Source organism: Deinococcus aerius, from assembly GCF_002897375.1.
GTDB lineage: Bacteria > Deinococcota > Deinococci > Deinococcales > Deinococcaceae > Deinococcus > Deinococcus aerius.
Window position 1 is genome coordinate 1 of the sequence record NZ_BFAG01000019.1, and the last position, 55,368, is coordinate 55,368.

54 protein-coding genes and 1 tRNA gene are annotated in these 55,368 nt (G+C 69.8%); 37 read left to right on the top strand and 18 right to left on the bottom strand.

What is annotated here, in order from left to right; genetic code table 11:
• The 4 genes from DAERI_RS19730 to DAERI_RS19745 all read left to right on the top strand — a co-directional run.
• Positions 1-742 (top strand): dihydrolipoyl dehydrogenase family protein (locus DAERI_RS19730; protein ID WP_165794301.1); only part of this gene is annotated, 742 nt, incomplete at its 5' end.
• A gap of 110 nt (positions 743-852) precedes the next feature.
• The gene (locus DAERI_RS19735; protein ID WP_103131160.1) at positions 853-1,563 is read left to right on the top strand and encodes a hypothetical protein; all 711 of its coding nucleotides are present in this window, start codon (positions 853-855) and stop codon (positions 1,561-1,563) included.
• A complete protein-coding gene (locus DAERI_RS19740; RefSeq protein WP_103131161.1) occupies positions 1,560-2,177 on the top strand; it encodes a hypothetical protein in 618 nt (205 codons plus the stop codon). The genes DAERI_RS19735 and DAERI_RS19740 overlap by 4 nt, the downstream gene beginning before the upstream one ends.
• 141 nt (positions 2,178-2,318) lie before the next feature.
• Positions 2,319-2,395, top strand: a tRNA-Arg gene (locus tag DAERI_RS19745).
• Positions 2,396-2,499: 104 nt separating this feature from the next.
• Here the strand turns inward: DAERI_RS19745 and DAERI_RS19750 are convergent.
• Complete coding sequence (locus tag DAERI_RS19750; protein WP_103131162.1) at positions 2,500-3,873, bottom strand: sensor histidine kinase; 1,374 nt, start codon at positions 3,871-3,873, stop codon at positions 2,500-2,502.
• Positions 3,874-4,071: 198 nt separating this feature from the next.
• On the opposite strand from DAERI_RS19750, the gene DAERI_RS19755 reads away from it, so the two are divergent.
• Entirely contained in the window at positions 4,072-7,080 is a 3,009-nt protein-coding gene (locus DAERI_RS19755) for a CheR family methyltransferase (protein WP_103131163.1), read from the top strand.
• A gap of 30 nt (positions 7,081-7,110) precedes the next feature.
• On the opposite strand, the gene DAERI_RS19760 is transcribed toward DAERI_RS19755, so the two are convergent.
• Together DAERI_RS19760 and DAERI_RS19765 are read right to left on the bottom strand one after the other, a co-directional pair.
• Complete coding sequence (locus DAERI_RS19760; protein WP_103131164.1) at positions 7,111-8,145, bottom strand: chemotaxis protein CheB; 1,035 nt, start codon at positions 8,143-8,145, stop codon at positions 7,111-7,113.
• Between the two features lie 31 nt (positions 8,146-8,176).
• The gene (locus DAERI_RS19765) at positions 8,177-9,241 is read right to left on the bottom strand and encodes a chemotaxis protein CheB (RefSeq protein WP_103131165.1); all 1,065 of its coding nucleotides are present in this window, start codon (positions 9,239-9,241) and stop codon (positions 8,177-8,179) included.
• 129 nt (positions 9,242-9,370) lie between these two features.
• On the opposite strand from DAERI_RS19765, the gene DAERI_RS19770 reads away from it, so the two are divergent.
• Positions 9,371-9,580, top strand: a complete 210-nt coding sequence (locus DAERI_RS19770) for a hypothetical protein (RefSeq protein ID WP_103131166.1) — start codon at positions 9,371-9,373, stop codon at positions 9,578-9,580.
• A 655-nt stretch (positions 9,581-10,235) separates the two neighbouring features.
• On the opposite strand, the gene DAERI_RS19775 is transcribed toward DAERI_RS19770, so the two are convergent.
• Positions 10,236-11,081, bottom strand: coding sequence for a peptidoglycan-binding domain-containing protein (locus DAERI_RS19775; RefSeq protein ID WP_103131167.1), 846 nt, complete (start codon positions 11,079-11,081; stop codon positions 10,236-10,238).
• A gap of 107 nt (positions 11,082-11,188) precedes the next feature.
• Between DAERI_RS19775 and trmH the strand changes: the two genes are divergently transcribed.
• The 4 genes from trmH to DAERI_RS19795 all read left to right on the top strand — a co-directional run bounded on the left by trmH (position 11,189) and on the right by DAERI_RS19795 (position 15,059).
• On the top strand, positions 11,189-11,839 hold the full coding sequence (gene trmH, locus DAERI_RS19780; protein WP_103131168.1) for a tRNA (guanosine(18)-2'-O)-methyltransferase TrmH: 651 nt from the start codon (positions 11,189-11,191) through the stop codon (positions 11,837-11,839).
• Positions 11,840-11,985: 146 nt separating this feature from the next.
• Positions 11,986-12,777: a TerC family protein gene (locus DAERI_RS19785; RefSeq protein WP_103131169.1), complete on the top strand. Its 792-nt coding sequence runs from the start codon at positions 11,986-11,988 to the stop codon at positions 12,775-12,777.
• Between the two features lie 122 nt (positions 12,778-12,899).
• A complete protein-coding gene (locus DAERI_RS19790) occupies positions 12,900-13,718 on the top strand; it encodes a TerC family protein (RefSeq protein ID WP_103131170.1) in 819 nt (272 codons plus the stop codon).
• A gap of 96 nt (positions 13,719-13,814) precedes the next feature.
• Complete coding sequence (locus DAERI_RS19795; protein ID WP_103131171.1) at positions 13,815-15,059, top strand: 2,3-bisphosphoglycerate-independent phosphoglycerate mutase; 1,245 nt, start codon at positions 13,815-13,817, stop codon at positions 15,057-15,059.
• A 41-nt stretch (positions 15,060-15,100) separates the two neighbouring features.
• Here DAERI_RS19795 and DAERI_RS19800 read toward each other — a convergent pair whose 3' ends face one another.
• Positions 15,101-15,628 (bottom strand): P-loop nucleotide/nucleoside kinase family protein, encoded by a 528-nt coding sequence (locus DAERI_RS19800; RefSeq protein ID WP_103131172.1) that lies wholly within the window; start codon positions 15,626-15,628, stop codon positions 15,101-15,103.
• Positions 15,629-15,711: 83 nt separating this feature from the next.
• On the opposite strand from DAERI_RS19800, the gene DAERI_RS19805 reads away from it, so the two are divergent.
• Both DAERI_RS19805 and DAERI_RS19810 read left to right on the top strand, forming a co-directional pair.
• Positions 15,712-16,440, top strand: a complete 729-nt coding sequence (locus DAERI_RS19805) for a helix-turn-helix transcriptional regulator (RefSeq protein ID WP_201262792.1) — start codon at positions 15,712-15,714, stop codon at positions 16,438-16,440.
• Between the two features lie 107 nt (positions 16,441-16,547).
• On the top strand, positions 16,548-17,102 hold the full coding sequence (locus DAERI_RS19810; RefSeq protein ID WP_103131174.1) for a dihydrofolate reductase family protein: 555 nt from the start codon (positions 16,548-16,550) through the stop codon (positions 17,100-17,102).
• On the opposite strand, the gene DAERI_RS19815 is transcribed toward DAERI_RS19810, so the two are convergent.
• Complete coding sequence (locus DAERI_RS19815) at positions 17,093-17,626, bottom strand: P-loop nucleotide/nucleoside kinase family protein (protein WP_103131175.1); 534 nt, start codon at positions 17,624-17,626, stop codon at positions 17,093-17,095. The genes DAERI_RS19810 and DAERI_RS19815 overlap by 10 nt on opposite strands.
• 101 nt (positions 17,627-17,727) lie before the next feature.
• Here DAERI_RS19815 and DAERI_RS19820 point away from each other — a divergent pair, with 101 nt between their 5' ends.
• Both DAERI_RS19820 and DAERI_RS19825 read left to right on the top strand, forming a co-directional pair.
• Positions 17,728-18,096, top strand: a complete 369-nt coding sequence (locus DAERI_RS19820; protein ID WP_268806608.1) for a helix-turn-helix domain-containing protein — start codon at positions 17,728-17,730, stop codon at positions 18,094-18,096.
• Positions 18,093-18,518 carry a PIN domain-containing protein gene (locus tag DAERI_RS19825; protein WP_103131177.1) on the top strand — a complete coding sequence of 142 codons (426 nt, stop codon included), beginning with the start codon at positions 18,093-18,095 and terminating at the stop codon, positions 18,516-18,518. The genes DAERI_RS19820 and DAERI_RS19825 overlap by 4 nt, the downstream gene beginning before the upstream one ends.
• A gap of 435 nt (positions 18,519-18,953) precedes the next feature.
• On the opposite strand, the gene groL is transcribed toward DAERI_RS19825, so the two are convergent.
• Together groL and groES are read right to left on the bottom strand one after the other, a co-directional pair.
• Complete coding sequence (groL, locus tag DAERI_RS19835; RefSeq protein ID WP_103131179.1) at positions 18,954-20,594, bottom strand: chaperonin GroEL; 1,641 nt, start codon at positions 20,592-20,594, stop codon at positions 18,954-18,956.
• A gap of 33 nt (positions 20,595-20,627) precedes the next feature.
• Positions 20,628-20,915, bottom strand: coding sequence for a co-chaperone GroES (groES, locus tag DAERI_RS19840; RefSeq protein ID WP_103131180.1), 288 nt, complete (start codon positions 20,913-20,915; stop codon positions 20,628-20,630).
• Positions 20,916-21,187: 272 nt separating this feature from the next.
• On the opposite strand from groES, the gene DAERI_RS19845 reads away from it, so the two are divergent.
• The 3 genes from DAERI_RS19845 to DAERI_RS19855 all read left to right on the top strand — a co-directional run bounded on the left by DAERI_RS19845 (position 21,188) and on the right by DAERI_RS19855 (position 23,289).
• Positions 21,188-21,793: a GGDEF domain-containing protein gene (locus DAERI_RS19845; RefSeq protein WP_103131181.1), complete on the top strand. Its 606-nt coding sequence runs from the start codon at positions 21,188-21,190 to the stop codon at positions 21,791-21,793.
• A gap of 8 nt (positions 21,794-21,801) precedes the next feature.
• Positions 21,802-22,473, top strand: coding sequence for a nucleoside deaminase (locus tag DAERI_RS19850; RefSeq protein WP_235610484.1), 672 nt, complete (start codon positions 21,802-21,804; stop codon positions 22,471-22,473).
• A 123-nt stretch (positions 22,474-22,596) separates the two neighbouring features.
• Positions 22,597-23,289, top strand: coding sequence for a class I SAM-dependent methyltransferase (locus tag DAERI_RS19855; protein WP_103131183.1), 693 nt, complete (start codon positions 22,597-22,599; stop codon positions 23,287-23,289).
• A 149-nt stretch (positions 23,290-23,438) separates the two neighbouring features.
• On the opposite strand, the gene DAERI_RS19860 is transcribed toward DAERI_RS19855, so the two are convergent.
• A complete protein-coding gene (locus DAERI_RS19860) occupies positions 23,439-24,005 on the bottom strand; it encodes a M23 family metallopeptidase (RefSeq protein WP_235610480.1) in 567 nt (188 codons plus the stop codon).
• Between the two features lie 79 nt (positions 24,006-24,084).
• Between DAERI_RS19860 and DAERI_RS19865 the strand changes: the two genes are divergently transcribed.
• The 8 genes from DAERI_RS19865 to DAERI_RS19900 all read left to right on the top strand — a co-directional run bounded on the left by DAERI_RS19865 (position 24,085) and on the right by DAERI_RS19900 (position 36,463).
• A complete protein-coding gene (locus DAERI_RS19865; RefSeq protein ID WP_103131184.1) occupies positions 24,085-24,519 on the top strand; it encodes an arsenate reductase ArsC in 435 nt (144 codons plus the stop codon).
• 9 nt (positions 24,520-24,528) lie between these two features.
• A complete protein-coding gene (locus tag DAERI_RS19870) occupies positions 24,529-25,440 on the top strand; it encodes an RluA family pseudouridine synthase (RefSeq protein WP_103131185.1) in 912 nt (303 codons plus the stop codon).
• Between the two features lie 43 nt (positions 25,441-25,483).
• Positions 25,484-26,743, top strand: coding sequence for a M16 family metallopeptidase (locus DAERI_RS19875; protein WP_235610481.1), 1,260 nt, complete (start codon positions 25,484-25,486; stop codon positions 26,741-26,743).
• On the top strand, positions 26,740-27,972 hold the full coding sequence (locus DAERI_RS19880; protein WP_103131186.1) for a M16 family metallopeptidase: 1,233 nt from the start codon (positions 26,740-26,742) through the stop codon (positions 27,970-27,972). Before DAERI_RS19875 ends, DAERI_RS19880 begins: the two co-directional genes overlap by 4 nt.
• 204 nt (positions 27,973-28,176) lie before the next feature.
• Positions 28,177-29,811 carry a carboxypeptidase-like regulatory domain-containing protein gene (locus DAERI_RS19885; RefSeq protein WP_165794303.1) on the top strand — a complete coding sequence of 545 codons (1,635 nt, stop codon included), beginning with the start codon at positions 28,177-28,179 and terminating at the stop codon, positions 29,809-29,811.
• Positions 29,811-31,982, top strand: a complete 2,172-nt coding sequence (locus DAERI_RS19890; protein ID WP_103131188.1) for a S8 family peptidase — start codon at positions 29,811-29,813, stop codon at positions 31,980-31,982. The genes DAERI_RS19885 and DAERI_RS19890 overlap by 1 nt, the downstream gene beginning before the upstream one ends.
• Before the next feature lie 295 nt (positions 31,983-32,277).
• Positions 32,278-34,317, top strand: a complete 2,040-nt coding sequence (locus tag DAERI_RS19895; RefSeq protein WP_103131189.1) for a carboxypeptidase regulatory-like domain-containing protein — start codon at positions 32,278-32,280, stop codon at positions 34,315-34,317.
• Between the two features lie 58 nt (positions 34,318-34,375).
• Positions 34,376-36,463: a S8 family serine peptidase gene (locus DAERI_RS19900; RefSeq protein ID WP_103131190.1), complete on the top strand. Its 2,088-nt coding sequence runs from the start codon at positions 34,376-34,378 to the stop codon at positions 36,461-36,463.
• Between the two features lie 67 nt (positions 36,464-36,530).
• On the opposite strand, the gene cmk is transcribed toward DAERI_RS19900, so the two are convergent.
• Positions 36,531-37,160: a (d)CMP kinase gene (gene cmk / locus DAERI_RS19905; protein WP_103131191.1), complete on the bottom strand. Its 630-nt coding sequence runs from the start codon at positions 37,158-37,160 to the stop codon at positions 36,531-36,533.
• Positions 37,161-37,243: 83 nt separating this feature from the next.
• Here cmk and DAERI_RS19910 point away from each other — a divergent pair, with 83 nt between their 5' ends.
• Positions 37,244-38,044, top strand: a complete 801-nt coding sequence (locus DAERI_RS19910) for a peptidylprolyl isomerase (RefSeq protein ID WP_165794304.1) — start codon at positions 37,244-37,246, stop codon at positions 38,042-38,044.
• 183 nt (positions 38,045-38,227) lie between these two features.
• Here DAERI_RS19910 and DAERI_RS19915 read toward each other — a convergent pair whose 3' ends face one another.
• From DAERI_RS19915 to rplU, 4 genes are all read right to left on the bottom strand, one after another.
• On the bottom strand, positions 38,228-38,671 hold the full coding sequence (locus DAERI_RS19915; protein WP_103131192.1) for a hypothetical protein: 444 nt from the start codon (positions 38,669-38,671) through the stop codon (positions 38,228-38,230).
• Positions 38,672-38,693: 22 nt separating this feature from the next.
• Positions 38,694-39,995 carry a GTPase ObgE gene (obgE, locus tag DAERI_RS19920; protein ID WP_103131193.1) on the bottom strand — a complete coding sequence of 434 codons (1,302 nt, stop codon included), beginning with the start codon at positions 39,993-39,995 and terminating at the stop codon, positions 38,694-38,696.
• Positions 39,996-40,232: 237 nt separating this feature from the next.
• A complete protein-coding gene (gene rpmA / locus DAERI_RS19925; protein ID WP_103131194.1) occupies positions 40,233-40,517 on the bottom strand; it encodes a 50S ribosomal protein L27 in 285 nt (94 codons plus the stop codon).
• Between the two features lie 15 nt (positions 40,518-40,532).
• Positions 40,533-40,832 (bottom strand): 50S ribosomal protein L21, encoded by a 300-nt coding sequence (gene rplU / locus DAERI_RS19930; protein WP_103131195.1) that lies wholly within the window; start codon positions 40,830-40,832, stop codon positions 40,533-40,535.
• A 367-nt stretch (positions 40,833-41,199) separates the two neighbouring features.
• Between rplU and DAERI_RS19935 the strand changes: the two genes are divergently transcribed.
• From DAERI_RS19935 to DAERI_RS19965, 7 genes are all read left to right on the top strand, one after another.
• Complete coding sequence (locus DAERI_RS19935; protein WP_103131196.1) at positions 41,200-41,562, top strand: YkvA family protein; 363 nt, start codon at positions 41,200-41,202, stop codon at positions 41,560-41,562.
• Positions 41,563-41,596: 34 nt separating this feature from the next.
• Positions 41,597-42,259: a response regulator transcription factor gene (locus DAERI_RS19940; protein WP_103131197.1), complete on the top strand. Its 663-nt coding sequence runs from the start codon at positions 41,597-41,599 to the stop codon at positions 42,257-42,259.
• 33 nt (positions 42,260-42,292) lie between these two features.
• A complete protein-coding gene (locus DAERI_RS19945; protein WP_165794305.1) occupies positions 42,293-43,711 on the top strand; it encodes a sensor histidine kinase in 1,419 nt (472 codons plus the stop codon).
• Complete coding sequence (locus DAERI_RS19950; RefSeq protein ID WP_103131199.1) at positions 43,708-44,502, top strand: NTP transferase domain-containing protein; 795 nt, start codon at positions 43,708-43,710, stop codon at positions 44,500-44,502. The genes DAERI_RS19945 and DAERI_RS19950 overlap by 4 nt, the downstream gene beginning before the upstream one ends.
• A gap of 103 nt (positions 44,503-44,605) precedes the next feature.
• Positions 44,606-44,842: a ferredoxin gene (locus DAERI_RS19955; protein ID WP_103129843.1), complete on the top strand. Its 237-nt coding sequence runs from the start codon at positions 44,606-44,608 to the stop codon at positions 44,840-44,842.
• Between the two features lie 267 nt (positions 44,843-45,109).
• Positions 45,110-46,042, top strand: coding sequence for a magnesium transporter CorA family protein (locus DAERI_RS19960; RefSeq protein ID WP_103131200.1), 933 nt, complete (start codon positions 45,110-45,112; stop codon positions 46,040-46,042).
• Positions 46,042-46,734, top strand: a complete 693-nt coding sequence (locus tag DAERI_RS19965) for a hypothetical protein (protein ID WP_103131201.1) — start codon at positions 46,042-46,044, stop codon at positions 46,732-46,734. Before DAERI_RS19960 ends, DAERI_RS19965 begins: the two co-directional genes overlap by 1 nt.
• Before the next feature lie 3 nt (positions 46,735-46,737).
• On the opposite strand, the gene DAERI_RS19970 is transcribed toward DAERI_RS19965, so the two are convergent.
• Positions 46,738-47,811: a GGDEF domain-containing protein gene (locus DAERI_RS19970; protein WP_103131202.1), complete on the bottom strand. Its 1,074-nt coding sequence runs from the start codon at positions 47,809-47,811 to the stop codon at positions 46,738-46,740.
• Positions 47,812-47,994: 183 nt separating this feature from the next.
• Between DAERI_RS19970 and rdgB the strand changes: the two genes are divergently transcribed.
• Entirely contained in the window at positions 47,995-48,582 is a 588-nt protein-coding gene (gene rdgB, locus DAERI_RS19975) for an RdgB/HAM1 family non-canonical purine NTP pyrophosphatase (RefSeq protein WP_103131203.1), read from the top strand.
• Positions 48,583-48,754: 172 nt separating this feature from the next.
• Here the strand turns inward: rdgB and DAERI_RS19980 are convergent, their stop codons facing one another.
• The gene (locus DAERI_RS19980; RefSeq protein WP_103131204.1) at positions 48,755-49,198 is read right to left on the bottom strand and encodes a SufE family protein; all 444 of its coding nucleotides are present in this window, start codon (positions 49,196-49,198) and stop codon (positions 48,755-48,757) included.
• A gap of 119 nt (positions 49,199-49,317) precedes the next feature.
• Here DAERI_RS19980 and DAERI_RS19985 point away from each other — a divergent pair, with 119 nt between their 5' ends.
• Both DAERI_RS19985 and DAERI_RS19990 read left to right on the top strand, forming a co-directional pair.
• Positions 49,318-50,178, top strand: coding sequence for a sulfurtransferase (locus DAERI_RS19985; protein ID WP_103131205.1), 861 nt, complete (start codon positions 49,318-49,320; stop codon positions 50,176-50,178).
• A gap of 151 nt (positions 50,179-50,329) precedes the next feature.
• A complete protein-coding gene (locus tag DAERI_RS19990) occupies positions 50,330-50,728 on the top strand; it encodes a hypothetical protein (RefSeq protein WP_103131206.1) in 399 nt (132 codons plus the stop codon).
• 36 nt (positions 50,729-50,764) lie between these two features.
• Here the strand turns inward: DAERI_RS19990 and DAERI_RS19995 are convergent, their stop codons facing one another.
• The gene (locus DAERI_RS19995; RefSeq protein ID WP_103131207.1) at positions 50,765-51,976 is read right to left on the bottom strand and encodes an RNA-guided endonuclease InsQ/TnpB family protein; all 1,212 of its coding nucleotides are present in this window, start codon (positions 51,974-51,976) and stop codon (positions 50,765-50,767) included.
• A 227-nt stretch (positions 51,977-52,203) separates the two neighbouring features.
• Here DAERI_RS19995 and DAERI_RS20000 point away from each other — a divergent pair, with 227 nt between their 5' ends.
• Positions 52,204-52,563: an MmcQ/YjbR family DNA-binding protein gene (locus DAERI_RS20000; protein ID WP_103131208.1), complete on the top strand. Its 360-nt coding sequence runs from the start codon at positions 52,204-52,206 to the stop codon at positions 52,561-52,563.
• A gap of 121 nt (positions 52,564-52,684) precedes the next feature.
• On the opposite strand, the gene alaS is transcribed toward DAERI_RS20000, so the two are convergent.
• Complete coding sequence (gene alaS, locus DAERI_RS20005) at positions 52,685-55,360, bottom strand: alanine--tRNA ligase (protein WP_103131209.1); 2,676 nt, start codon at positions 55,358-55,360, stop codon at positions 52,685-52,687.
• Between the last annotated feature and the right edge of the window lie 8 nt (positions 55,361-55,368).

Below are 55,368 nucleotides of genomic sequence, written 5' to 3' on the forward strand. Positions count from 1 at the left end.
GATGAAGAAGCAGGGCATCGAGTTCGAGACCGAGACGAAGGCGAACAGGGCCGAGAAGAAGCCCGACGGCATCCACGTCGAGATCGAGAACGTGAAGACCGGCGAGAAGCGCACCGAGGTCTTCGACCGCGTCCTCGTGGCGGTGGGCCGCCGCCCCCGCACCGACGGCCTGAACGCGCAGGCGGCGGGCGTGCACGTCACCGAGCGCGGCTTCATCCCCGCCGACCTCCAGCAGCGCACGAACGTGCCGCACATCTACTCCATCGGGGACGTGGCGGGTAATCCCATGCTCGCCCACAAGGCGATGAAGGAGGGCCTCGTCGCCGCCGAGGTGATCGCCGGGAAGCCCGCCGCCCAGGACGCCGTCGCCATTCCGGGCGTCGTGTACACCTCCCCCGAACTCGCCTGGGTGGGCCTGACCGAGCGCGAGGCGCGGGAGAAGGGCTACGAGGTCAAGACGGGCGTGTTCCCCCTGAGCGCCTCGGGCCGCGCGATGACCCTTCAGCAGACCGACGGCTTCGTGAAGATGGTGGTCGAAAAGGACAGCGACCTGCTGCTGGGCGTCCATATCGTCGGCCCCCACGCCTCGGACATGCTGGGCGAGGCCAGCCTCGCGCTGGAGATGGCCGCCACCGCCACCGACATCGCCCTGACCATCCACGCGCACCCCACTCTGGGAGAAAGCGTGCTGGAGGCCGCCGAGGCCGCGCACAAGCAGGCCATCCACATCATGAACCGCTGAGGGTGAGGAGGGGAGACGGGAGCCCACGCCGGGTTCCCGTTTTCCTGTTCGGGAGTTGGGCCGCAAATACGGCAACGGGGAGAATGAAGACGTTGTAGGGTGAAGAGGTCATGAATGTCCCCCTCTCCCTGCGAGTGCTCGGCATCAGTGTGGCCGGGATGGCGCTGCTGACGGCCTGTCCCCGCCCCACGCCCCCACCCTCCGGCATCAACCTCACGTTCACGTTCCCGTCCCTCACGGACACCAGCAATGTGCAACTGGCCGCCCTCGGCTTCGAGGAGACTGGGGAGGACAAGCCCACGGCCAAGGTGGTGGCCCAGACGCCCCTCGGGTACGGCCCCTCCTCCACCTCGGCGACGCTCTGGCTGTGGGGCGACATGCTCAGGTCCTGGGCCGAGAATCCCAAATGCACCACGCCGTTCCTGACCGGCGAGGCGAGGGACAAGCAGGAGGTGACGGTCACGCCGAACACGGCGAAGACCTGCAACCTCTACTTCCTGGTGTACCGCGACGCCAACCGCAACGGCACGCCCGAGTCGGGCGAGGTGCTGTACGAGACGCACGACCGCTACAGCTACGCCACGGAGGCCTTCACCTACCGCTTCGTCAGCCCGGATGGCCGCAGCACGGAGACGGGCACCCGGACGAAGGGCTGGTCGCTGGTGCGTCACCTGGTGCTGCAACCCTCCGCCACGCCGGCCCGGTACCTGGTGGGCATGAACAGCGCGCCGCAGGAGGACGAGGGCCTGCCCATCCGCCTGCACGAGCCCACGAACTTCTTCACCAGCCAGAGCCTGAGCGGCCCCGGGGGTCACCGATGAAGCGCACCGTCCCCCTCCTGCTGCTCGGCCTGGCCCTCACCGCCTGCGGCGCGGCTTCCCCGGGCGCAACCGGGGGCCGCCCCCCGCTCCCCACGGGGGTGGAGGTCCGTCACCCTGCCGCGCCCTCCGGCACCTATCTCAACCTCGTCACCAAGGCGGGGGAGAGCGTGTACCAGAAGGCCGTCTCCACCGGCGCGACCCGCACCGAGGTGGACCCGGCGGCGTGGCAGGGCCGGGCCAACCTGGCCCAGGCGGTCGAGGGCTGGATTCCGGCGGGCGCGACCGACGTGAAGGTCAGCGCCCCGGGCACCGGCGCCCTGTTCCTGCGCTGGCTGATGTGGCAGGACAAGGACAGTGACGGCCAGCGGGACGAGGGCGAGACGCTGGACCTGATGACCCACGACCGGGTGGTGTACGCCGAGAAGGCGGTGACGGTGGACTTCAGGACCGCGACCCCCGACATGGTGCAGCACTGGCAGTTCGCGCAGGGCTGGGGCCGCGCCGAGCATTACGTCTACCTGCCCCTGAACAGCACGACGTACCGCCGCAGCCTGGAGACCCAGGGCCTGGGACGCTACGAGCTGCACGTGCCCACGCCGATCACCAGCCAGTAGGGGCGGCAGGGTCACCACCAGGTCCGGTGTGGGCCAGGCTGGCCCGTCAGGAACCTGAGGCGGCGGCCCTCAGGGGTGAACTGGGAGTGCCTGCGGCCCGGGCACTCCTGCTATACTCCCGGCGGCCCAGATGGGCGGCCCGCGCTCGTAGCTCAGATGGATAGAGCGGCCCCCTCCTAAGGGGCAGGTCCCGCGTTCGAATCGCGGCGAGTGCACCACAGCCAGAAAGAAAACACCTCCGGGTCACGCCGGGGGTGTTCTCTTGGGCCACGGGACGAGGCCTTCGCCCCCAGCCCACCCCGGCGGAGGGCCAACCGCGTGGTCAGCCCCCGGCCTTCTCGTGCCGCCTGGGCGCGGCGTCCTCCAGGAAGGGGGGCTGCTTGGGCAGGCTGAACCAGAAGGTGGCCCCCTGGCCGGGTTTGCCCTCGGCCCACACACGCCCACCATGCCGCAGCACAACGCGCCGCACCTGCGCCAGGCCCACCCCGGTGCCCTCGAAGTCCCGCTCGCTGTGCAGGCGCTGAAACAGGCCGAAGAGCCGCCCCTTCTGGCGCATGTTGAATCCCACGCCGTTGTCCTCGACCAGGAGTACGAATTCCCGCTCGGTCTCCTGCGCGCCCACGTGGATGCGGGCGGGCTCACGGTCCCGGGTGAACTTCAGCGCGTTGGCGAGCAGGTTCAGGAACACCAGTTGCAGGGCGCCGCTGTCCCCGGTCACCCGGGGCAGGGGGTCGGCGCTGAGCCGCACGTCCCGGCCCGCCAGCTCCCCCTGCAGGTCCTTGAGAACCTCCCGGAGGACCCGGTTCAGGTCCACCGTCACGAACTTCACGCGCTGGCGGCTGATGCGGAAAAAGGCCGTCAGGGCGTTCAGGAGGTGTTCCATCCGCTCCACCGAGAGGCGAACATGTCCGGCGTAGCGGGCCTGCTCGTCGTCCCCCGCGGGGCTGGCCGCCACCAGACGGTCGGTAAAGGTGCGGATGTGCCGCAGCGGGGTCAGCAGGTCGTGCGTGACCGAGTACACAAAAGCCTCCAGCTCCTCGCCCAGCTCGCGGATGTGCGCGGTGCGCTGCTCGACCCGCTCCTCCAGGGTGGTGTTCAGGCGCAGCACCTCCTCCTGCGCCCCGCGCTGCGCGGTAATATCGATGATCGCCGCTCGGCACTGGGTCAGCGGCCCGTGCCCGTCCCCGAACGCCAGACACTCGAGCTGCGCGTGGAAGGGTTTGCCGTCGGCGCCGCGCAGCCGCAGCTCCACCGTGCGCTTCTCGGGCGACTCGAAGACGCGCCGCAGAAACAGCGCGAGCGAACTCGCGTGCGCGGGGTCCACGAAGCCCGACAGGCGTTTGCGCGTCAGCGACTCCCGGGGGGTGCCGAGTTGCTGGCTCGCCGTGAGGTTGGCGCGCAGGATCAGGCCGCCCCGGTCGAGGGTGAGGTAGCCGACGGGCGCGAAGTCGAACAGGTCCGCCAGCTCCGCGCGCGCCTGCTCCAGTTCCAGGTTCGTCTGGGTAAGCTGCTCCATCTGGAGCTGGAGCTCGATCTGGTGGACATGCAGCTCGTGCTGCTGAAGCCGGAGTTCGTCGATCAGCGCCCGCAGGTCGGCCGGGTACTCGCTGGCCTCCTCCCCGGGCCCCTCGTCCAGCATGCGCTCGGCCCGGCGCCGCAGCTCTTTGAGGGGGTCATATTCGTCATGAATGCTCATCGGTTCAGGTCCTCTTGGAGAAGCGGCCGGATCGCTGGGGGTGGGCGAGGATAGGCAGGAGCGGTTCGCCCAGGATACCCCGCCAGACCCGGGGTGGGCGGGGCCTGCCCTTCGCGTTCGGCCCGGCGCTAGAATGACCGTCCAGCGGAAAACACGGACCGAGCCCCGCCCCGTCCGGTGCCCCACGGAGGCCGAATCATGCCCGATCACTCCCCCGCCCCAGACCCGATCACCCCGGCCCCCAGTTCCCCGGACTCGGCGGCGCAGGACCAGGCCGCGGGCGCGCCCCGGCCTCCCGCCGCGGTGGTCGGCATCGGGGGCTCGGCGGGGGCGCTGGGCGGGTACGAGCGGTTTTTCCTGAGTTTCCCGGTGGGCAGCGGGGCGGCGCTGGTCGTCGTGCCGCACCTCGGCCCGCACCACAAGGGGCTGATGCCCGAACTCCTGCAACGCTGCACGGCGCTGCCCGTGCTCGAGATCGAGGACGGTATGCGGCTCCAGGCCGACCACGTGTACGTGATTCCGCCGGGCCGGGGCCTGGGCCTGATGGACGGCATGCTGCTGCTGGGGGAGCGCGGGGAGATGCCCGGCATGCCCATCGACGCCTTTTTCGAGAGCCTGGCCGCCGACCAGGGGGAGCGGGCGGTCGCGGTGGTCCTGTCGGGCGCGGGGACCGACGGCACCCGGGGGGTGACGGCGATCAAGGAAAACTTCGGGCGGGTGTTTGTGCAGGACCCGGGGACCGCCGAGTACCCGTCCATGCCGCGCAGCGCCGCCGCGACCCGGCTCGCCGACGCCGTGCTGCCTCCCGAGGAGCTGGCCGACCAGCTCTACGCCGCCCTGACGCAGAGGCCCGCCCAGGGTGACCCCGAGGAGCAGGGCGGCAGGCCGGACCCCGCGCTGCAAAAGATCCTGCTGCTGATCCGCTCGCGCACCGGGCAGGACTTCACCGGGTACAAGAAGAGTACGCTGGTGCGGCGCATCGACCGCCGCATGAAGAGCCACCGCATCGACCGGGTGGGGCAGTACGTGCGCTTCCTCCAGGAGAACCCCCGCGAGGTCGAGGCCCTGATCGGCGACCTCACGATCAACGTGACCTCCTTTTTCCGCGATCCCGAGGCGTTCGAGCAGCTCGCCGAACACCTGCGCAGCTACATCGTGATGAACAAGGCGGACGTGGACACCTTCCGCGTGTGGGTGGCGGGCTGCTCGACGGGCGAGGAGGCCTACTCGGTGGCGATCCTGCTGCACGAGGTGCTGGAGGACCTGGGCAGCAGCCACACCCTCAAGGTGCAGGTGTTCGCCACCGACATCGACAAGGACGCCATCAACGTGGCCCGGCAGGCGGTCTACCCCGAGCGGATCGCCTACAACGTGTCCCCGGAGCGGCTGGAGCGCTACTTCGTGCCCCGGGACGGGGGGTATCAGGTGCGGGCGGACATCCGCGACACGGTGATCTTCGCCCTGCACAACACCTTCGGCGACCCGCCCTTTACCCGGCTGGACCTGCTGTGCTGCCGCAACCTCCTGATCTACCTGAATGCGGAGCTGCAAAAGCGCGTGCTGTCACTGTTTCACTACGCCCTGCGCCCCGGCGGCCTGCTGTTCCTGGGGGCCAGCGAGACGGCCGGGTCGGGCGGGGACCGCGACCGCTTCGCCGCCCTGAGCGTGCGCTGGCGCATCTACCGGCGCGGCGAGGGCGAGGCCAGCCCGCTGCCCCTCGCGCCGCCCCCGAGCGGGCAGGGGCCGGGCCTCGGCGAGGACGGCGCCCGGCCCCCGCTCGCCCGCCAGCGGGTGGACCCGGCGCAGCTCGCGCAGAACCTGCTGCTCAGCGAGTACGCCCCCCCCGCCGTGGTCGTCAATGGCGGGGGCGAGATCCTGTTCGTGAATGGCCGCACCGCCCGCTACCTGGAGTTGCAGCCGGGCCGGGCCAGCATGAACGTGCTGGAGATGGCCCGCGACGGGCTGCGCTACGAGCTGCCCGCGGCCCTGCGCGAGGCGGACACCGAGCGCCGGGCGGTGACCCTGCGCGGCCTGCACGTGGTGGCCGACGGCGTGGACGTGGCGCTGGACGTGACGGTCCGCCCGCTGCCCGCCGGGGAGCAGAACCTGCTGCTCGTCCTGTTTGCCGAGCAGCCGGGCGAGCCGGAGGCGGGGGCGGCGCCCGTCACGGACCACGCCCAGGTGCTGGAGCGCGAACTCAAGCACGCCCGGGAGACCTTGCAGGCGACCATCGAGGAGATGGCCGTCTCGATGGAGGAGCTGCGGTCCACCAACGAGGAGTTGCAGGCCGCCAACGGGGAACTCCAGAGTACCAACGAGGAGCTGATCTCCTCCAAGGAGGAACTCCAGTCGCTGAACGAGGAACTCATCACCATCAACGCCGAACACGAGCGGGTGATCCACGACCTGGCGCAGGCGAACGACGACATGAAGAACCTGCTCGACAGCGCCGGGATCGCCACGGTGTTTCTCGACAACGACCTGCGGATCAAGCGCTTCACCCCGCGCATCACGGGCATCCTCAACCTGATCGGCGCCGATATCGCCCGGCCCATCACCGACATCAGCCTCAACCTGCGCTACGAGCGCGAGGACTTCACCCGCGACCTGCGCGGGGTGCTGGATACCCTGGTGCCGTTCGAGACCCAGGTGCAGGCCCGCGACGAGGCCTGGTACCTGATGCGGATCTCGCCCTACCGCAGGTCCGACAACTTCATCGACGGGGCGGTCGTGACCTTTACCAATATCGGCGTGGTCAAGGCGCTGGAGGGGCAGGTGCGGCACACCCAGGCGTACGCGGAGGCGGCCCTGAACGCCCTGCACGAGCCCGTCGCCGTGTTCGACGGCGAGCAGCGCCTGGTGGCCGGCAACCGCGCCCTGCACGACCTGCTGGGCGCCGACCCCGCGCAACTCCAGGGCCAGCGCCTGTACAACGCGGGGAACTTCGTGCTGGACGTGCCGGAGTTGCAGCAGGTGCTGCGGGACGTGACCGCGACCGAGGAGGCGGTGGTCGGTCACCTTCTCGACCTGCCCGTTCCCGGCCGGGGCACGCGCAAGACCAAGGTGGAGGTCAAGCCCATCATCAGCGAGGACGGGCAGTCGGCGGTGTTCCTGCTTATGCTGGAGGACGTGACCGGCCTGGTGGAACGCGCCGCGCGGGGGGGCGAGGGGGTGACCGGGGACGTGACCCGCGAGGGGGACGGGTAGGACCCGCCCCCAGCCCCGGGAGGCCCCCGGTCAGCCCGGGCCGGGCAGCACGTCGTCCAGCCGCGCCCCGGCGTCCTGCTGGGTCAGCCGCTGCAGGAGCTGGCTCTGGCGCTCCACCTGCCGCGCCTTGTCCAGCAGCCGGGCCGCGTTGCCGGGGTCACCCGACTGCGCCGCGCGCTGCTCCATCCGGCGCAGCAGCAGCACGCCCTCCTCCATCGCGCGCAGCGTCTGGTACAGCTTCTCCTCGATGGTCTCGGAGACCTCCGTGAGCAGGGCCTCCATGGTGTAGGCGTGCCCGGTGTGGCAGCGAAACCGCGCCGCCGGCCCCTCCTGAACGGTGAACAGCACGCCGTGGCACTCCGGGCAGGAGAAGGGCGAGGGCTGGGCCAGCTCCGTCCAGCCCAGTTCCAGCGCGTGCCCGCCCGACGCGATCTTCACTTCCACTTCCAGCCGCCTCTGCTCGTCCTCACTCATGGGGACCTCCGCCCCGGGGGCCGCCCGCTCGCCCACCAGGCGCGCCAGCAGCGCCCCGATGTCGGCGGCGGGCAGGATATGGTCCACGTCCACCTGCTCCAGGGCGCTCAGGGGCATCGAGCCGAACTCGGCGTCCGCCGGGTCCTGCACCACGGCCACGCCGCCCCGGCGCTTGACCGTCCATAACCCCGACGCCCCGTCGTCCAGCACGCCGGACAGCACCACCCCGATCACGCCCGCGCCGCGCGTGTAGGCCGCCGAGCGGAACAGGGCGTCCACCGAGGGCCGGAAGCGGTTCTCCTTGGGGCCGTTTTTCACGCCCACCCGGTCCTCCTCGATCAGCAGGTGGTGGTCGGGGGGCGCCACGTAGATGCGGCCCGGCAGGGCGGGCTCCCCGTCCTCCGGGTGGACCGCCGGAAGGGTCCCGGCCCGGCTCAGGATGTGCGGCAGGTGGCTGCGGCTGTAGGGCGGGACATGCAGCACGACGAACACCGACCCGGGAAACTCCGGGGGCAGGGCCGCCACAAGCCGCTTGAGGGGCTCGACCCCCCCGGCCGAGGCGCCGACGACCACAACGGGAGGCTGCGACATCACCCCATTGTGCCCCAAGCGCCCCCCGGGGTCAGCCGGGCTGCTCCCCCACCTCGGCCCGCCGGGCGGCCTGAAGCAGGTCGCCGTGGTGTTCGCCGGATTGCAGGGCCACGCCGCGCACCGTGCGCGAGCGCTCCCCCACCCGAGCGGCCTCCTGGCGGAAGGCCTCCCCCTGGATCGGCTCCCCGGCCTCCCCGAAATGCTTGGCGAGGTGTTCGAGCAGCATCACGTTCTCGTCCAGCGCCCGCACCGCGCTCCACAGGGTGGCCTCGACCGACTCGCGCAGTTCCGAGAGCAGGGCGGCGGGGGTAAAGGCGTGCCCGGTGTGGCAGCGGAAGCGGATGCTGCGGCCCTCCTGAAGCCTGACCATCGCGCCGTGGCACTCGGGGCAGGTGAAGGTGGACATCGGCCCCAGGTTCAGGACGCCGCCCTCGAAGGCGTTGTCCTCGGAGGCGGTGCGCAGCTCCACTTCCAGCCGGTGCCGTTCCCGTTCGTCCATCTGCGGCCTCCCCCGGTGCCCGTCCGCCGCGGGCTGGCCCGCCTGCCGGACCAGGCGCGGGCCGATCTCGCGCGCGGGCAGGATGTCATCGACCTCCACCCGCTGCACCGCGCTCAGGGGCATGGAGGGGTACTCGGCCTCCTCGGGGTGCTGCACCATGGCGTGGCCGCCGAGCTGCTTGATCGTCCACAGCCCCGAGGTGCCGTCGTCCAGCATGCCGCTGAGCAGCACCCCCGTGACGCCGGGGCCATAGGTGTACGCCGCCGAGCGGAAGAGGACATCGATGGAGGGCCGGGCACGGTTCTCCTTCGGGCCGCGCGAGACCATGATCCGGTCCCGGTGCAGCAGCAGGTGGTGGTCGGGCGGCGCCACGTAGATGCGGCCCGGCTCGGGCGCCTCCCCGCCCCGGGCGCTCCGCGCCTCCAGCGGCCCGGCCCCGTTCAGCAGCTCCGGGAGGCGGCTGGGGTGGTCCGGCGAGAGGTGAACCACGACGAGGACCGCGGCGGGGAAATCCAGCGGCAGGTGCCGGACGATGTCCAGCAGGCCGTCCAGCGCCCCGGCGGACCCCCCGATGACCACGGCACGTCGCACTTGCATGGGCCTACCCTAGGGGGTGGAAAAGGCCCAGCGGGCCTGGAAAGGGTGGGGAAGGGTTCATCCAGCCTTGCCCGCCGGGGCGCGCCGCCCCCATGACCAAAACGCCGGGGCGAGCCCCTAAGCTGAAGCATGACGAAGTTCATCAGGCTGGAGGACGGCAGCTACGTCAACACCTCGGTCATCCGGCGCATTCACCTGGAAAAGCACACCGACCCGAAATTCTGGAAGCTCAACGCCCAGCTCTCCAAGCCCGAGGGCGGCGCCGAGTGGGCCTACCTGGCGGGGGAGTATGACAGCCAGAAAGACGCCGAGGACGCCATCAGGAAGCTGGGCAAGTAAGGGAGCGCCGGGGTGTGAACGCCCGGCGACGCGGCGGCTCTCCGGGGGAACAGACTCGTTGCCCGGCTCCCGGCCTTCCCCACGCCCATAAAAAAGGAGGGAACCTCGCGGTTCCCCCTGGAGTGCAGAGGCACGGGTGTTCCCCGTTCCCCCTGTTCGCGCGCCCGTGTTGACCTTTGAGGTGGGCGCCTCCCTCAAGTGCTGTTGATGCACGGCTTCGTCAAGCCAGAAAACAAACTATACACTCCTTTCTGGCGGAAAGCAAGGGGGGCAGGCGGAGTTTGAGCCTTGATCTTGACCGGGAACCTGTCGCTTGCCCCTCTTCCTCTGCGGCTGTTCCGGCCTTCACCCCTGGTGGGCGCCTTGCAAGGCTGCGGGCGAGAGGGGCGCCGCCTTGTTCGGGACGACGGAGAAGACCCCCAGCCCAACTGCCCAGTTCGTATAGCTCCTCTTGGGGAGAGGGCGGGGGAGATGGATTTCTCCAGCCCCGGGGAAGGCCGCATCCCGTCCTGCTCAAATAAAGGCGGATTGGTCCGGCGCAAACCCGGGGCTGTGGAACCCGCCCTATCCTGAGGTCGTTCCACAACACAACCCGGCCGGGTGAAGTCGGGCATTCCGCTCCCGGCATCCCGCCGGGGGCTTTTTCCAGCCCGGCTCAGCGGATGCTGCCCGCCGGGAACGTCCTGGCCTGGGGGCTGAACAGGGCGTTCCAGGTCGCGCGGTCCACCTGACCCGTGACCGGCAGCCCGTTGGCCGCCTGGAAGGCGCGGACGGTCGCCGCCGTGACCGGGCCGTACCAGCCGTCGCCGCGCCCGCCGCCGCTCGGGCGGGTGAGGGCGATCAGGCGGTCTTGCACCGCGCGCACGTCCTCACCGTTCATGCGCGGGTCCGTCAGCCGCAGGAGGCGCGTGAACGGCGCGCGGGCCGGGGACGGGGCCGCGGCGGGGGTGGGAGTGCGGGCCGTCTGACTGGGGTTGGCCGTCTGCCGTGGGGAAGGGGTCGGGCGGGCCGACGGGGCCGGGGCGCCCGTTACCGGACGGGCGCCGGGGGTCTGGGTACTGGATGTCCGAGTGCTGGGCGCCGTGGTCGTCACGCGGCTCCCCCCGCTGCCCTGCGCGGCGCTCTCGGGTGGCGCGTCGAGGTACACGAGGGTCTGGGCGCGGCCCTCGGGGTCGGGTTGCAGACGCAGGTAGACGTAGCCGCCGGGGGTCCGCACCCAGTTGTACACGCTGCGCTGCTCGTCCCGGCTGCGCCAGACCCCGTACAGGTCGTCCCCCAGGGCGGCGCCCAGCCGGGTGCGGGCCTCCTCGACGGTGCCCGCCACGCCGACACACCGCTTGCCCGGGGTGCCCACCCGGGCGAAGCTGGCCGGGCAGCCCCGCAGCACCCCGTCGAGCGCCTGCGCCGCGCGGGTGGCCGCCCGCTCCACGTCCCCCGGGCCGGGGGCGGCGAGGGCGGGGGCGGTGAGCAGGGTGGCGAGCAGCGCAGCGGCGACCTTCATGGGGTAGTGGTAGCACGCCCAAGCTGACGGGGGCTGAGGGACCGGTCACCCCGCGCTTAGCCTGGCGGCCCCCGTGGTGGGCGGCCCCTTGCGCTACCCTGCCCAGGGTGACGCCCGAACGGTACGAGAAGATCCGGCGCGTCCTGAGTCGGCGCCAGCCCACCCTGAGCGTCCTGATGGACGAGGTCAACAAGCCCCACAACTTCAGCGCGATCCTGCGGACCTGCGACGCGGTGGGCGTCCTGACCGCCCACGCCGTGCCCCCGAGGAGCGGCGCGCTGCCCACCTTCGACGCCACCAGCGGCAGCGCCCACAAGTGGGTGGCGGTGCAAAAACACCCCGACGCCGTCAGCGCCGTGCGCGAGCTCCAGGCCGGGGGCGTGCAGGTCCTCGCCACCCACCTCTCGCAGCGCAGCGTGGACTACCGCGAGCCGGACTACACCCGGCCCACCTGCGTCCTCCTGGGCGCCGAGAAATGGGGCGTCTCCGACGAGGCCGCAGGGCTGGCCGACGCCAACATCGTCATCCCGATGTTCGGCATGGTGCAGAGCCTGAACGTGTCGGTCGCCGCCGCCACCATCCTCTTCGAGGCGCAGCGGCAACGGCTCGCGGCGGGGATGTACGACTCGCCGCAACTCGCGCCCGGTGAGCTGGACCGCCTCGCCTTCGAGTGGGCCTATCCCGACCTGGCCCCGGCCTACCGCGAGCGCGGGGAGGCCTACCCGGTGCTGGACGGGCAGGGGCAGATCATCCGCTGACGGGCTGTTCCCGGGCGGGTGACCAGGGTGCGTTCTTTGCATTGCGTGCGTCTCATTTCGTTTCGGCAGGGCGGGTAGACTGCGGGGCCTTTCGCCCCCTGCCCCGCGTGTCCGCTGCCGGGGAGCCCACGACCCCGAGGACTGCTGTGAACACCGAAATTCTCGTCATCCTGCTGACGCTCGCCGCCCTGGAGGGGCTGCTCTCCGCCGACAACGCCCTGGTCATGGCGGTGATGGTTCGCCCACTTCCGGCGGCCCTCCAGCAAAAGGCGCTGACGTACGTGATGTGGGGCGCGATGGGGCTGCGGCTGCTGGGCGTGCTGCTGGCGAGCTTCATCATCAAGTACTGGTTCCTGCGGGCCTTCGGGGCGGCGTACCTGGCCTACCTGGTGGTCGCGCACTTCCTGAAAAAGGGGGGGGACGAGGGCGAGCCCCGCGAACTCACCGGCAGCTTCTGGAACGTGGTCATCAGCCTGAACCTGGTGAACCTGGCGTTCAGCGTGGACTCCATTCTGGCGGGCGTGGCGCTCCTCAAGCCCGGGATGCGCGACACGGCGACCGGCTTCTGGATCGTGGTGGCGGGCGGGTTGATGGGGCTGGTCCTCGTGCGCTTTGCCAGCACCCTCTTCCTGCGGCTGCTCGACCGCTTCCCCGCGCTCGATGACGTGGCCTACGTCCTGATCGGCTGGATCGCCGTCAAGCTCGCCGTCGAGACGGTCGAGCAGGTCGGCGAGGTGTACCACCTGGCCTGGCACGTCGGCATGCCGTCCTGGCTCTTCTGGACCGGGATGGGCCTGATCGCGGGGCTGGGCGGCCTGCTCGCCACCCGCCGTCCCGCCGTCAGCGAGGCGGTGGCCGAGGCCGACGTGCGGGCCGTGCGGCGCGAACTCGACCGCGCGGCGAACGATCCCCTGGACGGCAAGCTCGACGGGCGCTGAACTGGGGCGGCGCCGGGGGTCACCTCCAACCGGGGTGGCCCTCCTGCCCTGTCCCGACCCCCGCCGGGGCCGGGACACCCTGACCTGTGGCTCATGACCCGCCCGGCTAGACTGGCCTCCTGATGTTCGGACTCGAAATGCCCCCCCTGACCGCCGAGACCTGGGCCATCCTCGGCACGCTTGTGCTGCTGGAGGGTCTGCTCTCGGCCGACAACGCCCTCGTGCTGGCCGTCATGGTGCGCCACCTCGCGGTGAACGTGCAGCGCAAGGCGCTCGCCTACGGCATCGGCGGCGCGGTCGTGCTGCGAATCCTGGGCGTGCTGCTCGCCGCCTTCGTGCTCGAGTACTGGTGGCTGCGCGCCTTTGGCGCCCTGTACCTCGCGTACCTCGCCGTCAGCCACTTCGTGAAAAAGGGCCACAGCGAGGAGGAGGCCGCGGGGAGCGCCCGGGGCCGCGGCTTCTGGCCGACCGTGGTGCTGCTCAACCTCACCGACCTGGCCTTTTCGGTGGACTCCATCCTGGCGGGCGTGGCGCTGATCCCCGCCGGAATGCCGCGCGAGCAGGGCCTCACCATCGTGGTGATCGGCGGGATCGTCGGCCTGATCCTGATGCGCTTCGCGGCGACGATCTTCCTGAAGCTGCTCAACAAGTACCCCGCCTTCGACAACGTGGCCTACGCGCTCGTGGGCTGGATCGCGGTCAAGCTGGGCGTCGAGACCCTGGAGGCCGCGCACGAGGTCTTCCCGGCCGTGCCGACCCTCCACCTGCCCACCCCGCTCTTCTGGGGGGTGATGGCGGCCATCGCCATCATCGGCTCCTTTATCGCCACCCGCCGCCCCGCCATGAGCGAGGCCGAGGCGGAGGCGCGGGCGGAGGCCATCGTTCACCGGATGGACGAGACGGTCGCCGACGCGGCGGATGGGCGGGTAGACGGGCGCTGAGGCCCCGCCGTCCCCCGGGGTCACCTCCCGTGTGGGGTGGCCCCTTGTCCTATGTCACCCCGGTCCCCGTGTTGGTGTGCGGGGTACAGTAACCCCATGAGCGACCTGATCGACACCGTTCGCCACATCGCCAAAAAGACCGACAGCAAGATCCTGATGGTCGTCCTGGACGGCGTGGGCGGCCTGCCCCTCACGGTGAACGGCGAGACCGAACTCGCCACTGCCATCACCCCCAACCTCGACGCGCTGGCCCGCGAGTCGCAACTGGGGCTCGTCGAGCTGGTCGGCGCGGGGATCACGCCGGGGAGCGGCCCGGGGCACCTCAGCCTCTTCGGCTACGACCCGCTGAAGTACGTGGTGGGGCGCGGGGCGCTCTCCGCCGTCGGCATCGGCGTGAGGCTGCGGGCGGGGGACGTGGCCGTGCGCGGCAACTTCGCCTCGCTGGGCAAGAACCGCATTATCGTGGACCGCCGCGCCGGACGCCCCAGCAACGAGAAGAACGCCGAGATCGTCGCCCGGCTGCGGGGGGCCATCCCCGAGATCGACGGCACCCCGGTCGAGGTCTACACCGAGTCCGAACACCGCTTCGTGGTCGTCTTCCGCTCGCAGGGGGTGGACGAGGCCGGGCAGGGCCTGGGCGCCAACATCAGCGACGTGGACCCCCAGGTGACCGGCGTGCCGCCCCACCTCGCGGTCGCCCAGGACCCCACGAGCGCCCGCACCGCCGAGCTCGTGAACAAGTTTGTCGAACGGGCCGAGGCCGTCCTTGCTGAGGAGCCGCAGGTCAACGGGGTGCTGTTCCGCGGCTACAGCGACGTGCCGCACTTCCCCTCCTTCGCGGACATCTACCAGCTCAATGCCGCCTGCATCGCCTCCTACCCGATGTACAAGGGCCTCGCCAGCCTGGTCGGGATGGAGGTACTCCCCGTCGAGGGTGAGGAGGACGCGCTGGAGGGCAAGGTGAAGGCCCTGACCGAGAACTGGGCGAAGTACGACTTCTTCTACCTCCACATCAAGAAGACCGACTCGACCGGCGAGGACGGCGACTTCGCCGAGAAGGTCCACAAGATCGAGCTGTTCGACGAGCTGCTGCCGTCGCTGCTGGCCCTCCAGCCCGACGTGCTGTGCATCGTGGGCGACCACTCCACACCCAGCAAGCTCACCAGCCACTCGTGGCACCCGGTCCCGCTGCTCATCAACAGCCGCTATGGCCGCAAGGACCTGGCGGGGCGCTACACCGAGGAGGAGGCGGGGAAGGGAAGCCTGGGCCTGCGCCGGGGCACGGACGTGATGCCGCTGCTGATGGCGAACGCGCTGAAGTTGCAAAAGTACGGGGCGTAAGGGCAGGCAAGAGGGGGAGGGTTCCGGGTGGACCTTCCCCCTCAGCCGTATACCCGGACCCAGCGGGCGAGTTCGGCGAGGTCGTGGGGGAGGGTGGTGTCCACCTCGCGGAGAGGACCGTCCAGCGCCAGCGGCGTCCAGCAGGCGCTCTCCGGCAACCGGGCATGGTCGAAGGGCTGGTCGATGTGGGGACGCGCCCCGGAGGCCACCCGCGCCGCGTGCCGCCGCCTCAGTTCCTCTAACGGGGCATGGCAGAAGACCTGGACGACCTTCGCCCCGTGTGTCCCCGCCAACGCCCTGATTTTCGGCTCGCTCAGTCCCCGGTAGAAGTGTGTCTCCAGCACGGCATTCCCGCCCGCCGCCAGCATGACGCCCGCCACGTGGTACATGATCTCGAAACTCAGCGGCCCGGCCTGCGCGCGGGTCAGGTCGGGCAGATGCTCATGCAGGAGTTCCTTGTACTCGTCCTTGGTCACGAAGGGCCAGCCCAGCTCCCGCGCCAGCCGCGAGCCGAGGTGGGTCTTGCCGGAGGCGGGGAGGCCGGAGACGACGAGGAGGGTGGGGGGCATGGGCGGAAGTGTAGGGCGGCCTGTGCCGGGGAGCATTCCCCGAAAGGAGGAGGGTCGGGGCGCGGGGCATACTGGCGGTGGTCATGGTCTTCACGTCCGAGAGCCAGGTCTCCGGGTCCCCGCTGGTCGAATCGGTCTGGCGTGCCGAGAGTGAGCGGGCCGGGTCCTTTACCTCGCTCGCGGTGACCCGGTCGGAACTGGTGTTCACGCGCCACGGGGGAATGACCTCCGCCGTGCTGCGCGGGCCGGAGAGCCGGGCGACCGTCGCGCACGTGCCCCCGGACGCGGAGTTCCTCGGCATCACCTTCAGGCTCGGCGTCTTCGTTCCCACGCTTCCGCCCGCGCACCTCCTCGACCGGCACGCGGTGTTGCCCGCTACCGGGGGCACGTTCTGGCTGCACGACGAATCCCTCCCGGTCCCGGACAGTCAGGACGCCGACGCCTTCGTCGACCGCCTCGTGCGCCTCGGGCTCCTGCGGCTCGAGCCGACCGTCGACCTGTTGTTGAATTCGGACCTGCCCGGGCGTCCGGCCACCCTCCGCACCCTGCAACGGCGCTTTTTGCACGCCACCGGCCTGTCGAGCCGTTCGGTCCTCACCATCGAGCGGGCGCGCCGGGCGGCGGCGCTGCTCCAGACCGGGGCCGCGATCCCGGATGTCGTCCACGACCTGGGCTACACCGATCAGCCGCACCTGACCCGGGCGCTGCGGCACCTCATCGGCCAGACCCCCGCGCGCATCCTGGGGGAAGTCTGGCCGCACTCACCGCTCAGCAGTCAGGAGTTGGGGCGGCAGGACCCGGCGGCTGAGTAAGTCGGGGGTGTCGTTCCGGTACAAGACTTCGGTGGCGCCCCCTTTCATACTCCTGGTGTGGTGCGGGAGGACCAGTTCCCTGGCACGACGGCGAAGGAGTGTGGATCATGCGAAAAATCATCGCGGTGGAATACCTGAGCCTGGACGGCATCATGAGCGACCCCATGTGGACCGCCCCGTACTTCAATGGGGAGTTGGGCGAGTTGCAGGACCGGTGGTTGTTCGGGAGCGACACGCTGCTGCTGGGCCGGGTGACGTACGAGGGCATGTCGGGGGCGTGGATGGCGCGCCCTGATGACGACGGGTTCACGGCCCGCATCAACGCCCTGCCCAAGCACGTCGTCACGCGCACCCTGACCGACCTGACCTGGAACGCCACGCCCCTCTCGGGTGACATCGCCGGGGAAGTCCGGGCGCTGAAGGGGGGCGAGGGCACGAACATCCTGATCTACGGCAGCGGCGTGCTCGTGCGTTCGCTGCTGGAGCATGGCCTGATCGACGAGTTCCACCTGATCGTCTGCCCGGTCGTGGTGGGCGAGGGCAGGCGCCTGTTCTCGGGGGAAAGCCGCGCCGCGCTGCATCTGGCGGAGGTCCAGACGACGGCCACGGGGGTCGTGGTGCTGAGCTACCGGCCCGAACAGCCGACCCCCACTCAGGGGTGAGCTTGGCCCGCCAGGAGCAGGCGCAGGGCCTCGAAGTTCTCCTCGGGCGTTCGCCCCGCCGTATCCAGCACGAGGCGGGGGGAGGTCCAGACCTCGTACTCCCGGGCGTAGGTCTGGAGCTGTTCCCAATCCGGCGGGGACCACTGGCCGGTATGGCTGCCCGGGTCGGCCCGGCGGGTTTCCACCCGTCGCCGATGTTCCTGCATGTCTGAACAGACCACCTCGACGTTGATGAGGTGGCTCCCCGTCCGCTGCGCCACGTCATTCCATGCCGCTCGCGTCGCCTCTACGGGATTCACGCAGTCCGCCACGACGCTCAGCCCCAGGAGGAGGTTATCTTCGGCCACGGCGTACTCGACCGCGTACCCCTCCACGGTGATCGGCCGGTGTCCGGCGTTCAGCAGCGCCGCCTCTACCGTATCCACCCGGAGGTAGATCGCCCGCTCCTGCCCGGCGAGTTGCCGGGCCAGCGTACTCTTGCCGGTTCCGGGGAGGCCGGAGAAGACGATGAGGATAGGGGGCATTGAAGAAGAGTAAGGCCCCTTCAGGAGCTTTTGTTTGCCGGAGCGTACATATATTGTGCTTAAATTGGCTCTTTTGGTAATCTGCTCCTATGGTGGTGTCAATGGGGCAAACTGTGTTCACACCAGCGGAAGTGGCAGCGGTCCTGCGCGTGACACCGGAAACAATCCGCCGCAGGATCATGGCGGGGGACCTGCGGGCGCTCGAAGTGGGGGGTAAAGAGCGCAAGCAGTACCGCATCACGGCGACCGATCTCGCCGATTGGTTGGGCCTGGAGCGGGCCTCCCAACTCTTTGGCATCGGAGCGGGCCTCCTCGCGCTGGAGCGGGCTCTGGCCGAACACACCGGGGAGGAGGTAGAGGTGGCCGTAGCGGAGGCGGTCCAGGCGGTCCGGTCCCAGCAGCACTCCCAACGTGACGCGCTGCCCGCCCTCACCCAGGCGGACATCCAGAAGCGGTTCCCGAAGACTTGAGGCGCCTGATTCTCGATACCCAGTGTCTCCTGAGTGCGGTCGCCGCTCATGCTCAGGGCCGCGATACGAAGCTCGCCCATGTGTGGCGAACCTTCCGCGCCCGTGAGACCCAACTCGTGTTCGGCGAGGCGTTGCTGCTCGAAACCCAGCGTGTGCTGGACTATGCCAGCGTGGCGCGCCTCGGGATCACCTCGGGGATGGCGTTTGCCGCTGCCGCCGATCTTCTGCTCCTGGGGGAGTACCATGCCCCGGTCGTGCGGCACTCCTGGCCCTCCCTGAGCGACCCGAACGACTGGCACCTGCTCGACCTGCTGTACGTTGCCCAACCGGATGCTCTGGTCACGCGGGACGCCCGGGTGTTGGCGGCGGGGAGGGCGCTGGGGATGCCCGTGAAGATGCCGGAAGAGGTTGAGAGTGAGTGATCGCGGGGTTGAAGCTGGGCCATGTCTTCCCCATACGTTACGTCTATAGCGAGAGAAGGAATGAATGCTCAGCTCTGATGTAGAAGGCTTCCTCTCTGTCCACCGCGTGCTGACGACTGAGGACGGGGAGGTTCTTCTCACGCGCGATGACGCCTACCGTCTACTGGCCGCCCTCTTGCAAAGCGGCGGCCCCTTACCTGTCTATGTGGACGTGTACTCGAGAGCCACCGGTACGGGGTTACAGTTCGTGGAGGACTTGACCATGCGAGACATCCACAATACGAAGCTAGGGCGAAGGGAGTACTTGGGAGAATATCTGTACTTATCTGTGTGCATGTGATCCCACACATCTCGTCTCCCTAAGGACTTCGCTGACAGATAGGAAATGAAGAAGGCCGGAGCATCACGCCCCGGCCTCCGTTGTCCTGCTCTTGGTTAGAAGTCCATCCCGCCCATGTCGGGCGCGCCGCCACCCGCGGGGGCCGCAGCCGCCTTCTCGGGCTTGTCGCTGACGATGGCTTCCGTCGTCAGGATCAGGGCGCCGATGCTCGCCGCGTTCTGGAGCGCGGTGCGGGTCACCTTGGCGGGATCCACGATACCGGCGGCGATCATGTCGTCCACGTACTCGCCCGTCGCGGCGTTGAAGCCGAAGCGGGGCTTGTCGGAGTTGATGACCGCGTTCACGACGACGCTGCCTTCCTCACCGGCGTTCGCGGCGATCTGGCGGGCGGGCTCCTCCAGGGCGCGGATCAGGATGCGCGCACCGGTGGCCTCGTCGCCCTCCAGGCCCTCGGCGGCCTTGCGCACGGCGGGGATCACGCGCAGCAGCGTGGTGCCGCCGCCCGCGACGATGCCTTCCTCGACCGCCGAGCGAGCGGTGGAGAGGGCGTCCTCGTAGCGGTGCTTCTTCTCCTTGAGTTCGGTCTCGGTCGCCGCGCCCACGCGGATCACGGCCACGCCGCCCGCCAGCTTGGCGAGGCGCTCCTGGAGCTTCTCGCGGGCGTAGTCGGAGTCGGTGGTGTCGAGTTCCGCCTTGATCGCGTTCACGCGGGCGTCGATCTCGGCCTGGTTGCCCTGGCCGTCGATGATGGTGGTCTCGTCCTTGGTGATGCGGATGCGCTTGGCGCGGCCCAGCATGTCCATGCCGACGTTCTCCAGGCGGTGCCCCAGGTCCTCGGACACAACCTGACCACCGGTCACGGCGGCGATGTCGCGCAGCATCTCCTTGCGGCGGTCACCGAAGCCGGGGGCCTTCACGGCGGCGATGTTCAGGGTGCCGCGCAGCTTGTTCACGACCAGGGTGGCGAGCGCCTCGCCCTCCACGTCCTCGGCGATGATCAGGAGGGGACGGCCCGTCTGCGCGACCTTCTCCAGTACGGGGAGCAGGTCCTTCAGCGCGCTGATCTTCTTCTCGTTGATCAGGATGTAGGCGTCCTCCAGGACGGCCTCCATCTTGTCGGGGTTGGTGATGAAGTAGGGGTTGATGAAGCCCTTGTCGAACTGCATCCCCTCGACGACGTCCACCTCGGTGTCGAAGCTCTTCGACTCCTCGATGGTGATGACGCCCTCCTTGCCGACCTTGTCCATCGCGTTGGCGATCTCCTCGCCGACCTGGGGATCGTTGGCCGAGATGCCCGCGACCTTCTTGATCGCGTCGCTGTCCTCGACGGACACGGCCTGGCGCTTGATCTCCTCGACGGCCACATTCACGGCCTTGTCGATGCCGCGCTTCAGGGCGAGGGGGTTGGCGCCCGCCGCCACGTTGCGCAGGCCTTCCTTCACGATGGCCTGGCCGAGCACGGTGGCGGTGGTGGTGCCGTCACCCGTGATGTCGTTCGTCTTGGAGGCGATCTCCTTCAGGAGCTGCGCGCCGATGTTCTCGAGCTTGTCCTCCAGCTCCACTTCCTTGGCGACGGTCACGCCGTCCTTGGTGATGGTGGGGGAGCCGAACTTCTTCTCGATCACGACGTTGCGGCCGCGCGGCCCCAGGGTGACCTTGACGGCGTTGGCGACGGCGTTGACACCGCGTTCCAGGCTGCGGCGGGCGTTTTCCTCAAACACGAGTTGCTTGGGCATGGGGTTCCTCCTCGGGTGAAGTGAAGGTGGGGATTACTCGACGATGGCGAGAATGTCGCGCTCGCTGAGGATGGAGTAGTTCTTGCCGTCCAGGTTGACTTCCGTGCCGCCGTACTTGGCGAAGTACACGGTGTCGCCCTCCTTCACGTCCAGCGCGACGCGCGTTCCGTTGTCGAGCAGCTTGCCGTTGCCGACGGCCATGACCTTCCCGCGCTGGCTCTTCTCCTTGGCGGTGTCAGGCACGTACAGGCCCCCGGCGGTCTTCTGCTCGGTTTCCTCGATGATCTCCACGAGAACGCGGTCGCCCAATGGTTTCAACATGGGTATGTACCTCCTGTGAAATGAAGTGATGGAACGGACAGCTCACCGGCTTACCCGGCAGTTTTTGCCGTTGCAGACGGAATCCTAGCCCCTCAGGCTCAAGAATGTCAACACCAGGAGTACAAGAATCTGAGTCTGGGACGCTCAAGCCCCACTGGGACGCTGCTTTCCCGTCCTTCTGGTCGCCGTAATAGTTCTGACGTATATATAATACTTCTATATACCAGGACCCCAAACTGACCTTTTTCTGATTCTGAAAAGGAGAACCCGCCATGCCCCGTCCCAACATCCTGGCCCGCCCCGCCTTCGAGGAGGCCTTCGAGGCCCTGAACGGTGCCCCGGTGACCCTGGCCGTCCTGGACCTCGACCATTTCAAGCAGCTCAACGACACGCTGGGCCACGCCGAGGGGGACCGGGTGCTGCGCGGGGTGGAGCGGCTGCTCTCGGGGAGCCTGCCCAGCGGCAGCATCGTGGGGAGGATCGGCGGGGACGAGTACGCCGTCCTGCTGCCCGAGACCGCCGCCGAGACCGCCCTGATCCTCTTCGACGAGGTCATCAAGCACTTCCACATCCACCGCGACCCGCACTGGCCGCGCACCCTGGGCCTGAGCGTGGGGCTGGCGGCCCGTCCCGCCCACGCCCACACCTTCGCCGACCTCTACCGCGCCGCCGACGAGGCGCTGCTGCGGGCCAAGCGCGAGGGCCGCTCGCGGGCGTGCATCTATGTGGAGGGCAAGATGGTGCTGAAGAGCAACTATTACCCCAAGAGCCAACTCGAGCGGCTGACCAAGCTCTCGGGGGCGCTGGGCCGGACGGAGGCGTCGCTGCTGCGGGAGGCGCTCGACAGCCTGATCGAGCGGTACCGGGAGGCGTTGTGAGGCGGGAAGTGGGGAGGGGTGAGTGGGGAGCGGAAGGGGAACGAGTTCCACCCACCGCGGGCCACCGACTTCTGGCGGCTGGATGGCACGCTGCTCTCTCCGAAGCCTGGGAAGCCTACCGTCACGGGTCCTACCCCATCGGCGCCGCTGTAGTGGACGGGGAAGGGCAGGTGATCGCGCGGGGGCGCAACCGATTGGGGGAGCCCCGGGGTGTGGCGGGCGTGATTAGCGGGCATGAGTTGGCGCACGCGGAGATCAACGCGCTGCTCGACCTGCCCCATACGGAGCCCCCCGAGGTCCGCACCTGGACCCTGCTGACGACCGTGCAGCCCTGCCCGCAGTGCGCCGGGGCGGTTGCCATGAGCGGGCTGCGGGCGCTGGAGTACGCCGCCCCTGACCCCTGGGCGGGCTCGACCCACATCCTCACGCACGACCCCTACGTGTCGCGCAAGGGGATTCGGGTGGGCCAGGCGCCGGAAGCCGTGCAGCGGCTGGCACTCCGCCTCGCCCTCGTCGGCTTTCTGGGGGAGGGATACCACCCGGACAGTCCCTTCCTGAAGACCTTCACGGAGTACGTGGAGGACTGGGCGCACGCGGCGCGGCTTCATGAGGCGGGCACTCTTCGCACATTGCGGGACCGGGGCGCGGGCCTGGATGAGGTGCTGGAGGTTCTGGCGTGATGTCCATGCGGTATCGCAACCTCTCCCCGGCCCGTGAGCGCACCCGACCGCTCCCAACTCCGCCTCCCGCACGGTCATTTGACTGATGTGCGGCGTGTCCGGCCTGTGGCCCAATGAGGCGTCATGTCCTGGATTTTCGATGAACGCGCCCACGCGGGCCTGGAGCACCTCACCCCGGAGCACGTCGAGGCCTACGACGCCAAAGCGCAGGTGGAGCCCGCGCCCGATGTGCAGCTCCTCCAGCAGCTCGGGCTGTCCCACTCTCAGGTCCTGATCGACTTCGGCGCGGGCACCGGAGAGTTCGCGCTGTCCGCCGCGCGGGTGTGTGGGCGTGTGATCGCCGTGGACGTCTCACCGCTCATGCTGGACGTGCTGCGCCGCAAAGCGGAGGCGCGGGGCATCACGAACGTTGGGTGCGTTGAGGCGGGCTTCCTGACGTACCGGCACCCGGGTGAGCCGGTGGACTTCGTGTACTCGCGCAACGCATTACATCACCTGCCCGACTTCTGGAAGGTAGAGGCCCTGCGGCGCATTCACAGGCTGCTCAGGCCAGGTGGAGTGCTGCGTTTAAGGGATCTGGTGTATGGCTTCGGGCCTGAGGAGATGGACGAACGCATCGGCGCGTGGCTGCAAGCTGCACCGCTGACCGCCGCGCAAGGGTTCCCGAGGAGTGAGCTGGAAGCGCACGTGCGGGATGAATTCAGCACGTATACGTGGTTGCTGGAGGTGATGCTGGAGCGGGCGGGCTTCGTGGTGGTGGAATCGATGTGCAGCGCGTCGGGTATCTTCGCGGAGTACGTGTGCCGGAAACCCTGAACATCTATCAGGGACAGGGAGTGATGGTCTCAGCGTGGCGGAACGGGAGGATGGCGTCCCAGCGGTGCGAACGTCTGCTCACCGTGAGGGCTGGCGGCCTCTGGAGGGACAGGGGCAACGCGGACGGTGAAGTCTCCGTAACTCCGTATCTACTCCTGTCTGAGCAGCGGGTACGGATTGATCGCCCCGGTCGGGGTGTAGATGCCGTAGTGCAGGTGCGTGGGTGTCCCCCTCGCATTGCCGCTGTCCCCCACATAGCCCACGACCGTCCCGGCCTCGATCCATTCCCCTTCCTTGAGGTCGGCATACCGGTCGAGGTGCGCGTAGTAGTGCCGCTGCCCGCCGGGTCCCAGGACCATCACCGTGCGCCCGCCCAGCCGGTTCTCCCCGACATTCAGGACGAGGCCGCGCGTGGTGGCCCGGATCGGCGTGCCACGCGGTGCGAAGATGTCCACCCCCTCGTGGCGGCGGCCCCCGCTGCGCGCCCCACCCCAGGTGTCCGCGAACCGCTGGCCGGGCAGCGGGTTGGGCAAGCTCCCCGCCGCCGGAACCGGGGCCGAGAGCAGCGCCGCGTAGCGCCGGGCCTGCTCGATGGAGGGCCACAGCAGGGACAGGACGCCCGCCAGAAGCGCGAGGACGGCGGCGAGGGCCACGAGGCGGCGCAGGGGGCGGGGAGGTCGGCGCAGGCGCACCTCTCCAGGATGGGGCGCGGCCATGAGAGATGGGAGGCCACCCTGTCCAACTCCGTTCGGTGGCCCTCACCTCCCCGTGGGGCGCTGTGCCTATGCTGCCCCTGTGAAGCGCGTCCTGATCCTCTGCACCCACAACTCCGCCCGCAGCCAGATGGCCGAGGCGCTCTCCCGCGCGGCGGCACGGGACCTTGGCGTCGCGCTCGATGTCCACAGCGCGGGGACGGAGGCAACCTTCATCAAGGAGGGCGCGAAGACTGTCATGGCCGAGATCGGCCTGAGCCTGGACGGACACACCAGCAAGACGCTGTGGGACGTGCCCGAGCCCCGGAGCTTCGACTACGTGGTCACCGTTTGTGACGGTGCCGCCGAGCGTTGCCCGGTCTATCCCGGCCAGACCGTCCGGCTGCACTACCCGTTTCCCGATCCCTCTGGTGGGAGCCTGGAGGATTGGCGGGCCGTGCGCGACGGGATGAGGGAGCAGTTCGGGCAGTTCGTGGGGGCGCTGCGGGACGGGACGCCACCCCCCTCCACCCGCTAGCCTGGGGGCATGGCCCTCAATGGCGGCTACACCTACCGCGAGGAACTGGGAGGCCGGGCGCGGGGCCTGACCGTCCTCGCCTACCTGACGCGGCGGTATCCGCACTCGGACGAGTCGGAATGGCGCGCCCGACTGGACCGGGGCGAGGTCAGCCTGGACGGCGAGGTGGCGCGGGGCGGCGAGGAATTACGGCCCGGCCAGCACCTCGAATGGCGGCGCCCCCCCTGGCCCGAGGAGGAGGTGCCGCTGGGCTACGAACTCCTCTACCGGGACGCGGCGCTTCTGGCGGTGGGTAAGCCGAGTGGGCTCCCCACCCTGCCGGGCGGCGGATTCCTCGACCACACGCTGCTCAGCGTGGTTCGCCGCGACTTCCCGGGGGCCACCCCGCTGCACCGCCTGGGGCGCGGCACCTCCGGGCTGGTGCTGTTCGCGCGTACCGCCGAGGCCGCCTCCGTGCTGACGCGGGCGTGGCGTGACGGGGGGGTGCGGAAGGTCTACCGGGCGCTCGCGTCCGGCGTGGCGGAGCAGGAGTCGTACACCATCGCCACTCCCATCGGCCCCGTGCCGCACCCCCGGCTGGGCAGCGTGTTCGCGGCGAGTCCAGGGGGCAAACCCTCTTTAAGCCAGGCCCGGGTGCTGGAACGTCGCCCGGACCAGACCCTCTTCGAGGTGGATATCCCCACCGGGCGCCCGCACCAGATCCGCATTCACCTCGCCTCGGTGGGGCACCCGCTCGTGGGCGATCCGCTGTACGCGCCGGGCGGGGTGCCGAGGGCTGACCTCCCCGGATTGCCGGGCGACGGCGGCTACCTGCTCCACGCGGCGCGGTTGACCTTTCCGCACCCGCTGAGCGGCGAAACCCTGACCCTGCACGCCCCGCCCCCACCACAGTTGCTCACGGCGGACGAGCCTTCCCCGTGACCTGGCTCCCGGTGTTGTCCCGGGGCGGCGCTACAATCCCCCGGTGACGATTGTGGCCGCGCCCCGGGCGCACGTGTGGACCCTGGAGGGGGGCCTGACCCTGGCGTTCGAGCGCCGCCCGGGGCCGGGCTTCGCGTTCGACCTGCGCGTGCCGGTGGGCAGCGCCCACGATCCCGTGGGCCGGGAGGGCTCGGCGGGCGTGCTGGAGGAGTGGCTCTACAAGGGCGCCGGGGGCCGGGACGCGCGGGGCTTTCAGGACGCGCTCGACGACCTGGGCCTGCGCCGGAGCGGGGGCGTCGGCCCCGAGGCGACCCGCTTTGGCGTGAGCGGGCTGGGAGCGGACCTCCCCGCCGCCCTGGGGCTGGTCGCCGACCTGCTGCGGCGCCCGGCCCTCCCGCCGGGGGAACTGCCCGTCCTGACCGACCTCGCCCGGCAGGACCTGGAGGGGCTGGAGGACAGCCCGCCCGACCTCCTCGCGGTGGAGGCGCGGCGGCTCGCCTTTCCCCGGCCCCCGGTCTCCCCCTTCGCGGGCTACGCGCACCCGGCGAGCGGCACGCCGGAGGGGCTCTCACGCCTCACCGTGGAGAATCTCCACACCTTTTTTACCCGTTACGGCACCCGGGGAAGTGTCCTCGGCGTGGTGGCCGACGCCGAGCCCGGGGAGGTGCGCTCGCTGGTCGAGCGGGCTTTTGCCGGGTGGGGGCCGGGCGAGGCCGGGGAGGTGCCCGCCGATTTCCGGCCCGGCCTGCGCGCCCACGTCCCGCACGGGGAGGCCGAGCAGACGCACCTGAGCGTGACGGCGCCGGGGGTCTCGCCGGGCAGCCCCGACTGGCTGGCCTGGCAGGTCGCCCTGACCGCGCTCTCGGGGGGCAGCGCGAGCCGCCTCTTCCACGCGGTGCGCGAGGAGCGGGGGCTGGCCTACAGCGTCAGCGCGTCGCCCGTCCTGCTGGGGGGGCGGGGCTTCCTGTCGGCCTACGCGGGCAGCACGCCCGAGCGGGCACCCGAGACCCTGGAGGTCCTGCTCGCCGAACTCGCCCGGTTGCCGCGGGGCCTGACGGACGCCGAGTTCGGGCGCGCCCGGGCAGGTCTGGCCGCCAGCGTCGTGTTCGGCGCCGAAAGCCTGCGCGCCCGCGCGGGGGGCCTGACCCGTGACCTCGCCGTGTTCGGGCGGGTCCGTCCGGTGGCGGAGCTGCGCGCCAGCCTGGCGGCCCTCACCCTGGACCGGGTGAATGCCTTCCTGGCCGGGTACGATCCCGCCCCGGCGGCGACCGTCGTGACCCTCGGTCCCGGGGAGGCCGCGTGACGCCCCCTACCCTGACACGCACCCTCCCGAACGGCCTGACCCTCCTCCTCGAACCGGACCCCGGGGCGCAGACCGTCGCCGCCGGGTACTTCGTGGCGACCGGGGCCCGCGACGAGCGCCGGGAGGAGATGGGCGCCTCGCACTTCCTGGAGCATCTGCTGTTCAAGGGCTCCGAGCGGGTCAGCGCCGCCGAGCTGAACGAGCGGCTGGACGAACTCGGGGGCCAGGCGAACGCCTTTACCGGCGACGAGGCGACCGTCTACCACGCCGCGACCCTGCCCGAGTGCGCGCCCGAACTGCTGGACACCCTGACCGAACTCATGCGCCCGGCCCTGCGCCCCGCCGACATCGAGCCCGAGCGCGGGGTGATCCTGGAGGAGATCGCCATGTACGCCGAGCAGCCCGCCGTGCGCGTGGCCGACGAGCTGCGGGCCGACTACTGGGGCGGGCACCCGCTGGGGCACTCGGTCCTGGGCACGCCGGAGACGGTGCGGGCGCTGACCCGGGAGGCGCTGGCGCGCCACCACCGCGAGCGCTACGGGGCGGACCGGGTGACCCTGGCGGTCGTCGGCGCCTTCGACCCGGAGCGGGTCCTCACCTGGGCGCGGGAGGAGTTGCGGGGCTGGCCCGCCGGAGGGCCGATGGCTCCTGCTGATCCGGCGCCCACCCCGCCCGGCACCGTCCGCACCGTTCAGGACGACCGCCTGGCCCGGGTGCAGGTCGCGCTCGCGCTGCCCGGCCTGCCCGCCCGCCACCCGCTGCGCGAGGCCGCCGTGGTGCTGGCCGAACTCATCGGCGGCGAGAACGGCCTGCTGTACTGGGCGCTGCTGGACACCGGGCTGGCCGACTCCGCCGATCTCGCCCACCTGGAATTCCGCGACGCGGGCACCTTCGAGGGCGGCTTTTCCTGCGACCCCGAGCGGGCGCAGACGGTGCTGGACGCCTACCGGGCCGTGCTGGCGGGTGCCCCGGACGCTGTGACCCCGGCGACCGTCCGCCGCGCCGCGCGCAAGCTGGCGGTGAGCACCCTGCTCCGTGCGGAGACGCCGCAGGGCCGCCTCTTCGCGCTGGGCATGGAACACCTCGCGCTGGGGCGGCCCCTCTCCACCGCCGAACTGGTGGACCGCGCCGCCCGCGTGACGCCGGGGGACGTGCGGGCCGTCCTCGAACTGTGCCCCCTCACGCGGCCCACGGTCGTCGCGCTGGGGCCGGTGGCGGGACTCCACTAATCCTGATTGGGACAAGAAAGAGGCGGCCCACTCACAAGAAAACCCTCATGAGACGGTGAGGAAATCTTGCACCCGGTAAAGGGGGCAGATATGATTTCTGCTACCGGACAAAAGGCTCAGGCTTGCGGAGCCGACCATACTTCCTATTCCAGTGTTACGGCCGGGCCGTGGTGCTGGCGGTTATCCGGCGTTCAAGGAGTCCACATGAAACCACATCGGAGTTTGCCCCTCGCCCTGCTGACCGGTCTGCTGCTCTCTGCCTGTGGTGGCGGCGGTGACGGCGGCGGCGGAACCAACCCGCCCCCCACGGATACCAGCGTGATCGGCACGGGCAGCAGCAGCGTGGCCGGTTACCTCTCCGACTCCCAGGCAGGGCCGGTCGTGGCGGGCAGCACCGTGACCGTCGAGAACGAGGGCGGCAGCGTGATTGCCAACGGCGCGACCGACGCGAATGGCCGGTTCACCCTCAAGCTCGATCCCGGCGTGTACAACGTCAACTTCAAGAAGGACGGCTACGCGGCCTCCCGCATCGAGGGCCTGCGGGTGACGAGCGGCACGAACGCCCCGCTGAACGCCATCGAGCGCGTGGCCTTTGCAACCACGCTGCCCGCCACCGCGCCCAAGATTCTGAACGTGAAGTACCTGGAGGGGACGGGCGCCAAGGACTTCAGCAACGACCCGGCAAAGGCCGCCAGCTTCAACGCGAGCGCGGGCGTGCCGGTGCGGGTGACGGTCTCGACCGCGCCCGACGCGGAGAACAAGCAGACCGGCATCAACAGCCCCAACCTCATCTATGTGGGGGTGGGCGGGGTGCCGGGAAGCGGCGCGTTCGGCGCCCGGGCCCTGTTCAACGTCGACCCCAAGTACACGACCGTCACGACCGATCCCCTCACCCTCGCGGGCAGCAGCCTGCGCGGGGTGCGCGGCGCGACCGAGCTGTACGTCGTGGTGTACGACAGCAACGAGAACCGCACCGAGCGCCGCATTCCCATCGTCATCAACGATGACAAGCCGAACGACAATGCCCTGACGAGCATTCAGGACCCCAAGGCGCTGGCCGTGACCCTCTCGCAGAAGGTGGGGTACTACAGCCCCATCCGGCCCACCGGGGCGCCCACCGAGCAGAGCAGCCTGTGGGTGGACCTGAGCTGGAACGCCGCGAGTGGGGTGGCGGGAACGCCGCTGGGCGTGCGCGTCTGGACGAGTGACGACGGCAGCACCTTCCGGCTGCTCAAGACGGTGGCGGGCAATGCCAAGACCCTCCGGGACGGCCGCGGCAGCCTGGAGGTCGGCAAGAAGGTCTACTACCAGTTCGAGGTGTTCAACAGCACCCAGAGTGTCCGCAGCGACGTGGTGAGCACCACCCCGCTCGACAGCTTCACCCTGAGCGACCTGACGCCCGCCGACGGCAGCAAGGACGTGTCGCGCACGCCCACGATCTCCTGGAACGTGTCCAAGAAGGTCGGCGACGAGCGCCAGTTCTACGTGATGGTGAACGACTACCCGCAGCAGAGCGCCAACTGCTTCTGGGGGAACGTGCTGTGCAGCGGTGACAAGAAGGACAACCTCTTCAGTGACGACGGCAGCTCGGCCGCCTTGAAGAACAGCGGCAACACCTACTCGGTGGGGTTCAACGCCAACGGGAAGGCGCTGCTTCCCAAGCTCGAAAGCCGCCACGGCTACACCCTGGACGTGTCGGCGGCGGCCTTCAGCGAGAGCGGCGACGCCGTGAGCATCGCGCACGACTACTACTCGATCTTCTACTCGCTGGACACCTGCAACTTCGGCGGCCCGGTCTGCGAGGGTCAGGTCAGCAACTTCACCACGGGAGACAACTGATGAATAAGCGCCTCACCCTCGTCAGCCTGAGTGCGGGTCTGCTGCTCGCGGCCTGCGGCACCGCGCCCCGCACCGACGCGACCAGCGGCCCGTCCCCCGACACCGCGGCCTCCCTCCGCCAGGAACTGGGCAGCAAGGCCCGGCTCAGCGCCGTCCTGGGCCAGACCCTGCCGGACGCGGCTGCCCTCGCCAAGACCGGCAATGAGGGCGACACCACCCAGGAACTCGTGGTCGGCTACGGGGACCGCGCCTTCGTGGACCGCCTCGCCGCCCACCTGGGGGCGCAGGTCCGGGACGACCTCCCCCAGCTCCGGCTGGCCCTGCTCGTGCTGCCCGAGAACCTCAGCGTGAAGCGCGCGGCGGCGGTGCTGATGAGCCGCCCGGTGAGCGGCCTGCGCTACGCCGAGGCCAACGGCCACGCGGGCGAGCTGCCCAAGGTGATCCGGGGCGGAAGTCTGAGCAGCCAGAGCCTCACGCCCCAGGCCGACAGCGACCCCCTGAGCGTCAAGCAGTGGTGGATCAGGCAGATCCAGGCCGATCAGGTGCGCGGCATCTCGACCGGCGCGGGCGTGATCGTCGGCGTGATCGACGACGACTTCGACCGCCTGCACGAGGACCTCAAGGCCCCCGGCAAGATCGTGACGGGCTACGACACGAGCAACGGCAAGGAACTCACGCCCGACATGCCCCTGACCAGCGGGGATCACGGCAGCGGCTCGGCGGGCACCATTGCCGAGCGCCTCGGCAACGGGGTGGGCGGCGCGGGCGTTGCACCCGACGCGATCCTGATGCCCATCCGCATCTTCACCGAGAAGGGCTACACCACCGACTTCGGCGTCGCCAAGGGCTTCGTGTACGCCGTGGACCACGGGGCACGGGTGCTGAACAACTCCTGGGGCGGCGGCGGCTACACCCAGGTGATCAAGGACGCGGTGGACTACGCCCTGAGCAAGAAGGTGGTGGTCGTCGGCTCGGCGGGCAACGACCACGCGAACCAGTTCAACGGCCCGGGCTCGTTCACCGGAGTGATCAATGTCGGCGCGAGCGCGGGCGACGACATGAAGGCCGACTTCAGCAACCTGGGGCCGCAGGTCGACCTCTACGCGCCCGGTGAAAACGGCCTGACGACCTACATCGACGAGACCCTGACGACCCCCCGCGAGTCGCGCTACGGCCTCTTCAGCGGTACCAGCATGGCGGCCCCGGTCGTGTCGGGCGCGGCGGCGCTGCTGCTGCAACTGAACAAGGACCTCACCCCCTACCAGATCAAGGAACTGCTCGCCCGCACCGGCGACCCCATGAAGGACCCGCGCACCCAGGGCTTCAACCGGGTGAACGTCAAGTCGGCGCTGGCGGCCCTCCAGGCCGGGCAGATTCCGGCGGACGGCGGCGCGGTGGAGGTGCAGGTCGTCGACATCTCCGAGGGCTCGCCCATCTCGGGCACGGACGTGATCCTCACGCCCCTGGACGGGCAGAACAAGGGCCTGAACTACTTCGGGCGCACGGGCAACGGCCAACTGGAGGACACGGTCAACCAGGGCAAGGACCCCAAGGCGCGGGTTCAGTTCTCCGGCGTGGCCCGCTTCTTCGGCGTCGAGCCGGGCCGCTACCGCGTGAGCGTGGCCGGACCCAGCGTGAACGAGTGGGGCGGCACCCGCGACAGCATCCTGGGCGAGATCACCGTGGCGTCCGGCGGGAAGCCCCTGAGCCTCAACTACGCCCACCAGGTGGACTTCTACGAGTACAGCGTCGTGAACAAGACGCTCCAGCGCAACAACAGCCAGGCGACCGCGACTGACCTCACGGGCATCCCGACGGCGGCCTTTGCGGACGGCCTGCTCTTCGGCGGCGCCTTCGACAGCGAGAACTTCGTGTACGCCGACCCAGTTACGGGACCCGACGTGGACTACCTGAAGTTCACCGTCGGTGCCGGGCAGACGCTGACGGTGGAGGGCTACGCGGCCCTGCTGGGGTCGAAGGCCAACGTGAAGGTGGACCTCCTGAACGCCAGCGGCGCGGTCGTGGCGGCGGGCAAGGCGGTCGCGGGCGCGGTGGACAGCCTCGCCAGCTTCAAGGCGCCCACCGCCGGGGTCTACACCGTCCGCTTCACCAACACGACGCCGAACGAGGGGCTGGGGGCGTTCTACACCAGCGTCGTGACGATCAAGTAATTCAGGGAGCGAGTGAGTGGGGCGGGGGCCGCGGCTTCCGCCCCCTCGCCTGGGTTCGGGAACCCCCCAGTGGGTCCCGGGTGATCCCCCACCGTCCTGCCAGCTGAAAGAAAACTCCGCGGGCCATGAGGATTTCCTAATGAGGAGGTGGGGAATTCTTGCGCTCCGTAAAGGTGACCGATATGATGCCCCTGACCGGAAAAGCGTCCAAGACGGCTTGGGCCACTGCTCTCTCCCTCTCAGCGTCACGGGTTCGCCGTGAGGCTGGCTGTCATCCGGTATCCAAGGAGCCCTCATGAAACCACACCGCACCCTGCCCCTCGCGCTGCTTACCGGCCTGCTGCTGTCCGCCTGTGGCGGAGGCGGCACCCCCGACGGCACCAAGCCCACCATCTCCCTGGACGCCACGCTGAACCTCGCCTCCCGGACAGTGGCGCTCAAGGCCGACGCCAAGGATGACGTGGGCGTGACGAAGGTGACCTTCTACCGGGGCACTGCCGTGATCAAGGAGGACACCGAGGCGCCCTACGACGCGACGGCGACCCTCGCCTCCGGGGACAGCGGCCCGGTCACCTTCCGGGCGGTGGCGACTGACGCGGCCGGGAACACGGCTGAGGCCACCGACACGGTGAACGTCCCCACGGGCACGGGCTCCATCCAGGGCACCGTCGTGGACCAGAACATCGGGGCGCCGGTGGCGGGGAGCACGGTCACCCTTTTCCAGAACGGGACCGAGCTGGGCAGCGTGACGACCGGGGCGGACGGCTCCTTCACCGTGCCTGGCCTCGCGGCGGGCACCTATGACCTCAAGGCCCGCAAGGCGGGGATGGCGGGCAGCGACGTGTACGGGCTCGTGGTGGGCGCGAATGCCACGTCCGTCAAGCTCGTGCAGCGCCCGGCTTTCGAGACCTCGGCGACGACCGACCCGGCCAAGCTGATCCTGACCCGCGCGGACGGCACCACCCCGCTGGCGGGCGCCACCTTCACGAACGGGGTGGACTTCCGCATCCGGTCGGCCGAGGACTCCAACCACGTGGGGCCGGTGCGAATCGTGTACGCGCAGCTCGGGCGCACGCCGGGCTCGGCAGTGGTGACGGCCTCGGCGACGGCGAACAACTGGAACTTCTCGCCGAAGCAGGATGAGCCGAGAAAGGTGGACTCGGGCGCGGTGACCCTGCCCAACGACGCCTCGCCCAACTTCATCGCGGGCTTCGGCAGCGCGGCGGGCGAGACGGTCTACCTCGAAGTCCTCGCGGTGGACTACAACTACAACTACGCGCGCTACATCGTGCCCATCAAGCTCATCAACACGAACGGCGCGGCGGCGAACACGGTGGAGGCGCCGACCCTGGCGACGGCCACCGCCTTTACCCTCAAGCAGGAGGGCTCGTGGACCACGCCGTACCAGGCGCCCGGCAGCCAGGCGGGCACGCCCGTCGCGGACGCGGCCCCCAACGGCTCGGGGGTGTTCGTGGAGGTGCGCTGGTGCTACACGAACACGGCAGGGGCGGCCAAACCCTTCGCCTTCGACATCGAGCGCTCGGAGGACGGCACGACCTTCACCAAGGTGGGCACGGTGGGCGGGGGCGCGAACGCCGACTGCTCGGCCACCAACCAGGCCGCCCGGCCCTTCAACTTCCGCGACACGAGCGCCGCGCTGACGGTCGGCAAGACCTTTACCTACCGGGTGATCGCGCGCGGGGCGAATGCGGCGGCGAGCAACACGACCAAGACCACGCCGCTGGCCCAGTTCACCCCGCAGTTTGTGGCCCCCGCCGATGAGACGACCGGCGTGTCGCTGACCCCCACCCTGGTCTGGAGCGGCAACCAGATCGCCATCGGGGCGGACGGGGCGGGCTACAACCTGCGCCTGCGCGACCTGTACAGCCTGAGCGGCTACAACCTGCCCGGCGCCTCCGCCAACGCCCTGATCCGGGTGGAGGAGGGCACGGGCGACGCGGGCAACAAGGTCCCGGCGGGTCAGGCCCTGGTGTTCCTGTCGTCGGGCGCGGTCCTGACCAAGCCTGCCAGCGCCGGGCTCGTCCTGACCGACACGGCGGGGGTCTACGCGGCGGCCAAGCCAAATTTCGCCCCGGTGGACACAGCGGCGCACACCGTCAGCCTGCCCCTCAACCTGCTGACAGGCGCCTCGCTTCAGCCGCTACGGCCCTACAAGTGGGAGCTGTACTCGGGCTTCGCGTACAAGTACGCGCCGACCGAGGGGGGCCGCGTCTCGGCCTACTCGGTCTACACCTGGCCTGACAGCACGGTGGCGCCCATCTTCCAGACGCGCCCCGTGAACATCAACTGGGACTTCATCACCGCCGCCCAGTAGGCGGCCCCCCGTCCGTCCCCTTCCCGCCCCCTTTTCCTGCGTCCCGAGAGGATTTCCGATGCCCAAACACTTTGCCAAGCCCCTGGGCGTGTTCGCCCTGACCGCCCTGCTCGCGGCCTGCGGCCAGCAGCGGCCCAGCAGCGTGGTCCCCGTCGCCGCCCAGCCGAGCGGTCCCGTCGCCCAGAGCGGCAAGCTGAAGTACATGCAGCACGAGCTGGTCCTCGGCTACCACGATCAGGCCAGCCTGAACCGCGCCGTGGGTATCCTTGGCGGTCAGGTCATCGCCACCATCCCCGAGATCAAGGCCGCGCTCGTCCGGGTGGACGGGGACGCCCTGAAGCTCACGCCCCGCGCCATGCGGATGGAGGGCCTGCGCTACGCCCTGCCCAACGCCGTGGTGACGGGTGAGGACCCCGCGCCCCTGAGCCCGGCAGGCCTCTCGCCCCAAGCGAACTCGGCTGACCAGTTCTTCGACGAACTGCCCCAGTACGCCCTGGACCCCCGCCACCTGAACGCCAAGGCTGCCTGGGACGCGGGCTTGACCGGCAGGGGCGTGCTCGTCGCCGTGCTCGACGATCCGGGCGACGTGTCGCACCCCGACCTCGCGCCCAACTGGGCGGGCAAGGCGTACAACCCGTTCCTGAACAAGGTCTACACGGACGCCAAGGAATGGGTCGACGCCTCCAAGAGCAACTTCGCCTCGCACGGCACCTTCGTGGCGTCGAGCATCGTGGCTGCCGACGACGGCAAGGGCATCGTGGGCGTGGCGCCCGGGGCCAAGTTCATGCCGGTCGTGATCAACCCCGCCGCGAAGACCGAGAACGAGTTCTACTCCTCCTTCTACATCGCGGCGGGCGCCGTGTGGGCCACCAACAACGGCGCGCGGGTGCTGAACAACTCCTGGGGCGGCGGCACGTCCTTCGGGGCGGTCAAGGACGCCTTCGACTACGCCATGAGCAACGGCACCGCCGTGGTCGCCTCCATGGGCAACTCCTACCACGACGAGTTCCAGTACCCGGCGGCGCTGCCCGGCGTGATCGCCTCGGGCGCGCTCGACGGCAGCAACCGCAAGGTCACCTTCTCGACCACCGGGCGCCACATCTCCTCCTCGGCCCCCGGCCAGGACACCATGCTCGCCAACCCGACCTGGATGGGCGGCGGGCACAGGCTGATCTCGGGCACCTCCTTCTCGTCGCCGTACACGGCGGGCGTCGCCGCGCTGGTGTACGGGAAGTGCCCCGCCGCCACCCCCTACCAGGTGCGCCGCGTGCTGGAGATGACCGCCAACGGCTCCATCGGCTCGAACCCGGGCGGTTTCGACCGCGACACGGGCTGGGGGGCGCTGAACGCGGGCAACGTCGCCAAGATGCTGACCTCGTGCGACGCCCTGCCCGCCAAGGGCGCGAACGTGCAGGTCAACGTGTCGTACGTGAATGGCAGCGGCACCCAGCCGGGCATCCTGGCCGACGTGATGCTGCGCGGCCAGGGCTTCCGCGCCGGGGCGACCGACGATCCCACCCCGCTGTACCTGAGCACCACCGACGCCGACGGCAACGCGAACTTCGCGGAGATCGCGCCCGGCACCTACGACGTGTACGTGGCGGGCGCCGATCTGGGCCTGACGGGCGGGGTCACCGAGGACCGCGGCACCTTTGTCGGCACCCTGACCGCCACCAGCGGCTCGACCTACTACAGCCCCGACCACAAGCGCGTGCTCCTGAACGCCGCCTTCCTCGACCTCAACCCGGTCGACCCCTACGAGCCCAACGACAGCCCCGCCGACGCGAAGCCCATCGCGTACGGCGAGACGACCCAGACGGCCTACATCTACGGGCAGCCGCAGGACTTCGACTTCTTCAAGTTCACGGCGGCCGCGGGCGATCAGATCAAGGCCGACGTGCTCGCGGCGGGGCAACTCGGCGGCGCGCTCGACTCGTTCCTGTACCTGATCGGCCCGGACGGCAAGGTGCTGGCGCAGAACGACGACCGGGGCACCCCCCGCATCGACTCGGACTCCGAGATCACCTACACGGTGCCTGCCGCCGGGACCTACTACCTGGCGGTGACGAGCTACACCATCTCGGAGGGTGGGGACGACAACAACCCCTTCAACAAGTACCAACTGAAGCTGAACAAGACCAACTGAGCCCCAATAGAACGGAGCCCCGCCGAGGTCAATTCGGCGGGGCTCCGCTTTGGAGTCCTGCTCCTGGCTACGCCGTCCGCGCCGGTAACCCCGCCAGCACCGCCCCGATCACGCCCTCCAGCGAGAGGGCACTCGTGTCGATGATCCGGGCATCTGGGGCGGGGGCGCTCTGCCCGGCGTCGCGGCGGTCGCGCTCGACGAGGGCGGCCTCGATGGCGGGCACGTCCTCCAATCTCTCCCGGGCGCGGCGCTCGGCGCGCACGCGGGGGCTGGCCGTCAGGTAGAACTTGGCGTCCGCGTGGGGGAAGACGTTCGTGCCCATGTCCCGCCCCTCGGCCACGAAGGGGTCGGGGAGCAGGCGAAGCTGGGCGTTCACCCACTCGCGCACCGGGGGCAGCCGGGCGACGGCGCTCACGCCCGCGTCCACCCGCGAGGAATGGAGGTCGTCCGTCAGGTCCCGCCCCCCCAGCCACACCCGGTTGCCCCCCGCCAGGGGTTCGAGCCGCAGCGGGTTCGCCTCCAGGTGGGCGAGGAGGGCCGGGGCGCCTTCCAGGCTCAGCCCGGCCTCCAGGGCGAGCAGGGTGGCGGCGCGGTACAGCAGCCCGCTGCTGACAAAGGGCACGCCCAGCGCCCGCGCGACGCCCGACGCGACGCTCGACTTTCCGCTGGCGGCCACGCCGTCTATCGTCACGATCACCCGCCCAGTGTAGGAGATGGGCCGGGAGAGATGCCCCTCTTGAGGCGGAAGTGTCCCTCACCCGGTCCCGCTAGACTGCCCCCGTGACCAAGCCCGCCCCCCTCCTCCTGACCGCCCTCCTCGCCCTGACCGCCTGCCAGAAAAAGGCCGACGCCAACGCCCAGACGAACACCGACCCGGCCGCGACCGACACCAGCAAGACCGAGACGCAGACGGACGCTGCCAAGACGGACAGCAGCAGTACCGGCGCGAGCAAGCCCGCGACCGTCACCACCCCCGGCCCCATCCCCTCGGGCTACACCCAGGTGCCCTTCCTGACCGACCAGCCGGTGCGCGAGTTCAAGTCCGAACCCGCCCTGAACCTTCAGGACGGCAAGGACTACTACGCGCTGATCGACACCGACAAGGGCCAGATTCTCGCCGACCTGTACGAGCAGGAAACCCCGGTGACGGTGAACAACTTCGTGTTCCTCGCGCGCAACCACTTCTTCGACGGCATCCGCTTCCACCGCGTCATCCAGGACTTCATGGCGCAGACGGGTGACCCCAAGAGCGTGGACGACAGCAAGAAGGACGAGTGGGGCACGGGCGGCCCCGGGTACAGCTTCGCCGACGAGTTCCGCACGCAGCTCACCTTCAACAGCTCCGGCATCCTGGCGATGGCGAACAGCGGCCCGGCGACGAACGGCTCCCAGTTCTTCATCACCTTTGCGCCCACCGACTTCCTGAACGGCAAGCACACCATCTTCGGCAAGGTCGTGAGCGGGGACGACGTGATGGGCAAGCTGACCCGCACCGCCGACACCAGCGGCGGCCAGGAGGCGCCCATCGCGGGTGCGGTGCCCGACAAGATCCTGACCGTGCGGATTCTGACGAAGGGCTGAGCAAAAAGCGGGCGAGGCGCCGGGAAGGCTTCGTCCCCCGGCGCCTCGCGTTGTTTAGAGCATTTGACAAAAGAAAAGTTGTCATCCTGAGCGCAGCGAAGGGTCTAGACACGGGGTCCGGGGAGGCTTCGCGGAATTTACCCTTGAGCGGAGCGAGGGGCTCGGCGTGGCGGGGTTCTTCCGTCAAATGCCCTGGCGCAGGGCCTGCCGCAGTCCCTCCGGGTCGTCCGTGCCGATCAGGATGCGCCGACCGTCGCCCAGCCCGATCACCAGGGCGTCGCCTCCCGCGATGCGGTACAGCCAGCTGTCCGGGAGCAGGCGAATCCCGATGCCCGCGAGGGGTCCGACCGGCATCTCACCGAGAACGACCATCCCGGCGCGGGGAAAGCGGGCGCGGCCGAGGCCCAGGCCGAACCCCAGCCGCAACTCCTCCTCCGTCACTTCCACCGTCAGGCGGCCCAGGAACGCGACGACCAGGCCGAAGACCCCGAGCGGCAGGATGAGCGCGGCATTCGCCCCGTTGGCCTCGCCCGTCCCCATCAGCAGGAGCAGGGTGGCGCTGAAAAAGGCCGCGTGGAACCAGGCGAGGCCGGGTTGCGACTGGGTGTGGCGGTAGATGGGGGACACGGCGGCACCTCGCCGGTCCAGGCTACTCCTCTTCCTCGAAATACTCGAAGCGGAAGTTGCCGATCTCGACCGTGTCGCCCTCGCGCGCCCCGGCCTTTTTCAGCGCGCCATACAGCCCCTGCCGTTTGAACAGGCCCGAGAGGTATTCCGCCGCGTCCTCGATATGCCGCGCGAACCGGTTGATCCGCGCCTCGAACCCGCCGCCGCGCACCTCCCAGACGCGCTCGGGCTCGCCGCCGGGCTTCTCGGGCGCGTCCTCGCGGAAGGTGACCGAGAGCGGTTCCTCGCGCACCTCCTCCGTGTCCTCCTCCAGCGCGTGGGTCTGCGCCCACAGCTCGCGGTCGGGGAGAAGCTGGAAGAGGGCGCCTTGCAACTCGGCGAGGCCCAGGCCCTCCTTCGCGCTCACGGGCAGGACGGGCAGGCCGAATTCCGCCAGCTCGTCCTCGACCATAGCCACCAGGTCCCCCTCCACCAGCTCGATCTTGTTCAGCGCCACGGCGGCGACGTTCTCCAGCAGGGTGGGGTCGTAGGCCCGCAACTCGGCCTGAAGCTGGCGCAGCTCCTCGACCGGGTCGCGGGTCACGTCGAGCACGTACACGAGCAGGCGCGTCCGGCTGATGTGCCGCAGGAACTCCAGCCCCAGCCCCTTGCCCTCCGAGGCGCCCTCGATGATGCCGGGGATGTCGGCCATCGTGAAGCGCTCCTCGCCGTCCGCGCTCTCGACCACGCCCAGAATGGGGGAGAGGGTCGTGAAGGGGTAGTCCGCGATGGCGGGGTTGGCCCGCGAGAGGGCCGCGAGCAGGCTGCTCTTGCCCGCGTTGGGGTAACCCACCAGGCCCACGTCCGCGATCAGGCGCAGTTCCAGCCGCACGCGCCGTTTCTCGCCGGGGGTGCCGAGTTCCGCGAAGCGCGGGGCCTGCCGGGTGCTGCTCACGAAGGTGGAGTTGCCGCGCCCGCCGAAGCCGCCGCGGGCAATCACCTTTTCCTGACCCACACGGGTGAGGTCGGCGATCACCTTTCCGGTGTCACGGTCGAAGGCCGTGGTGCCCACCGGCACGTCGATGTAGAGGTCCTCGCCGTCGGAGCCCTGGCGCAGCCGTCCCTCGCCGTAGGCCCCGTTCTCGGCCTTGAACTTGCGCTTGCCGACCAGCCGCTCCAGGCTCTCGACGCCCTGAATGGCCCGCAGAATGATGCTGCCGCCGCGCCCGCCGTGGCCGCCGTCCGGGCCGCCCTTTTCCATGTATTTGGCCCGGTGAAAACTCATGCTGCCGTCGCCGCCGTTGCCCGCCGCGACCTCGATATCCAGCACGTCACGAAACGCCATAAATGCACTTCCTTTTTATCCAGGTTTCCCCCACGAGTCAGGGAGAGGGGCGCTGGTCATCCTGAACGAAGTGAAGGGTCCCGCCTTCTGGGGGACGTTCCGCCGCGCTCAGCATGACAGTTTCTTCCCGTTCTCCCTGAAAGGGACCTCGCGTTGGCCTTGACCCGACCCTAAAAAAGCACGCCCCGCCCCGTATCCGGGCAGGGCGTGCCGCAGCGCAGCCTTGAGTGGGCCGTCTCAGTCGGCGGCGACTTCGGTGCTGGCCGGAGCCACCGTCTCGACGCTGATGAAGCGCCCGCGCTCGCCGCGGTTGGTGAAGACGACCTTGCCGTCCACCAGGGCGAAGAGGGTATGGTCGCGGCCCATGCCGACGCCCTGACCCGCCTTGAACTTCGTGCCGCGCTGGCGGACCAGGATGTTCCCGGCGACGACCTTCTCGCCGCCGAACTTCTTCACGCCCAGGTACTTGGGATTGCTGTCGCGTCCGTTCTTGGACGAACCCACGCCTTTCTTGTGTGCCATGTCAGTTCACCTCTCTCAGGCAATGCTCGTGATGCGGATGGCGGTGTAGTTCTGCCGGTGGCCGTTGCGGCGGCGGTACTGGATGCCGCTCTTGTACTTGCGAATGTAGATCTTGGGGCCGCGGCCGTGCTCGACGACCTCGGCGGTCACGGTGAAGCGCGCGGCCTCGTCGCCCAGCAGCGTGTGCCCGCCGCCGATCAGCAGGGGCTTGAGTTGAAGCTGGTCGCCCGCCTCGCCGGGGAGGCTCTCGACGCGCACCACGTCGCCCTGCTGCACGCGGTACTGCTTGCCGCCGCTCTGAATGATCGCAAACATCTCTTCAATCCTCCTGCCATGCTGCCCGGAAACGCTGCCCGGGCAGAGGCCAAGCTCGCCCCGGGGGCGAGTCACCAGTGAAAGAGGGTAGCACAGGGCCGGGGGTTAGGCCAAACGCGAACGCGCCCGAACCGACTGTGTCCCAAAAGGGGAACCGGAACGAGCAGAAAGCATCACCCACCCCGCCTTGCAGGGCGTTTTCTCGGTGATGTGCCGTTCCTCTTCCTCGCGTGTCCTCGCGGTACACGCCTGCTCACCCGGGGATGAGCCGCCTGCCTGATAACCTCCGGGGCCGGGCATAGGCCCGTCGCCACCCCAGAGTCTAGCATCCCGGAACCTTCCATCCCAACGGGACGTATTCCCCGGCGTGATCGCTCGTTTGCGGCTCTTCTGGCGGGACGCGCTGGCGCTGCTCTTCGCGGTGGGGGACCGCCGAACGCCGGGGCGGGCGCGGCTGGCCGCCCTGCTCGCGCTCGCCTACGCCCTGAGCCCGGTGGACCTGATCCCCGATGTGGTGCCGCTGGCCGGGTGGGGGGACGACCTGCTGGTGGTGCCGACCATTCTGGCGCTGGCGGCAAGGGGGCTGCCTGCCCCGGTGCTGGCCCATGCGCGCGTGCGGAGTACGTTGCTTCAACGGCGCCTGCCCTGGCTGCTGCCGTTGCTCGGCCTGCTCGTGCTGTTGGCCGCCGGAGTGCTGATCTGGGGCCTGCTGCGCGCCCTCGGCAGTTAACCGCCCCCTAACCGCACCCTCTAGACTGGGGCCCATGCGGCTGCTGTTCGTCGAGGATGACCCCCGAATTGCGCAGCCCACCCTGGGGGCCCTGCGCGAGGCAGGCTACGCGGCGACCTGGCGGCAGACCGGGCCCGAGGGACTGGAGGAGGCCCTGCTGGGCGAGTACCCCCTGATCGTGCTCGACGTGATGCTGCCCGGCCTGGACGGCTTCTCGGTGGCGCGGGAGTTGCGGGGGGCGGGGGTGGACGCGGGCATCCTGTTCCTGACCGCCCGGGGCGAGCTGAGTGACCGGGTAGAGGGCCTCGACCTGGGGGGCGACGCCTACCTCGTCAAGCCCTTCGCGGTGCCGGAACTGCTGGCGACGCTGCGGGCGCTGACTCGCCGGGAGCGGGGGCAGGGAACCCCCCGTGTCGTCTTCGCGGGCGGGCGCGGCGTCCTCGACACGGTGGCCCGCACGGTCACGTGGGACGGCCAGGAGGTCGCCGTGACGGCCCGCGAATATGCCCTCCTGGAAGCGTTGGCCCGCTCCCCCGACCGCTGGTTCACCCGCGAGGAACTGCTCGACCGCGTGTGGGGCCCCGACTTCGGCGGCGAGGCGCGGATCGTGGACGTGTACGTGCGCTACCTGCGCCGCAAACTCGCGCCGGGGGCGATCAGCAGTGAGCGGGGGCGGGGCTACCGGGTGGAAGGGTGAGTGGGGAGTGGTCAGTGGGGAGTGGATCGGGGCATGGTCCGGCAGGGTAGGCGCGTGGGCCTGAGGTTGCCCCACCTGACCCTGCGCGCCCGGCTGACGCTCTGGGCCGCGCTGGCGACGGCGCTGGCGGTCGCGCTCGTGGTGGCGGGGCTCTTCGTGGTCGTCAATCAGTATCTGCGGGCGGCACAGGTCGCGGCCCTGCTGACGGCCACGAGCGCCGTGCAGGAGCGGATCGAGGGGGCGGCGCAGCCCTTTGTGCTGCTCAGCGGCCGGGACCTGGAACGCATCGCCGATGCCGACGAGCAGACCCGCAACTTGGAACTGCGGCTCCTGGGTCCGGGGGGCAGCGCGCAGACGCCCCGTTTTCCCCCCGGGGTGGAGGCGAACCTGCCGCCGAACGTGTATGCGCTGGGCGACCGCCTCCTGGTCGTACGCCCCCTGCATGACGGCACGCTGCTCACGGTGGTGTCGAACGCGCCGGTCCTCTCCCAGACGCGGCGGGCCTTCGGGCAGGCGCTCGCGTGGCTGCTGCCCACCGCGCTGGGCCTGTCGCTGCTGCTGGGCTGGACGGTCGCCGGACGCCTCCTCGCCCCGGTGCGGGCGCTGGAGGGGGCGGCGCGCGAGATCGGGGCGGGGGGAGACCTGCGCCGTCCCGTGCCGGGGGCGGGGGCGGGGGACGAACTCTCACGGCTGGCGCTGACCCTTCAGGAAGCGTTCGCCCGCCTCGCCGACGCCCGCGAGCGCGAGCAGGACTTCGTGCGGGCCGCCGCCCACGACCTGCGCAGCCCCCTCGCGGCCCTAACCGCCCGGGTGGACGCCACCCTCGCCCGCGACCGCGACGCCGAGCGGTACCGAATGGAATTGCGCGAGATCGGGACCGACATCACCCGGCTCGCGGACCTCGCCAACCACCTGCTCCTCCTCGCCCGCGACCCGGCGGCCCTGGCCCGGGTGGAGGTGCCCCTGCGCGACCTCGCGGCGGACGCGGTGGACCGGGCCCGCGAGCTGCGCCCCGAGGCCGACGTGGATCTCGTCGCCCCCGCGCCCGTCACGGTGTGGGGCGACCGCGTGCTGCTGGGGCAGGCGGTCTGGAACCTGACGGCGAACGCGGTGCTCCATGCCCCCAGCGCGACCGTCACTGTGACGGTGGGAAGGGATGAGTCCGGCGGGGGCCGGGTCGAGGTCCGCGACGACGGCCCGGGCGTCCCGCCGGACGTGCTCGCGCGGCTGGGCGAGGCGTTCTACCGGCCCGACGCGAGCCGCGCGGCTTTCGGCGCGGGCGGGCACGGCCTGGGCCTCGCGCTCGTGCGGCGGGCGGCGGAACTCCACGGGGGCCGTCTCACGCTGGAGAGCCCGCCGGGTGGGGGCTTTGTCGCCACGCTGCACCTCCCCGAGCGGCCCCCGACGGGTGAGGCCCGCCGGGCGGAGCGGGTGCTAGGCTCTGCCCTATGACTCAGGGCAACGCCGGGCAGTGGAGCGCCGTCGTGCTGGGCGGCGGCGACCCCGGCGACCCCTTCGCGGCGGCGCACGGCGTCCCGGTCAAGGCGCTGATCCCGGTGGCGGGCGAGCCCATGGCGCTGCACGTCCTGCGGGCCCTGCGGGAGAGTGGGAGGGTGGCTCGCGTCGCCTATGTCGGCCCAACCGTCCCCGCGATGAACGCCCTGCTCGACGAGCGCGTCACCGACCACGGCACCCTGCTGAGCAACCTGGAGGCGGGGGTGGAGGCCCTGGCCGCTTCCGGCCTTGCCCCCGGGGAGCGCGTGCTCGTCGTCACCGCCGATATTCCCCTCGTGACGGCGGCGCAACTGGCCCAGGTGCTGGATACGGCCCCCCGCGAGGCCGGGCTGGTCTATCCCGTCGTCCGGCGAAGTGACTGCGAGCGGGCCTTTCCCGGCGTGAAGCGGACCTACGCCCGGTTGCGCGACGACACCTTCACCGGCGGCAACGTCTTTATCCTCGATCCGCGCCTGGTCGGCCAGTTCCTGCCCCGCCTCCGCGAGGTGCTCGCCGCGCGCAAGGCGCCGCTGAAACTCGCGGGATTGATCGGGCCGGGCATCCTGCTGCGGCTGCTGACCCGGCGCCTGACGGTGCGCGAGCTGGAGGAGCGGGTCAGCGTCATCCTGGGTGTCCCCGCCCGTGCCCTGGTCACCCCCCACGCCGCCATCGGCGCCGACGTGGACAAGGAGGACGACCTGCGGCTCGCCGAGGCGCACCTGGGGCGCTCTTCCTCCCCCCAATCCTGACTCGCCCACTCGGTTTTTACCGCTCCTGAGCGGGCAAAAGCCTGTCTGCTTTGTGAGGCGGCCGGCCTTGCCACGCTCCGGGGGGCTGTGCATACTGTGCCCCATGCCGCACATCATCACCAGCCCCTGCATCGGTGTGAAGGACCAGGCCTGCACCGAAGTCTGCCCCGTGGAGTGCATCTACGACGGCGGCGACCAGTATCTGATCCACCCCGACGAGTGCATCGACTGCGGCGCCTGCGTGCCCGCCTGCCCCGTCAGCGCCATCTTCCCCGAAGAGGACGTGCCGAGCGGCGAGGAAGAGTTCATCGTCAAGAACAAGGCCTTCTTCGGGCTGTAAAGGCTCTCACGCCCCCGTCCCGGTCCCGTGCCGGGGCGGTTTTCTTTGGCGCCCTGGCGAATATCCCCTTGCCCCCGCCGCGTCCGCCCCGCTAGCATGCCCGCTGGTGCCCGCCCTGCCGAGCGGAGCCGGAGAGGAGGTGATGACGTGAATCCCGACCCCCAGACCGAACACGACCCGCCCAGTTCGGCTGCCCCTTCCGGCTGCACGCCATCCCACTCCCGGAGGACGCACCATGACCCACACTGAAGACAAGGCGGGTCGGCCATGCTGACCTACTACCGCAGCATCGGCGGCAAGCTCCAGGTCCTCGACGGCTACACTGACGGCTGCTGGATCAACGCGACCGCCCCCACCGCCGAGGAACTCGCCCGGGTGAGCCGCGAGACCGGCCTCCCCCTCGACTACCTGAGTTACCCCCTCGACCCCGACGAGAGAAGCCGTTTCGAGCGCGAGGACGGCCAGCTCCTCATCATCATGCAGACGAGCTACCGCCTGGGCGAGGACAGCGACATCCCCTACGACACGGTGCCGCTGGGCATCCTGCACACCGACCACTGTATCGTGACGGTGTGCGCCACCGAGAACCCGGTCGTGAACGACGTGGTGAACGGGCTGGTGCGCCGGGTCTCCACCTCCAAGAAGAACCGCCTGACCCTGCAACTGTTCCTGCGCAACGCCCAGCGGTTCCTGATCGACGTGCGGCAGATCAACAAGCAGGTGGACCGCATCGAGGACCGGATGGAGACGGCCACCCGCAACCGGGAACTCATGGACCTCCTGAAGCTCGAAAAGAGCCTGGTGTACTTCATCACCGGCCTCAAGGCGAACGAGGCGATGATGGAGCGCGTCAAGCGCGACCGCATCTTCGAGATGTACGAGGAGGACTCGGACCTGCTCGACGACGTGCTCATCGAGAACCTCCAGGCCATCGAGATGGCGAACATCGCCAGCAACATCCTGACGAGCATGGCGGGCGCGTTCGCCTCGGTCATCAGCAACAACGTCAACCAGGTCGTGAAGGTGCTCACAGTGACGACGATTCTCGTGGCGATCCCCACGCTTGTCACGAGCATCTTCGGCATGAACGTGCCCTTGCCGTTCCACAGCAATCCCGAGGGCTTCTGGATCGTGCTGAGTATCGCCGTCGCCCTGGCCGCCACGCTCGCCTTCCTGTTCTACCGCTGGCGGGTGTTCTGATGCCGGACGCCCGGCAGGGCACCCGCTTTGCCGTCTACCTCTGCCCGCAGGCGGACGACCCCTACTACCGCCTGGGCAGTGAACTCCTCGGCTTCGACGTGCGGGCGGGGCGCGAGCTGACCCTGCCTGAGTTCCTCCGGCACGAGGATCAGACCGACGCCGGGCCCTATGGCTTTCACCTGACGGTCGTGGAAGGCTTTTACACCGACCCCGCGTGGTGGCCGGACATCGAGGCGGAGGCGCGGGCCTGCGTCGCCTGCCTCACTCCGGGCTCGGCCCTCACCCTGACCGGCGGACGAATAGAGGTGTGGGACGGCGGCGAGACCTATGTGCACCGCTTCGACGCGAACAGTCCCCTGCTCGTGCTGCACACGCTGCTCCTCGCCCGGCTGAGCCGCTTCGTGACGGCCTCGCCCTTCGGCGAACAGGTGGCGCAGGGCAAGTACCCGCGGCCCTTCCAGCAGGCCAGGATGCGGCTGCTGCGTACGCCGCGTGGCCTGGACTCCTGGCAACCCCATTTCACGCTCGTGCAGCCCTACGGCGGGGAGGACCCGGCGGGATTGCGGGAGCGGCTGGAGGAGATGACCGCTCCCCATCACGCGCAGACGTACCGCGCGGTCACCCTCTTCGAGAAGCGCGAGGGCGAGGAGCGGTGGCGGGTGCGGGCGGAGTTGCCGCTGGGCGACGCCTGAGGCTCACGCCGAAACATCCTCCCGGCCGAAGTCCAGGCCCCAGCACACATGCAGCCCGCGCGCCCGCCCCCGCTTGGCGCAGTACATGCGCGCGTCGGCCAGCGAGAGCCAGTCGTGGAGGGAAGCCCCCGGCCCGGCCTGCGCCGCGCCCCCCTGAAGACACACCGGGCCGAGACCAGGCGGCCATTCGGCGGTCCGCAACCCCTCCTCGATCCGCCGCGCCAGGTCGCCCAGCCGGTCCTCGGCCTCCCACACGAGGAGGGCGAACTCGTCGCCGCTCAGGCGGAAGGCGGCCCCCGGCGCGGGCAGGGCCTCCCGGAACACCCGCCCGAGGGTGGCAAGCACCGCGTCGCCCACCGGGTGCCCGAAGGTGTCGTTGACGCTCTTGAAGTCGTGCACGTCGAGCATCACCAGGGTCAGGTCGCGCCCCTCCCGGCGGGCTCTCTCCAGGGCCAGCGGCGCGTCCCGCCCGAAGGCGCGGCGGTTGGGGAGGCCAGTCAGGGCGTCGGTGAGCGTCGCCCGCTCCAGCTCCTCGCGCAGCCCCGCGTTCTCCAAGGCGATGGAGACATGCTGGCCCAGCAGGTCCAGGAATTGCAGGTCGGTGTCGTCGAAGGCGGCGGGCGCGTAGCTCTGCACCGACAGCACGCCCACGCGGGCGCCCCGGACCTCCAGCGGCACGAACAGCATGGACAGGACGGGCTCCTCGGGTTCCTCCTCCCCGATCTCCAGCAGAACCTCGTCGTGGTCCACCAGCCGCCGGACGCGGACGGGATGCTCGGCGAGGTAGGCTTCTATGTCGGGGATGGAGAGCGGCTCCCCCCGCAGCACCGTCTCCAGGATGCCCTCGGGGTAGAAGGGGAGGCGCTGGGTGTAGCGCTGCTCGCCCTCGTAGAGTTCCCACCGCCAGTCGCCCTCCGGCTCCAGCAGCGCCAGCAGCGTGACCTGGGCGGGAAAGAGCGCGCCCGCCTGCCAGTGGACCGTCTGCACGACCGCGTCCACCTGCCCGCTGCTGCGCGCGAGGGCGGCCAGCATCTGTACGAGCTGGTGATACCGCCTGAGTTGGGCTTCGGCCGACATCGGGGATAGGCACTCCGGGACGGGGGGAAGGGGCAGGGGATCTGGGAACTGCGCCCCCACTCTGCCACCTCCGGTCTCACAGGTTGCTGTCAAACGTCACACCGGGGAAACCTCACGCGCCCACCCCCGTCCCTCCCCTAGACTCAGCGGGTGACGAGCGATGCAGGCAGGAGCGGAGACGGGATGCGGGTGGTCGTGGCGACGGGGAACGCCGGAAAGGTGCGCGAGATCGAGGAGGCCCTGGGCGGCCTGGGCTGGCGGCTGGAGGGTCTGAACGGCCTGCCCCTGCCCGAGGAGACGGGCACGACCTACGAGGAGAACGCCGCGCTCAAGGCCTGCGCGGCGGCCCTGACCATGGGCCTGCCCGCCCTGGCCGACGACTCCGGCCTGGAGGTCGAGGTGCTGGGTGGGCAGCCCGGCGTGTACAGCGCCCGCTTCGGGAACCGTGCGACCGACACCGAGCGGAACCTCTACCTGCTCGAACGGATGCGGTACATGGCGAATCGCCGCGCCCGCTTCGTCTCCGTGGTCATCCTGGCCCACCCCGACGGCCAGATCGAGACGTACCGGGGCGAGCTGACGGGCACCCTGCTCGAAGGCCCCCGCGGCGAGAACGGCTTCGGCTACGACCCCCTCTTCGTCCCCGACGGCGAAACCCGCACCCTGGCCGAGATGACGGTGGCCGAGAAGCGGCAGATCAGCCACCGGGGCCGGGCGCTGGCGGCGCTGATGCGGGCGCACGCGGACGGCCGACTGGCGCCTTCAAGCTGAAGGGAAAAGACACAGCGGTCAGCCGGAACTCGCCCAAACTGGCCGCTGACGGCTGAGCGCGCTCGACGGAAGAATGTCGCGGCGCTGAAGGGACCCTCCCCCAACCCTCTTCCCAAGGGAGAGGGGCGCTGCGAAGCAGCGGGGTGAGGGGCCTTCTTTGGCCCAGGGCTTCTTACCCCCCCGCGTGTTCCCGAACGTCGTTCTTCAGCCGCATCAGGATCGCGCCCATCCCGCGCAGGCGCATGGGCGTGATGAGTTCGGTCAGGCCCATGTCCATGTAGAACTGATCCGGGATATTCAGGATCGTCTCGGGCTTCTCGCCTTGCAGCGCCTCGTGCAGGATGCCCGCGTAGCCGCGCACGGTGGGAGCCTCCTCGGGCACCTTGAAGTACATGTTCACGCCGCCGGAGTCCGTCCGCTCGGTCACCAGGAAAAAGGGGCTGGCGCACTCGGGCACGGGCTGGAGGAACTCGGGATGCTCGACGTACTTCTCGGGCAGGGGGGGCAGCTTGCGGCTGTACTCCAGCAGGGCCTGGAGGCGCAGCGGCTTGGGCGCCGAGCGGAACACGTTGACGATGTTCTGGAGCTTCTCGGGCAGGGGGGCGGGGTGGGTCATGCGGCCACTGTACCCCCGGCGCCGGGCAGGCTATGGTGAGGCCTGTCCAGTTGACCTTTTTGGTCAATGAATGACGCGCGTGGGTAGAATCGTTCCCGACGAGCCTGGAGGAGGCAGACATGGAATACGCGAAAGACGTGCTGGTGAGCACCGACTGGGTGGCCCAGAACCTGAACACCCCCGGTATTAGGCTGATCGAGGTGGACGAGGACATCCTGCTCTACGACACCGGCCATATCCCCGGCGCGGTGAAGGTGGACTGGCAGCAGGACTTCTGGGACCCGGTTATGCGCGAGTTCATCGGGCCCGAGCAGCTTCAGGCGCTTCTCGGTCGCCTGGGTCTGAAGGAAGGCGACCAGATCATCCTGTACGGCGACAAGAGCAACTGGTGGGCCGCCTACGCCTACTGGTTCCTGAGCTACAACGGCGTTCAGAACCTCAAGCTCATGAACGGGGGCCGCCAGAAGTGGGTCGCCGAGGGCCGCGAGCTGACGACCGAGGTGCCGAGCTACGAGCCCACCGAGTACCCACCCCTGCGCCGCGACGAGAGCCTGCGCGCCTACCGCGACGAGGTGAGGGCGCACATCGAGGCCGTGCGCGCGGGCCAGGGCGCGATGGTAGATGTTCGCAGCCCCGACGAGTTCTCCGGCAAGGTCACCCACATGCCGAACTACCCGCAGGAGGGCGTGCTGCGCGGCGGCCACATCCCCGGCGCGCGGAACATCCCCTGGGCGCGGGCGACGAACGAGGACGGCACCTTCAAGACGGCGGACGAGCTGAGCGCCCTGTACGCGGGCGAGGGCGTGACCCCCGACAAGGACGTGATCGCCTACTGCCGCATCGCGGAGCGGAGCAGCCACTCGTGGTTCGTGTTGCGCGAACTCCTCGGCTATCCCAAGGTCCGCAACTACGACGGAAGCTGGACCGAGTGGGGCAACGCGGTCGGGATGCCCATCGAGAAGACCTACACCGAGGCCTGAGCAGGCAGGCACAGCAGGGCCGGGGCGGATGGAACCCCCGGCCCCTTCTTCATCCTCCGGGGAGAACTGCCGTTTTGGTGCCTTTTTTCACGTCACCCCCTCCGGTCAGGGGAAGCGCGGAGGGGCCGCCACTCACTAGGGTGGACGGGTGATGTTCGTGATGCTGCTGGTTCTCCTCGCCGCCGTGGCGGGCGCGGCCTTGGTCCTGAGGAAAAGCCGGGGTGGCAGCCCCAAGCCCCCCGGAACCGCCGGGCTGGACGAGGAAACGGCCGCCCGCCCCGAGGTGGACGCCGCCTCGGTGGCCGCCGCCCGCGCCCGCGTCTCGGAGGTCGTCCCCGACGAGGTGCTGTCCGACGCCCTGCTGGACGCCACGCCCAAGCAGCTCGCCCACCTGTTCGCTGCCGTCCCCGAGGACGTGATGGCCGCCGCCATAGGAACGGGCAAGGGCACGCCCCGCGAACAGGCCCGCCCGGAGGACCTCGCGCAGCTCCGCGGGGCGGGGCGGGCCGTGGACGACCTCGAAATCTTCAGCTTCGGGGAGAAGAGCTAGCCGGTGACCACTCCCCCTACTGAAGTAGGGGGCTTCTCAGGCGACGGCATGCGATACCCCGCTACCGTTCTCGCCTGAAGGGACGGCCCGTCCCAACGGCTCGCCACGTTCCGTGGACGTGCCTCGATCCAGAATGTTCTTCGCCGCGTTGTGATCGGCGTTCGCCGTATGGCCGCATTGCACGCACCTGAAGCTCGCTTGGTTCACACGGTTCTCCTTCCCCGTGTGTCCACAGGCATGGCACCGTTGGGACGTGTAGCGGGGGTCTACGGCGATGACTCGGCGCCCAGCACTTTCAGCCTTGGCGGCGAGTTGAAACAGGAACCCGGCCCACCCCGCGTCGAGGATGGAGCGGGCAAGGTTGCTTTGGGCCATGTTGCCCACTTGCAGGTTTTCGTGCGCGATCAGGTCGTGTTCATGGATGAGCCTCCGGGCGGTCTTGTGCTGGAAGTCCAGCCGTTGCCGCCTGACCTTGCGGTACGTCTTGGCGACCTGCTTCACCGCCTTCTTGCGGCGGTTGCCACCCTTCTTGCGCCGTGACACGGTGCGCTGCTGGACACGTAGCTTCCCCAGTGACCTCCCCAGGTGGCGGGGGTTCTCAATGAACTCCCCGTCTGACGTGACGGCAAACCATGTTGTTCCCAGGTCAATCCCGACGCTGCTCCCCGTGGTGGGGAGGGGCTGCACAGGGACTTCACAGGTGTAGACGGCGTACCACTGGTCTACGTCCAGCACGATCTGTAGGGACTTGGGCTTGCCCTCAAGGGGGCGGTGCAGCTTGATCTTGACGTTCCCGATCTTGGGGATGGAGATACGCCGTCCATCGTCTACGGGCTTCCCACAAGCCGTCCAATCGTTCTTCGCATTGTTCCAGCACTGCTTGAACTTGAACGAATCCCAGCGGGTCGCAGGCTTGAAGCGCGGGAACCCAGCCCGCTTCGCACCCTTCTTGACGCGGCTGAAGAACGCCTTGTACGCCTTGTCGAGCCTGTCGAATACGTCCTGTAGGACGTGGCTGTAGACCCCGCTGAACTCCAGGCAGGCTTCCTTGAGAGCGGTGAGTTCCTTCTGCTGGTCGTAGGCGCTGAGGGTCTTGCCGTGCTTCCGGTAGGCTTCCCGGCGCTGTTCTAGGCCAGCGTTGTACAGCGTGCGGGTGAGGCGCAATGTCTCAAACATGGCGGCCTCTTGTGCCCGTGTGGGGTACAAACGATAGCGAAACGTCTTGATAGACGTGGTACTGTCTGACATGCGAAGCGGCTCCTATCCGCTTTGCCACGCTCCCGGCGGCTGGAACCGCGCGGGGGCATTGCTTTTGCAGTCTAGCACGAACCGGAAAGCTCCGGCTTGGCCGCCCTATCGGGCGGGTGCCGCTTGACCCCGCCCTGAAGGACGGGGCATGCGCGTCACTTCTTGTCAACCGGACCCCTCTTCGGAGTGCGCGTGAGGAAGGGGGCAGCATCCCCCATACTCTCCCCATGCGTTCCATCGCCGACGTGCGCGCGGCCTGCGCGGCCCTGCCGGGCTCGTCCGAGACGTTTCCCTTCGGCCCCACAACCCTGGTGTTCAAGGTCGGCGGCAGGATGTACGCCCTGACCGACATCACGGCGGACCCGGTGACGCTGAGCCTGAAGGTCCGGCCTGGGGACGGCGAGGAACTGCGCGCGGCCCACCCGGCGATCCGGCCCGGCTACCACCTCAACAAGCGCCACTGGGTTACGGCCACGCTGGACGGAACGTTGCCGGAGCTCCTGTTAAGCGACCTGCTGGCCGGGAGTCATAAGTTGGTGGTCGCCAGCCTGACCCGGGCGCAACGGGCGGAGCTCGGGCTGGGGTAAGGGGTGGCACGTCAGGGCTCGTCGTCCCTGAATGAGCGGCTGCGGGGGCAGAAGGACCCGACGAGGAGGGGAAGAGGGCCGGAAGCTCACGCCCCGGCCCCACTGCGTTCCCCAGCCTGACTTATAACGCCGTTTCCAGCGCGCCCAGCGCCGCCTCCGGGTTCTGGATGCCCGCCTGCGCCATGTCGGGCCGCCCGCCGCCCTTGCCGCCCGCCGCCGCCGCGAGCTTGCCGACGAGTTGCCCCGCGTGCGCGCCCCGTCCGACCGCGTCCTTCGTCGCCTTGACGACCAGGCCGCGGTCGCTGGCGATCACCGCGAGGTCCGCGCCGCTCTGGTCGAGCAGCTTGTCGGCGGCGCCGCGCAGTTCGTTCCCCTCGATGCCCGAGAGCCGCAGCGCCGCGACCCGGAAGCCGCCGAGTTCACGCACCTGCTGGGTCGCGCCACCCCCGCCCATCTGCGCCTCCGCGAGCTGGCGGCGAACCTGGGCCGTCTCCTGCTGGGCGGCCTTGAGCCCCGCCTGCAAGCCCGCCACACGCGCTTCCAGCCCGTCCAGGCCGGTGTTCAGCAGGCCCGCCACCCGTCCCGCCGTTTGCAGCCGCTCGCGCACCCACGTGGTCGCCGCCTCGCCCGCCAGCGCCTCGATACGGCGCACCCCGGCGGCCACGTTCTCGTCGGATACGATCACGAAGGCGCCGATGTCCCCGGTTCGGCGGACGTGCGCGCCGCCGCACAGCTCCATGCTCGTCACGGTGCGGCCCTCGAAGGGCACGCCGCCCTCCACGGTCACCACGCGCACGGTGTCGCCGTACTTCTCGCCGAAGAGGGCCGTGGCGCCCGCCGCCCTCGCCTCCTCCAGCGGCATCTCGCGCCACGTCACGGGGAAGTTGGCGCTCACCCAGCGGCTCACCAGGCGCTCGATCCCGGCGATCTCGTCGGCGCTCAGGGCCGCCCCGTGCGTGTAGTCGAAGCGCAGCCGCTCGGCCGCGACGAGCGAGCCCGCCTGCCGCACGCCGGAGCCCAGGACCGCCCGCAGCGCCGCGTGCAGCAGGTGGGTGGCGGTGTGGTGCCGCTGGATCGCCTGGCGCTCGCCCGACACGATCCCGCGCACCGTGTCCCCGGGCCGCAACTCGCCCTCCTCCACGAGCACGTCGTGCAGGAACACGCCCGCCGGGGTCTTGCGGGTGTCGCGCACCAGGGCGTGCCCGCCGTCCCATTCCAGCCGCCCGGTGTCGCCCACCTCGCCGCCGCCCTCGGCGTAGAAGGGCGTGCGGGAAAGCACCACGGTCGCCTCGCTGCCCGCCGGCAGGTGGGAGAGCCGTTCTCCCGCGCTCACAAGGGCCACGACCTCGCCCTGCGCCTCCAGCTCCTCGTAGCCCACGAAGCGGGTGGGGGAGAGGCCTTCGAGCGCCTCCTGGTTCCCGCCGAACAGTTCCGACTTGCCGTACTTGCTCCCTGCGCGGGCGAGTTCCTGCGCCTTTTCCAGGCTCTCGGCGTACTCGGCCTCATCCACGGTGATGCCGTACTCCTCCGCGATCTCCTTCGTCAGGTCGAGGGGGAAGCCGTAGGTGTCGTACAGGACGAAGGCCTCCTCGCCGGAGAGAACCGAGCCGCGTTCCAGCCCACTCAGCAGCGACGTGATGCGCTGCGTTCCCCCCTCCAGCGTCTTGAGGAAGCGTTCCTCCTCGGCCCGGATCGCCGCCGTGACGCGCTCCTCCTCCGCCACGAGTTCCGGGTACGCCCCGCCCATCTTCTCCACGACGAGGGGCACGAGCTGGTAGAGCGTCGGCTCGCGCAGGCCCAGCAGGTAGGCGTGACGGGAGGCCCGGCGCAGAATCTTGCGAACCGTGTAGCCGCGTCCGGTGTTCGACAGCGCCACCCCATCCGCGATGGTCATGCTCACGCTGCGGATATGCTCGGCCACGACCCGGTGCGACAGGCTCTGCGGCCCCTCGTAGGGCTTGCCGCTGAGCTCCGCGATCCGCGCGACGATGGGCGCGAACACGTCGTTGGAGTAGAAGTCGTACACGTCCTGCACGACGGTGGCGATGCGCTCCAGCCCCATGCCGGTGTCGATGTTCTTGAAGGGCAGGTCGGCCAGCACGGGTGTGCCGTCGGGGAGGGGGTCCTGGCGGTCGTACTGCGGGAAGACGCAGTTCCAGATTTCCAGGAAGCGGGCGCTCTCGCGGGTCTGGGCGTAGTCGGCCCAGGTGTCCTCGCCGTACTTCGGGCCCCGGTCGTAGAAAATTTCCGAACACGGCCCGCACGGCCCGTTCGGTCCCTCCTTCGGCGCGTCAGCGGGCCAGAAGTTCTCGTCCGCCCCGAAGCGCAGGATGCGGTCCTCGGGCAGCCCGATCTCCTGAGTCCAGATCAGGAAGGCCTCCTCGTCCTCCTCGTAGATCGTGGCGTAGAGGCGGCTCTTGTCGAGACCCATCCACTCCGGGCTCGTCAGGAATTCCCACGCCCAGGTCAGCGCCTCGCGCTTGAAGTAGTCGCCGAAGGAGAAGTTGCCCAGCATCTCCAGCAGCGAGCAGTGGCGCAGGGTGCGCCCCACATTCTCGATATCGCCCACCCGCAGGCACTTCTGCGCGGTCGTGACCCGCCTGTTCTCGCCGTATCCGGGAAATTTGGCCGGGGCGCCCATGAACTGCGGCTTGAAGGGCTGCATCCCCGCCACGGTGAAGAGGGTCGTGGGGTCAGGGGCGATCAGCGAGTGGCTGGGCAGGCGCAGGTGCCCCTTGCTCTCGAAGAATTGCAGGTACTTCTCCCGAATGTCGGCGGTGGTGAGCGGCGCGGTCATGGGGGAGA

What these genes read in the sequence shown, in the direction of transcription:
- DAERI_RS19990 (WP_103131206.1), top strand. Translation starts at nt 50,330, where the DNA reads ATGTTCGTGATGCTGCTGGTTCTCCTCGCCGCCGTGGCGGGCGCGGCC.
- DAERI_RS20000 (WP_103131208.1), top strand. Translation starts at nt 52,204, where the DNA reads ATGCGTTCCATCGCCGACGTGCGCGCGGCCTGCGCGGCCCTGCCGGGC.
- DAERI_RS19770 (WP_103131166.1), top strand. Translation starts at nt 9,371, where the DNA reads ATGACGAAGTTCATCAGGCTGGAGGACGGCAGCTACGTCAACACCTCG.
- DAERI_RS19795 (WP_103131171.1), top strand. Translation starts at nt 13,815, where the DNA reads ATGAGCGACCTGATCGACACCGTTCGCCACATCGCCAAAAAGACCGAC.
- DAERI_RS19950 (WP_103131199.1), top strand. Translation starts at nt 43,708, where the DNA reads ATGACTCAGGGCAACGCCGGGCAGTGGAGCGCCGTCGTGCTGGGCGGC.
- groES (WP_103131180.1), bottom strand. Translation starts at nt 20,915, where the DNA reads ATGTTGAAACCATTGGGCGACCGCGTTCTCGTGGAGATCATCGAGGAA.
- DAERI_RS19995 (WP_103131207.1), bottom strand. Translation starts at nt 51,976, where the DNA reads ATGTCAGACAGTACCACGTCTATCAAGACGTTTCGCTATCGTTTGTAC.
- DAERI_RS19955 (WP_103129843.1), top strand. Translation starts at nt 44,606, where the DNA reads ATGCCGCACATCATCACCAGCCCCTGCATCGGTGTGAAGGACCAGGCC.
- DAERI_RS19885 (WP_165794303.1), top strand. Translation starts at nt 28,177, where the DNA reads ATGAAACCACATCGGAGTTTGCCCCTCGCCCTGCTGACCGGTCTGCTG.
- rplU (WP_103131195.1), bottom strand. Translation starts at nt 40,832, where the DNA reads ATGTTTGCGATCATTCAGAGCGGCGGCAAGCAGTACCGCGTGCAGCAG.
- DAERI_RS19750 (WP_103131162.1), bottom strand. Translation starts at nt 3,873, where the DNA reads ATGAGCATTCATGACGAATATGACCCCCTCAAAGAGCTGCGGCGCCGG.
- DAERI_RS19940 (WP_103131197.1), top strand. Translation starts at nt 41,597, where the DNA reads ATGCGGCTGCTGTTCGTCGAGGATGACCCCCGAATTGCGCAGCCCACC.
- DAERI_RS19755 (WP_103131163.1), top strand. Translation starts at nt 4,072, where the DNA reads ATGCCCGATCACTCCCCCGCCCCAGACCCGATCACCCCGGCCCCCAGT.
- DAERI_RS19800 (WP_103131172.1), bottom strand. Translation starts at nt 15,628, where the DNA reads ATGCCCCCCACCCTCCTCGTCGTCTCCGGCCTCCCCGCCTCCGGCAAG.
- DAERI_RS19805 (WP_201262792.1), top strand. Translation starts at nt 15,712, where the DNA reads ATGGTCTTCACGTCCGAGAGCCAGGTCTCCGGGTCCCCGCTGGTCGAA.
- DAERI_RS19945 (WP_165794305.1), top strand. Translation starts at nt 42,293, where the DNA reads ATGGTCCGGCAGGGTAGGCGCGTGGGCCTGAGGTTGCCCCACCTGACC.
- DAERI_RS19775 (WP_103131167.1), bottom strand. Translation starts at nt 11,081, where the DNA reads ATGAAGGTCGCCGCTGCGCTGCTCGCCACCCTGCTCACCGCCCCCGCC.
- DAERI_RS19960 (WP_103131200.1), top strand. Translation starts at nt 45,110, where the DNA reads ATGCTGACCTACTACCGCAGCATCGGCGGCAAGCTCCAGGTCCTCGAC.
- DAERI_RS19790 (WP_103131170.1), top strand. Translation starts at nt 12,900, where the DNA reads ATGTTCGGACTCGAAATGCCCCCCCTGACCGCCGAGACCTGGGCCATC.
- DAERI_RS19985 (WP_103131205.1), top strand. Translation starts at nt 49,318, where the DNA reads ATGGAATACGCGAAAGACGTGCTGGTGAGCACCGACTGGGTGGCCCAG.
- rdgB (WP_103131203.1), top strand. Translation starts at nt 47,995, where the DNA reads ATGCGGGTGGTCGTGGCGACGGGGAACGCCGGAAAGGTGCGCGAGATC.
- rpmA (WP_103131194.1), bottom strand. Translation starts at nt 40,517, where the DNA reads ATGGCACACAAGAAAGGCGTGGGTTCGTCCAAGAACGGACGCGACAGC.
- DAERI_RS19815 (WP_103131175.1), bottom strand. Translation starts at nt 17,626, where the DNA reads ATGCCCCCTATCCTCATCGTCTTCTCCGGCCTCCCCGGAACCGGCAAG.
- DAERI_RS19890 (WP_103131188.1), top strand. Translation starts at nt 29,811, where the DNA reads ATGAATAAGCGCCTCACCCTCGTCAGCCTGAGTGCGGGTCTGCTGCTC.
- DAERI_RS19855 (WP_103131183.1), top strand. Translation starts at nt 22,597, where the DNA reads ATGTCCTGGATTTTCGATGAACGCGCCCACGCGGGCCTGGAGCACCTC.
- DAERI_RS19895 (WP_103131189.1), top strand. Translation starts at nt 32,278, where the DNA reads ATGAAACCACACCGCACCCTGCCCCTCGCGCTGCTTACCGGCCTGCTG.
- DAERI_RS19870 (WP_103131185.1), top strand. Translation starts at nt 24,529, where the DNA reads ATGGCCCTCAATGGCGGCTACACCTACCGCGAGGAACTGGGAGGCCGG.
- DAERI_RS19735 (WP_103131160.1), top strand. Translation starts at nt 853, where the DNA reads ATGAATGTCCCCCTCTCCCTGCGAGTGCTCGGCATCAGTGTGGCCGGG.
- groL (WP_103131179.1), bottom strand. Translation starts at nt 20,594, where the DNA reads ATGCCCAAGCAACTCGTGTTTGAGGAAAACGCCCGCCGCAGCCTGGAA.
- DAERI_RS19810 (WP_103131174.1), top strand. Translation starts at nt 16,548, where the DNA reads ATGCGAAAAATCATCGCGGTGGAATACCTGAGCCTGGACGGCATCATG.
- alaS (WP_103131209.1), bottom strand. Translation starts at nt 55,360, where the DNA reads ATGACCGCGCCGCTCACCACCGCCGACATTCGGGAGAAGTACCTGCAA.
- DAERI_RS19820 (WP_268806608.1), top strand. Translation starts at nt 17,728, where the DNA reads ATGGGGCAAACTGTGTTCACACCAGCGGAAGTGGCAGCGGTCCTGCGC.
- DAERI_RS19845 (WP_103131181.1), top strand. Translation starts at nt 21,188, where the DNA reads ATGCCCCGTCCCAACATCCTGGCCCGCCCCGCCTTCGAGGAGGCCTTC.
- obgE (WP_103131193.1), bottom strand. Translation starts at nt 39,995, where the DNA reads ATGGCGTTTCGTGACGTGCTGGATATCGAGGTCGCGGCGGGCAACGGC.
- DAERI_RS19860 (WP_235610480.1), bottom strand. Translation starts at nt 24,005, where the DNA reads ATGGCCGCGCCCCATCCTGGAGAGGTGCGCCTGCGCCGACCTCCCCGC.
- DAERI_RS19980 (WP_103131204.1), bottom strand. Translation starts at nt 49,198, where the DNA reads ATGACCCACCCCGCCCCCCTGCCCGAGAAGCTCCAGAACATCGTCAAC.
- DAERI_RS19965 (WP_103131201.1), top strand. Translation starts at nt 46,042, where the DNA reads ATGCCGGACGCCCGGCAGGGCACCCGCTTTGCCGTCTACCTCTGCCCG.
- DAERI_RS19900 (WP_103131190.1), top strand. Translation starts at nt 34,376, where the DNA reads ATGCCCAAACACTTTGCCAAGCCCCTGGGCGTGTTCGCCCTGACCGCC.
- DAERI_RS19970 (WP_103131202.1), bottom strand. Translation starts at nt 47,811, where the DNA reads ATGTCGGCCGAAGCCCAACTCAGGCGGTATCACCAGCTCGTACAGATG.
- DAERI_RS19765 (WP_103131165.1), bottom strand. Translation starts at nt 9,241, where the DNA reads ATGCAAGTGCGACGTGCCGTGGTCATCGGGGGGTCCGCCGGGGCGCTG.
- DAERI_RS19740 (WP_103131161.1), top strand. Translation starts at nt 1,560, where the DNA reads ATGAAGCGCACCGTCCCCCTCCTGCTGCTCGGCCTGGCCCTCACCGCC.
- DAERI_RS19760 (WP_103131164.1), bottom strand. Translation starts at nt 8,145, where the DNA reads ATGTCGCAGCCTCCCGTTGTGGTCGTCGGCGCCTCGGCCGGGGGGGTC.